The 55,166-nt window shown below is 66.7% G+C and carries 47 protein-coding genes; 24 read left to right on the top strand and 23 right to left on the bottom strand.

Annotated elements, in window-relative coordinates; genetic code table 11:
* Positions 1-168: 168 nt before the first annotated feature.
* Positions 169-1,941, bottom strand: a complete 1,773-nt coding sequence (locus tag A9J21_RS00590) for a glycosyltransferase family 39 protein (RefSeq protein ID WP_066730870.1) — start codon at positions 1,939-1,941, stop codon at positions 169-171.
* Positions 1,942-2,159: 218 nt separating this feature from the next.
* On the opposite strand from A9J21_RS00590, the gene A9J21_RS00585 reads away from it, so the two are divergent.
* From A9J21_RS00585 to A9J21_RS00565, 5 genes are all read left to right on the top strand, one after another.
* Complete coding sequence (locus A9J21_RS00585; RefSeq protein WP_066730869.1) at positions 2,160-2,879, top strand: response regulator transcription factor; 720 nt, start codon at positions 2,160-2,162, stop codon at positions 2,877-2,879.
* Positions 2,876-4,261: an ATP-binding protein gene (locus A9J21_RS00580; protein ID WP_066730866.1), complete on the top strand. Its 1,386-nt coding sequence runs from the start codon at positions 2,876-2,878 to the stop codon at positions 4,259-4,261. Before A9J21_RS00585 ends, A9J21_RS00580 begins: the two co-directional genes overlap by 4 nt.
* A complete protein-coding gene (gene chrA / locus A9J21_RS00575) occupies positions 4,258-5,448 on the top strand; it encodes a chromate efflux transporter (RefSeq protein ID WP_066730863.1) in 1,191 nt (396 codons plus the stop codon). The genes A9J21_RS00580 and chrA overlap by 4 nt, the downstream gene beginning before the upstream one ends.
* A 28-nt stretch (positions 5,449-5,476) precedes the next feature.
* A complete protein-coding gene (locus A9J21_RS00570) occupies positions 5,477-5,956 on the top strand; it encodes a DUF2269 domain-containing protein (protein WP_066730861.1) in 480 nt (159 codons plus the stop codon).
* Positions 5,957-6,029: 73 nt separating this feature from the next.
* On the top strand, positions 6,030-7,106 hold the full coding sequence (locus tag A9J21_RS00565; protein WP_066730859.1) for a saccharopine dehydrogenase family protein: 1,077 nt from the start codon (positions 6,030-6,032) through the stop codon (positions 7,104-7,106).
* Positions 7,107-7,121: 15 nt separating this feature from the next.
* Here A9J21_RS00565 and A9J21_RS00560 read toward each other — a convergent pair whose 3' ends face one another.
* Positions 7,122-7,565: a VOC family protein gene (locus A9J21_RS00560; protein ID WP_231906767.1), complete on the bottom strand. Its 444-nt coding sequence runs from the start codon at positions 7,563-7,565 to the stop codon at positions 7,122-7,124.
* 77 nt (positions 7,566-7,642) lie between these two features.
* Here A9J21_RS00560 and A9J21_RS00555 point away from each other — a divergent pair, with 77 nt between their 5' ends.
* Together A9J21_RS00555 and A9J21_RS00550 are read left to right on the top strand one after the other, a co-directional pair.
* A complete protein-coding gene (locus A9J21_RS00555) occupies positions 7,643-8,236 on the top strand; it encodes a TetR/AcrR family transcriptional regulator (RefSeq protein ID WP_066730858.1) in 594 nt (197 codons plus the stop codon).
* Between the two features lie 2 nt (positions 8,237-8,238).
* A complete protein-coding gene (locus A9J21_RS00550; RefSeq protein WP_066730857.1) occupies positions 8,239-8,907 on the top strand; it encodes a DUF2459 domain-containing protein in 669 nt (222 codons plus the stop codon).
* Positions 8,908-9,192: 285 nt separating this feature from the next.
* Here A9J21_RS00550 and katG read toward each other — a convergent pair whose 3' ends face one another.
* The gene (gene katG / locus A9J21_RS00545; protein WP_231906766.1) at positions 9,193-11,346 is read right to left on the bottom strand and encodes a catalase/peroxidase HPI; all 2,154 of its coding nucleotides are present in this window, start codon (positions 11,344-11,346) and stop codon (positions 9,193-9,195) included.
* Between the two features lie 980 nt (positions 11,347-12,326).
* Here katG and A9J21_RS00540 point away from each other — a divergent pair.
* Positions 12,327-12,659: a hypothetical protein gene (locus A9J21_RS00540; protein ID WP_066730853.1), complete on the top strand. Its 333-nt coding sequence runs from the start codon at positions 12,327-12,329 to the stop codon at positions 12,657-12,659.
* Between the two features lie 183 nt (positions 12,660-12,842).
* Here A9J21_RS00540 and A9J21_RS00535 read toward each other — a convergent pair whose 3' ends face one another.
* Positions 12,843-13,922, bottom strand: a complete 1,080-nt coding sequence (locus A9J21_RS00535) for a porin (RefSeq protein ID WP_066730852.1) — start codon at positions 13,920-13,922, stop codon at positions 12,843-12,845.
* Between the two features lie 318 nt (positions 13,923-14,240).
* Between A9J21_RS00535 and A9J21_RS00530 the strand changes: the two genes are divergently transcribed.
* Positions 14,241-16,691, top strand: a complete 2,451-nt coding sequence (locus A9J21_RS00530) for a penicillin-binding protein 1A (RefSeq protein ID WP_066730851.1) — start codon at positions 14,241-14,243, stop codon at positions 16,689-16,691.
* 52 nt (positions 16,692-16,743) lie between these two features.
* Here A9J21_RS00530 and A9J21_RS00525 read toward each other — a convergent pair whose 3' ends face one another.
* The 3 genes from A9J21_RS00525 to A9J21_RS00515 all read right to left on the bottom strand — a co-directional run bounded on the left by A9J21_RS00525 (position 16,744) and on the right by A9J21_RS00515 (position 20,711).
* The gene (locus tag A9J21_RS00525) at positions 16,744-17,535 is read right to left on the bottom strand and encodes an EAL domain-containing protein (protein ID WP_066730845.1); all 792 of its coding nucleotides are present in this window, start codon (positions 17,533-17,535) and stop codon (positions 16,744-16,746) included.
* Between the two features lie 236 nt (positions 17,536-17,771).
* Positions 17,772-19,076, bottom strand: coding sequence for a DUF1501 domain-containing protein (locus tag A9J21_RS00520; protein ID WP_066730843.1), 1,305 nt, complete (start codon positions 19,074-19,076; stop codon positions 17,772-17,774).
* A gap of 36 nt (positions 19,077-19,112) precedes the next feature.
* Entirely contained in the window at positions 19,113-20,711 is a 1,599-nt protein-coding gene (locus A9J21_RS00515; RefSeq protein WP_066730841.1) for a DUF1800 domain-containing protein, read from the bottom strand.
* Positions 20,712-20,964: 253 nt separating this feature from the next.
* On the opposite strand from A9J21_RS00515, the gene A9J21_RS00510 reads away from it, so the two are divergent.
* The 11 genes from A9J21_RS00510 to A9J21_RS00460 all read left to right on the top strand — a co-directional run bounded on the left by A9J21_RS00510 (position 20,965) and on the right by A9J21_RS00460 (position 32,594).
* Positions 20,965-21,348, top strand: a complete 384-nt coding sequence (locus A9J21_RS00510; RefSeq protein WP_066730839.1) for a nuclear transport factor 2 family protein — start codon at positions 20,965-20,967, stop codon at positions 21,346-21,348.
* A 195-nt stretch (positions 21,349-21,543) separates the two neighbouring features.
* Positions 21,544-22,632, top strand: a complete 1,089-nt coding sequence (locus A9J21_RS00505; RefSeq protein ID WP_066730837.1) for a substrate-binding domain-containing protein — start codon at positions 21,544-21,546, stop codon at positions 22,630-22,632.
* Between the two features lie 63 nt (positions 22,633-22,695).
* Positions 22,696-23,730 carry an ABC transporter substrate-binding protein gene (locus A9J21_RS00500; protein ID WP_066730836.1) on the top strand — a complete coding sequence of 345 codons (1,035 nt, stop codon included), beginning with the start codon at positions 22,696-22,698 and terminating at the stop codon, positions 23,728-23,730.
* Positions 23,731-23,753: 23 nt separating this feature from the next.
* Positions 23,754-24,572, top strand: coding sequence for an iron ABC transporter permease (locus A9J21_RS00495; protein WP_066730835.1), 819 nt, complete (start codon positions 23,754-23,756; stop codon positions 24,570-24,572).
* 10 nt (positions 24,573-24,582) lie between these two features.
* Positions 24,583-25,488 (top strand): ABC transporter permease, encoded by a 906-nt coding sequence (locus A9J21_RS00490; RefSeq protein ID WP_066730833.1) that lies wholly within the window; start codon positions 24,583-24,585, stop codon positions 25,486-25,488.
* Complete coding sequence (locus A9J21_RS00485) at positions 25,481-26,539, top strand: ABC transporter ATP-binding protein (protein ID WP_066730831.1); 1,059 nt, start codon at positions 25,481-25,483, stop codon at positions 26,537-26,539. Before A9J21_RS00490 ends, A9J21_RS00485 begins: the two co-directional genes overlap by 8 nt.
* Positions 26,536-27,390 carry a phosphodiesterase gene (locus tag A9J21_RS00480; RefSeq protein ID WP_066730830.1) on the top strand — a complete coding sequence of 285 codons (855 nt, stop codon included), beginning with the start codon at positions 26,536-26,538 and terminating at the stop codon, positions 27,388-27,390. The genes A9J21_RS00485 and A9J21_RS00480 overlap by 4 nt, the downstream gene beginning before the upstream one ends.
* A 111-nt stretch (positions 27,391-27,501) precedes the next feature.
* Positions 27,502-28,197 (top strand): dipeptidase PepE, encoded by a 696-nt coding sequence (pepE, locus tag A9J21_RS00475; RefSeq protein ID WP_066730829.1) that lies wholly within the window; start codon positions 27,502-27,504, stop codon positions 28,195-28,197.
* Positions 28,198-28,466: 269 nt separating this feature from the next.
* Entirely contained in the window at positions 28,467-29,123 is a 657-nt protein-coding gene (locus A9J21_RS00470; RefSeq protein ID WP_066730826.1) for a response regulator transcription factor, read from the top strand.
* Between the two features lie 33 nt (positions 29,124-29,156).
* A complete protein-coding gene (locus A9J21_RS00465; protein WP_066730824.1) occupies positions 29,157-30,914 on the top strand; it encodes a hybrid sensor histidine kinase/response regulator in 1,758 nt (585 codons plus the stop codon).
* 228 nt (positions 30,915-31,142) lie between these two features.
* Entirely contained in the window at positions 31,143-32,594 is a 1,452-nt protein-coding gene (locus A9J21_RS00460; RefSeq protein ID WP_066730822.1) for an aldehyde dehydrogenase family protein, read from the top strand.
* 92 nt (positions 32,595-32,686) lie between these two features.
* Here A9J21_RS00460 and A9J21_RS31865 read toward each other — a convergent pair whose 3' ends face one another.
* Positions 32,687-32,854: a hypothetical protein gene (locus A9J21_RS31865; protein ID WP_175459902.1), complete on the bottom strand. Its 168-nt coding sequence runs from the start codon at positions 32,852-32,854 to the stop codon at positions 32,687-32,689.
* 352 nt (positions 32,855-33,206) lie between these two features.
* On the opposite strand from A9J21_RS31865, the gene A9J21_RS00455 reads away from it, so the two are divergent.
* Positions 33,207-33,689 carry a cupin domain-containing protein gene (locus A9J21_RS00455; protein ID WP_066730820.1) on the top strand — a complete coding sequence of 161 codons (483 nt, stop codon included), beginning with the start codon at positions 33,207-33,209 and terminating at the stop codon, positions 33,687-33,689.
* A gap of 63 nt (positions 33,690-33,752) precedes the next feature.
* Here A9J21_RS00455 and A9J21_RS00450 read toward each other — a convergent pair whose 3' ends face one another.
* The 13 genes from A9J21_RS00450 to A9J21_RS00390 all read right to left on the bottom strand — a co-directional run bounded on the left by A9J21_RS00450 (position 33,753) and on the right by A9J21_RS00390 (position 49,354).
* Positions 33,753-35,018, bottom strand: coding sequence for an MFS transporter (locus A9J21_RS00450; RefSeq protein ID WP_082926154.1), 1,266 nt, complete (start codon positions 35,016-35,018; stop codon positions 33,753-33,755).
* A gap of 143 nt (positions 35,019-35,161) precedes the next feature.
* A complete protein-coding gene (locus A9J21_RS00445) occupies positions 35,162-35,935 on the bottom strand; it encodes a hypothetical protein (RefSeq protein WP_066730818.1) in 774 nt (257 codons plus the stop codon).
* A gap of 80 nt (positions 35,936-36,015) precedes the next feature.
* Entirely contained in the window at positions 36,016-37,215 is a 1,200-nt protein-coding gene (locus A9J21_RS00440; protein WP_066730817.1) for an acyl-CoA dehydrogenase family protein, read from the bottom strand.
* Between the two features lie 19 nt (positions 37,216-37,234).
* Complete coding sequence (locus A9J21_RS00435; protein WP_066730815.1) at positions 37,235-38,350, bottom strand: NADH:flavin oxidoreductase/NADH oxidase; 1,116 nt, start codon at positions 38,348-38,350, stop codon at positions 37,235-37,237.
* Between the two features lie 131 nt (positions 38,351-38,481).
* Complete coding sequence (locus A9J21_RS00430; protein WP_066730874.1) at positions 38,482-39,996, bottom strand: DUF1254 domain-containing protein; 1,515 nt, start codon at positions 39,994-39,996, stop codon at positions 38,482-38,484.
* A gap of 113 nt (positions 39,997-40,109) precedes the next feature.
* Positions 40,110-40,748, bottom strand: coding sequence for a phosphatidylcholine/phosphatidylserine synthase (locus A9J21_RS00425; RefSeq protein WP_066730813.1), 639 nt, complete (start codon positions 40,746-40,748; stop codon positions 40,110-40,112).
* Between the two features lie 24 nt (positions 40,749-40,772).
* On the bottom strand, positions 40,773-41,063 hold the full coding sequence (locus tag A9J21_RS00420; protein ID WP_066730811.1) for an antibiotic biosynthesis monooxygenase: 291 nt from the start codon (positions 41,061-41,063) through the stop codon (positions 40,773-40,775).
* A gap of 117 nt (positions 41,064-41,180) precedes the next feature.
* A complete protein-coding gene (locus tag A9J21_RS00415; protein WP_066730873.1) occupies positions 41,181-41,642 on the bottom strand; it encodes a DUF2127 domain-containing protein in 462 nt (153 codons plus the stop codon).
* A 41-nt stretch (positions 41,643-41,683) separates the two neighbouring features.
* Positions 41,684-42,079, bottom strand: a complete 396-nt coding sequence (locus A9J21_RS00410; protein ID WP_066730809.1) for a hypothetical protein — start codon at positions 42,077-42,079, stop codon at positions 41,684-41,686.
* A gap of 138 nt (positions 42,080-42,217) precedes the next feature.
* Positions 42,218-43,702 carry an efflux transporter outer membrane subunit gene (locus tag A9J21_RS00405; protein WP_066730871.1) on the bottom strand — a complete coding sequence of 495 codons (1,485 nt, stop codon included), beginning with the start codon at positions 43,700-43,702 and terminating at the stop codon, positions 42,218-42,220.
* A gap of 11 nt (positions 43,703-43,713) precedes the next feature.
* Positions 43,714-46,905, bottom strand: a complete 3,192-nt coding sequence (locus tag A9J21_RS00400) for an efflux RND transporter permease subunit (RefSeq protein WP_066730807.1) — start codon at positions 46,903-46,905, stop codon at positions 43,714-43,716.
* 106 nt (positions 46,906-47,011) lie between these two features.
* A complete protein-coding gene (locus tag A9J21_RS00395) occupies positions 47,012-48,250 on the bottom strand; it encodes an efflux RND transporter periplasmic adaptor subunit (protein WP_066730805.1) in 1,239 nt (412 codons plus the stop codon).
* 228 nt (positions 48,251-48,478) lie between these two features.
* Complete coding sequence (locus A9J21_RS00390) at positions 48,479-49,354, bottom strand: alpha/beta hydrolase (RefSeq protein ID WP_066730803.1); 876 nt, start codon at positions 49,352-49,354, stop codon at positions 48,479-48,481.
* 368 nt (positions 49,355-49,722) lie between these two features.
* On the opposite strand from A9J21_RS00390, the gene A9J21_RS00385 reads away from it, so the two are divergent.
* Positions 49,723-50,649 (top strand): LysR family transcriptional regulator, encoded by a 927-nt coding sequence (locus A9J21_RS00385; RefSeq protein ID WP_066730801.1) that lies wholly within the window; start codon positions 49,723-49,725, stop codon positions 50,647-50,649.
* A 107-nt stretch (positions 50,650-50,756) separates the two neighbouring features.
* Here the strand turns inward: A9J21_RS00385 and A9J21_RS00380 are convergent, their stop codons facing one another.
* The gene (locus A9J21_RS00380; protein ID WP_066730800.1) at positions 50,757-52,034 is read right to left on the bottom strand and encodes a M20/M25/M40 family metallo-hydrolase; all 1,278 of its coding nucleotides are present in this window, start codon (positions 52,032-52,034) and stop codon (positions 50,757-50,759) included.
* A gap of 86 nt (positions 52,035-52,120) precedes the next feature.
* On the opposite strand from A9J21_RS00380, the gene A9J21_RS00375 reads away from it, so the two are divergent.
* Positions 52,121-53,212: a GlxA family transcriptional regulator gene (locus A9J21_RS00375; RefSeq protein WP_231906765.1), complete on the top strand. Its 1,092-nt coding sequence runs from the start codon at positions 52,121-52,123 to the stop codon at positions 53,210-53,212.
* Positions 53,213-53,232: 20 nt separating this feature from the next.
* Here A9J21_RS00375 and A9J21_RS00370 read toward each other — a convergent pair whose 3' ends face one another.
* Complete coding sequence (locus A9J21_RS00370) at positions 53,233-53,964, bottom strand: BON domain-containing protein (protein ID WP_066730795.1); 732 nt, start codon at positions 53,962-53,964, stop codon at positions 53,233-53,235.
* Positions 53,965-54,420: 456 nt separating this feature from the next.
* Between A9J21_RS00370 and A9J21_RS00365 the strand changes: the two genes are divergently transcribed.
* A complete protein-coding gene (locus tag A9J21_RS00365; RefSeq protein ID WP_066730793.1) occupies positions 54,421-55,086 on the top strand; it encodes an SOS response-associated peptidase in 666 nt (221 codons plus the stop codon).
* Positions 55,087-55,166: the final 80 nt, after the last annotated feature.

Below are 55,166 nucleotides of genomic sequence, written 5' to 3'. Positions count from 1 at the left end.
GCCGTAGACCTCCCACTGCGTGGTTTCCAGGATGCGGCGCGTCAGGTGGTGGCCGATGAAGCCGTTGACGCCAAGAATCAGGACTCGCTTCTGCTGCATGGATCGGGAATCTTTCAAAACGAAAAAGGGCCGCGCGTGTCGGCCAAAACGGGTAGTTCGGAGTTCGGTCTAGTGCGCCGGCGGCGGCATCGGGACCGGGACGTTTGTCACCACCACGCGGCGCCAGTCGCGCGCCACCACGTAGAGCGGAATGCTGGGCGACAGTTCCAGGTAGGTCTGGGGCGACATCACGGCCATCGCGCGCTCGCCCTGCTTCCAGACCTTTGCGAAGGCGGCCACGTCGGGCACCCAGCGCTGCGGTTCCATCGTGGTGCCAAACGTCAGTTCGTCAGCCGCGCCCACCATTGTCAACGGGTGGCCCAGGTAGAACGGCAGCGTGTGATCCAGCATGTTGACGCCGTAGAGCTTCATGCCCGGCGTCAGGCGCTGGTGGATCTGCGGCACCAGTTCGGCACCCGATGCAGGTCCGCCCACCGTCTCGTGGCCGAGCAGCGCCGCGGTGAAACCCATGTACATGCCCAGCGCGTAGACGGCCACGCTGGGCAGCACGCCACCCCGCCGCAGCAGCACGCGCGCCGCCATGATCGCCAGCAGCATGATCACGAAGGCAACGGCCACCCAGACGGCATAGGCGCGGTAGAAACTATTTGGCGTGTGGTTGGCGTTGAGCGTGGCGACGATCGGGCTTGCCAGCAATCCGCAGATGGCGACGATCGCCATGGCCCGCAGCTGGCGGCCCCATGCGCGGGCATCCATGCGATCCAGCGCCACGCCGGCCAGGATGCCCAGCGCCGGGAACACCGGCACGATATAGCCAGGCAGCTTGGAGCGCGACAGGCTGAAGAACACGAAGATGGCAATGGCCCAGATGCCCGCCATCAGCGCCGGGCGGAAACGCGGGCCGGCGGTGACGTCCTCGGCCGGGGCCGCGCTGCGCATGGCCTTCCACAGCCGGGGGAACAGCCCTGCCCAGGGCAGGAAACCGGCCAGCACCAGCGGCACGAAGTAGACGATCGGGCCGCCGCGCGAGTGCACGCCGGACGTATAGCGCTGCCAGTGCTCGTGGATAAAGAAGAAATTCAGGAATTCGGGATTGCGCTCGGACACCAGGTAGAACCAGGGCATGGCGATGACCAGCATGGTCACCGCACCGGCCGTCAGGTGCAGCCTGCGCCACAAACGCCAGTCTCGCGTGACCAGCGTATAGACCACCAGCACCAGCCCCGGCAGCGCGATGCCGACCAGGCCCTTGGTCAGGATTGCCACGCCCATGGCCGCCCAGCACGCCACCATCCAGCCCAGCCGGCTGGCCGGCGAGGCGCCCGGATGCTGGGCCACCAGCATGCAGGCCAGGATGCAGGCCATCACGCCGGCCAGCGTCATGTCGAGGGTATTGAAGTGCGCAGCCACGCTCCACATCGGCGCCGCCAGCAGCGCCAGACCGGCAAACGCGGCGGCGCGCGGGCCAAACCAGCGCCAGGTTGCCAGCATCGACATGCCGATGCCCAGCAGGCCGGCCATTGCCACGGTCAGGCGCGCCTGCCATTCGCCCACGCCAAACAGCGCATAGGTCACGGCGGTTGCCCACATGTGGAAGGGTGGCTTTTCGAAGTACTTGAGCGCGTTGTAGCGGATGGTGACCCAGTCGCCCGTAGCGAACATCTCGCGCGAGATTTCCGCGTAGCGCCCTTCGTCCGGGCCTACCAGGTGGCGCAGGCCAAGTGTGCCAAACCATACCAGCAGCGCCACTGCCACGAACAGCGCCGTCCAGCCGGCCACGGCGGACAGGCGCCCGGCACCCGCGCTGGCCGGCAATGAAACCGGTTCGACGCGGTCAGCCACATCGTGCGTGATGCGTTGCTTGCTAGATGGAGAGTGCATGTAGGGTCAGAAAGGCTTCGTGCAGGCTGCGTTTTTGCCCGATGTAGCGGGGACGCGCATTGATCTCGAAGAAGAGATCGCGAAGATTAGGGAATCTGCCTTAATTTCAGATTAAGCGTGCACCTGACCCGTCCCGATGCTACGCTTTGACCGCTTGAAGTGCGTCATGCGCCCCGTTTCAATCGATACCTACAAACAGCCGTTTCAAGCAGTTGCTCATGAGAATACTGATCGTTGAAGACGACCCCATGCTGGGCGACGGCATGCAGCGTGGCCTGAAGCTGATGGGCCACGCGGTGGACTGGTTCCGAACCGGGGCCGACGCCGACCGCGCCATTGCCGCCATGCACTACGACGCCGTGCTGCTGGACCTGGGCCTGCCCGACCAGGACGGCGTGACGCTGCTTTCGCGCTGGCGCAACCAGGGCCGCCAGACGCCCGTGGTGGTGCTGACCGCCCGCGACGCCGTGCAAAGCCGCATCAGCGGCCTGGACGCCGGCGCCGACGACTACCTGATCAAACCCGTCGATCTCGACGAACTGGCCGCCCGCCTGCGCGCGGTCACGCGCCGCTCGGCCGGCATGCCCGAGCCGGTCTGGCGCCATGGCCCGCTTGAATACCACCCGGCCGCCCGGCTGGCGGTCTGGCAGGGCAAGTCGGTGGACCTGACCAGCCGCGAGTCGATGCTGCTGGAACTGCTGCTGGCCCACCCCAACCGCGTGCTCACGCGCGAATTCCTGCGCGACAAGCTCTACGAGTGGGAAAAAGGTTCCGAGAGCAACACGCTCGAAGTCCATATCCACCACCTGCGGCGCAAGATCCATCCCGGCATCGTGCGCACGCTGCGCGGCGCGGGCTACACGCTCGGCACGCTCGACGCACTGGAAACGCCCACGACCGAAAGCGGCAACGTGGGCAGCAACGAGGACGATGCATGACCCTGCAGCGGCGGCTGATACTGGTCGTGCTGGCGTCGGTGGCCTTTGCCTGGGTGCTCACCAGCTTCATGATCTTCCTGAACGCGCGCATGGAGATCAACGAGTTCTATGACACCGCCATGGTGCGCATGGCGCAGCAGATGCAGGCGGTGCTGCCGCTGATCGGCACGGGCGCGGTGCCGCCGCAGCCCCAGCCGGACGGCATGGCACCCGGCGATACCGACCTGGGCGACCTGGGCGCCGCCGGGCTTGGCGACATGGCGATTGCCACCTGGCGCGGCACCGGCCAGCCGTTCCATATCGATCCCGACGGCGACCGCCTGCCGCGGCTGCCCGGCGTGCGCGGTTTTACCGACCGGCAGATAGACGGCGTGCCGTGGCGGCTCTACTACCTGGATGAACCGGTGGCCGGGTGGCGCGTCTGCGTGGGCCAGATCATGGCCGAACGCGAGGAACTCGTCTGGTCGTACCTGCAGGCGCAGGTGCTGCCGTGGGTGGTGGGCCTGCCGCTGCTGACCACGCTGCTGGTGTGGGGTATCCGCCGGATGCTGCATCCGATGCTGGCGCTCTCGCACACCATCGCCACGCGCGCCCCGGGCGACCCCACGCCGATTTCGCTGGATGACGCGCCGCCCGAACTGGCTCCGCTGGTGCACGCGATGAACCGGCTGCTGGACCGCGTATCGGCCCTGCTGGAACACGAACGCCGGCTGACCGCCGATGCGGCGCACGAGATGCGCACGCCCCTGGCCGCCCTGAAGGCGCAGTGGGATGTGGCCCGGCGTTCGCCAGACCCTGCCGAGCGCGCCCAGGCGGCCATCAACGTGGAAGCCGGCATCGACCGCCTGAGCCACCTGGTGTCGCAGTTGCTGACCATGAGCCGGCTCGAGGACGTGAATGGACCGCCCTCGCGCAGTGCCGTGAACTGGCGCGACGTGTCGCAGCATGTGCTGTCCGACTGCCTGATGCTGTCCGAACGCCGGCATGTCGACATGGAGATCATCTGGCCGCAGGCGGATGCAAAGCCCATCGACGTATGCGGCGATCCCACGCTGCTTGGCACCATGCTGCGCAACCTGATGGACAACGCGTTGCGCTACAGCCCGGCGGGGTCCACGGTCACGCTGGCCTTCGAGCCCGACCGCATCGTGGTGGCCGACCGCGGGCCGGGTGTGCAGCCCGACCAGCTGGCGCGGCTGGGCAGCCGCTTCTTCCGGGGCGGCTCGCAGCATGAGCAGGGCACGGGGCTCGGCATCTCCATCGCGCGGCGCATTGCCGAACTGCATGGGCTGTCGATCGACCTTGCCAACCGGCCCGTGCCGGAAGGCACCGGGCTGGTGGCAACCATCCGCGTCAACAACACCGAGGTGCGTCAGGCATGAGCGCAGCGTGGGAAGTATTTGTGGTGTTCCTGCGCCTGGGCCTGACGTCGTTTGGCGGCCCGGTGGCGCACCTTGGGTATTTTCGCGAGGCGTTCGTGGCGCAGCGCCGCTGGCTTAGCGAACAGGCCTATGCCGATATCGTCGCGCTTTGCCAGTTCCTGCCCGGCCCGGCCAGCAGCCAGGTGGGCATGGTCGTGGGCCTGTCGCGCGCCGGATACCTGGGCGCGCTGGCCGCGTGGATCGGCTTCACGCTGCCTTCGGCCGTGGCACTGATCCTGTTTGCGCTGGGCCTGTCGCACTACGGCAACCTGATGCCGGCCGGCGCGCTGCATGGCCTCAAGGTGGCGGCGGTGGCCGTGGTGGCGCAGGCGGTCTGGGGCATGGCCCGATCGCTCTGCCCCGACGCGCCGCGCATCACGCTGATGGCGCTGGCCGCCGTGGCGGTCAGCCTGGTGCCGTCGCCGGCTTGCCAGCTGGGCGTGATGGTGGTGGCCGGCCTGATCGGCGCGCGCCGGTTCCGCAGCAATGCCGCCGTGCCCCACGAACCGCTGGCGGTGCCGGTGGGCCATGGCGTGGCGCTGATGTGCCTGGCGGCCTTCGCGATGCTGCTGGTGGGATTGCCGTTTGCCGCGCGCGCGTCGGGCGACCACGCGGTGGCCCTGTTCAGCGCCTTCTACCGGGCCGGCGCGCTGGTGTTCGGCGGCGGCCATGTCGTGCTGCCGCTGCTGCAGGCGGCCGTGGTGCCGCCGGGCTGGATCGACAACGATACGTTCCTGGCCGGCTACGGCGCCGCCCAGGCCGTGCCGGGCCCGCTGTTCACGTTCGCCGCATTCCTGGGCGCCGCCGGAACGCTGGCGCCCAATGGCTGGGCCGGCGGCGCGCTCTGCGTGATAGCCATCTTCACGCCATCGTTCCTGCTGGTCTTCGGCGCACTGCCCTTCTGGGAGCGATTGCGCCGCCATGGCGCCACGCGCGCGGCGCTGGCGGGGATCAACGCGGCCGTGGTGGGGCTGCTGCTGGCGGCCCTATACCATCCGGTCTGGACCAGCGCCGTGCTGGCCCCGGCGGACTTCGCGCTGGCCCTGCTGGCGCTGGTTGCCCTGGCCGTCTGGCGCGCACCGCCATGGGCCGTGGTGCTGGCATGCGCGCTGGCCGGATGGGGCCTGCAGGCTGCGGGCATCGCATAACACCGCCATCGATGACCAGAACGACAACGTGAATCTCTACCTGACACTGAAGACCGTCCACATCCTGTCGTCGGTGGTGCTGGTAGGCACGGGATTCGGCACCGCGTTCTATTTCTTCTTTGCCAACCGCACGCGCTCGGTGCCGGTGATCGCCGCTGTATCGCGACTGGTGGTACGTGCCGACTGGTGGTTCACCACGCCGGCCGTGATCGTGCAGCCGCTGACGGGCTTCTGGCTTGCGCACCTGGCCGGCTGGCCATGGCATACCCCGTGGATTCTCGCGGCTATCGTGCTCTACGTGCTGGCCGGCATCTGCTGGCTGCCGGTTGTCTGGCTGCAGGTGCGGCTGGCACGCATGGCCGCCGTGGCGAGCCAGGCCGGCACGCCGCTGCCCGCCGGATACTGGCGCGACGCACGACGCTGGGAGACCCTGGGCTACCCCGCCTTCGCGGCCATGGTCGCGGTCTATTTCCTGATGGTGTTCAAGCCCGCGCTGGTGCCGGGCTGAGGGCCACCACGAGTGCGGCGACGCCGGGGCGACGGCAGCAACAACAACCACAATAACCACAACAAGGCACGACATGCGGGTCATCGTACTGGGCGGGATGGGCAACTTTGGCGCGCGCATCTGCCGCGCACTGGCGGAAGTAGCGGGAATCGAATGCATCGCCGCGAGCCGCAGCGCCAGGCCCGGGCCGCACACGGCGGCCATCGACATGAATGCCGGCGACTTTGCGCCGCAACTTGCAGCCTTGCGGCCCGACCTGGTGATCCATTGTGCCGGGCCGTTCCAGGGCCAGGACTACCGCGTGGCCGAAGCCGCCTGCGCGGCGGGTGCGCACTATATCGACCTGTCCGATGGACGCGACTTCGTGGCCGGCTTTGCCGGCGCGCTCGATGCCCGGGCGCGTGCCGCCGGCGTGTGTGCCGTCAGCGGGGCCAGCAGCGTGCCGGGGCTGTCGTCGGCCGTGGTGGACCGGCTGGCGCAGGACTTTGCCAGCATCGACGACATCCAGATTTCAATCGCCCCGGGCCAGCAGGCACCGCGCGGCGCGGCCACGCTGCAGGCGGTGTTCGGCTATGCGGGTGCGCCTGTACCCCGGTTGCGCGACGGAAGCTGGCAATTGGCACATGGCTGGCAGAACATCCGCGCGCAGCATTTCGACGGGCTGGGCACGCGCTGGTCGGCCACTTGCGATGTGCCGGACCTGGCGCTGTTCCCGCTGCGCTATGCCGGCGTGCAAACAGTTGAATTTCGCGCGGCGCTGGAACTCAGGAGCCAGCACGCGGTGCTGTGGGCGGCCGCCACGCTACGCCGGCTGGGGCTGCCGCTGCCGCTGGCACGTCATGCCGGCTGGCTCAACCGGGTGTCCAGCCGCTTGCTGGACCGTTTCGGCAGTCCGCACGGCGGCATGCTGGTGCGTGTGAGCGGCACCCGTGCAGACGGCCAGCCCGGTATCTCGACCTGGTCGCTGACCGCGCCCGACGGCAACGGCCCGGAAATCCCCTGCATGGCAACGCTGCTACTGGCCGGCCAGCTGGCGGACGGCACGCTGCTGGCGCGTGGCGCCATGCCTTGCATGGGCTTGCTGACACTGGATGCCTTCACGCCCCACTTCGACCAATGGGGCATGCGCACGCGCATCGACACGGCCTGACCGGCTCGCCGTGGCTCAGCCCGGTAGCGCGCCGGCGTCGTACTGGGCGGCAAACTCGGCTGATGGCGCAATCGGCGTGATGATGTCGAGCATGACGCCGTTCGGATCGGCAGTGATGAAATGGCGCTGCCCGAACGCCTCGTCGCGCAACGGCAGCAGAATCGGCAAGCCAGCGCGCTGTATCCGCGCGTGCACGGCATCCACATCCTCCACTTCGAAATTGAGCAGCAGCCCGGCCGCCGTCTTGCCGCGCCCCGCCTCGGGGATGGTGTCATGGCTGGCATCGAGGATAGCCAGGTTGACGCTGGCGTCGGTGTGCGACTGCAGATGGACATACCAGTCGGCCGTGAACAGCGGACGAAATCCGAAGTGCGTGGCGTAGAACGACGCAGTGCCGGGCACATCGCTGGTCATGATGACCGGGTAAAAGCTGGTTGTTTTCACTGTTGCGGGTTCCATGGCTGGCTCCTGGGCTGGCGTTGACGTAACATACAGCGTGTATCTTTTCTGGATTTTATAACATACAGGCTGTATGTATGGAAGATAAAAAAACACGCTCGAACCAGGAGCGGACGGCCGCCACACGCGGCGCGCTGCTGGCTGCGGCCCGCGACCTGCTGATCCGCAAGGGCTATGCGGCGACGTCGACACCCGAAATCGTGGCGGCCGCCGGCATCACGCGCGGTGCGCTCTACCACCACTTTGCCGACAAGCAGGACCTGTTCCGCGCCATCCTGGAAGACGAGGCGTGCGCCGTGGCCGCCGATATCGAGAGCGCCGCACCGGTTGACCTGCCGGCGCGCGAGGCGCTGCTGGCGGGCAGCCTGGCTTATCTGAAGGCGATGACCGCCCCGGGGCGCACGCAACTGCTGCTGATCGACGGCCCCGCCGTGCTCGGCAGCGCCGCCATGTTCGCGCTGGACGCCCGCCACGCCGGCCGCACGCTGCGCGAAGGGCTGCGGGCCGCCGTGGGCCATGGCCTGCCGGAAGACACCCCGGTCGACGCGCTGGCTGCGCTGCTATCCGCCGCATTCGACCGCGCGGCGCTGGAAATCGAGGCCGGCGGCGATCCGGGCCAGTTCCAGGCGGCGATGGCGAGACTGATCGAGCGCACGGTGGCGGCCGCCTGACCATGCCCCGGCGCCTGCGCATCGCCCTGACCTGCGCGGCCACGATGTTGGCCGTGTCCGGCTGCGCAATGGTGCCAGCGGCCGTGGCAGCGCCGGCGGCCACCACCATCTCGGTGGTCGAACGCGACTGGCACACCGATGTCTGCCTGCGCACCGTCGACGCCGACGCTCAACTGCTGCGGCTGGCGCGCGGCTATGACGGCTCCACCTTTCTCTGCTTCGGCTTCGGCGACCGTCACTACCTGATCAGCCGCGAGCGCGGTCCGGTGACGCTGCTGTCGGCCCTGCTACCGGGCGATGGCGCGATCCTGCTGACCATCCTGCGCGATACGCCGGCCGCCGCATTCGGCGCGGGCAATGTGGTGGATCTGGAAGTGGACGCAGCCGGCATCGAACGCCTGCGCGCCTTCCTGAACCGGACGGTCCAGGAAAATGAAGCGGGCGAGCCGCTGGGACTGGGCAACGGCCCTTACCCCGGCGGACTCTATTTCGGCGCCACGGCACGCTACAACGGCTTCTACACCTGCAATACGTGGACCACCGACGCGCTGCGCGAGGCGGGCATCCCCATGCACGGCCCGGTGCTGTTCGCCGAGGGCGTCATGCGGCAGGTGCGGGAGCTGGCGGCCGCTCGGCAAGCCGCGCCGGCGGCGGACAGCCCGGCGCCCTAGCAGGGTCCGGGGTTGCACACCGTGGTCGCGCTACCGGCGGGCGTGACCACGGTGGACGATTGCGGTGGATTGGGATCGCTGCTGCTGATCGATACGCAGCCGGCAAGGCCAACCGGCAGCAGCAGGAGAACGGCAATTCGGGCAATTCGGGCGACTCGGCGCAGTGGCATGGCTGGCTCCCCCGCGTGCGGGAAGGCACGCGACAGAGCCAGTATAGGTATCCACGTTCAGATTGCGACACCTGCGACACGTCATTCGTGCCGGTCGCGCCCTTCGCACCGACGATCAGTGCCGATCGAAGCGGTCCAGGTTCATGACCTTGACCCATGCCCTGGCGAAGTCCTCGGCGAACTTCTGCTTGCTGTCGTCAGAGCCATAGACCTCTGCGACGGCGCGCAGCTCGGCGTTGGAACCAAACACCAGGTCGACCGGAGTCGCCTGCCACCTGACCTTGCCGGTGGCACGATCGCGCCCCTCATACATGCCCGCATCCGTGGCCGACTTCGACCATTTGGTCGACATATCCAGCAGATTGACGAAGAAGTCGTTGCTCAGGGTGCCGGGCCGATCCGTGAACACGCCATGGCGGGTGCCGCCGGCATTGGCGTCCAGCGCCCGCATGCCACCGAGCAGAACCGTCATCTCGGGCACCCTCAGGTTCAGGTAGCTCGCGCGTTCCACCAGCATTTCCGCTGGCGAGCGGGGACTCTGCTTGCCGTAGTAGTTACGGAAACCATCGGCCACCGGCTCCAGCACCGCGAAGGACTGGACACTCGTCTGTTCCGCCGACGCATCCATGCGGCCCGGCGTGAACGGCACGTCCACCTTGTGGCCGCCATTGCGGGCCGCCTCTTCCACGGCCGCCGTCCCGCCCAGCACGATCATGTCGGCCAGCGAAATCTTCTTGCCGCTGGCCTGCTGTGCCTGATTGAAATCCTTCTGGACGGCCTCCAGGCGGGTCAGCACCCTGGCAAGCTCGGCCGGGTCGTTCACGCCCCAATCCTTCTGCGGCGCCAGGCGAATGCGCGCGCCGTTCGCGCCACCACGCATGTCCGTCACCCGGAAGGTTGCCGCCGATGCCCAGGCCGTCCGGACCAGTTCCGGGATGGTCAGATCGGACGCCAGGATCGTGGTCTTGAGCTGCGCAATGTCGTTGTCGTCCACCAGGGGGTGATCGACCCTGGGGATCGGGTCCTGCCAGATCAGATCCTCCTTGGGCACTTCGGCCCCGAGGTAGCGGGACTTGGGCCCGAGGTCGCGATGCATGAGCTTGAACCATGCCCTGGCGAACGCGTCTTCGAATTCCTTCGGATTCTCAAGGAACCGCTTCGAGATCTTTTGATACGCCGGATCCATTTTCAGCGCGATGTCCGTGGTGAACATCATCAGCTTGTGCCGCTTCCGGGGATCGTGCGCATCCGGCACAAAATTGACGCTCGCGTTGTTCCTGGGCACCCACTGGATTGCACCGCCGGGGCCCCGGCTCGTTTCCCAGTCGAAGCTGTAGAGCCACGTCAGGAATTCATGGGTCCAGCGGGTCGGGTTGGTCGACCATGCACCTTCCAGGCCGCTGCTGACGGTATCGACGCCCACGCCCGTGCCGCATTTGCCGGTCCAGCCCAGACCCTGCTCTTCCACGCCTGCGGCGGCGGGCTCCTTCCCCACGCACGACGCCGGCTTGTGCGCGCCGTGCGCCTTGCCAAACGTGTGTCCACCGGCGATCAGCGCAACGGTATCCACATCGTCCATGCTCATGCGACCGAAGGTCTCGCGAATCTCCTTGGCCGAGGCCAGGGGATCGGGCTTGCCGCCCGGACCCTCGGGGTTCACGTAGATCAGCCCCATCTCCGTTGCCGCAAGCGGCTTTCGCAGCACTCCCTTGGCATCGGTGCGCTGGTGGGCGAGCATTTTCTTTTCCGGGCCCCAGTTCACCATCTCGGCTTCCCAGTCGTCCAAGCGACCGCCAGCGTAGCCAAAGGTCTTGAAGCCCATCTCTTCCAGGGCCACGTTACCGGCCAGGACCATCAGGTCACCCCAGGAAATCTTCTGCCCGTATTTCTGCTTGACCGGCCACAGCAGCCGCCGCGCCTTGTCCAGGCCGACGTTGTCCGGCCAGCTGTTGAGCGGCTCGAAACGCTGCTGGGCGCCGGAAGCGCCACCCCGGCCATCGAAAACGCGATAGACGCCCGCGCCATGCCAGGCCATCCGGATAAAGAACGGGCCGTAGCTGCCAAAATCTGCCGGCCACCACGGCTGGGAAGTCTTCATGACCACGGCGATATCGCGCTTGACCGCCGCCAGATCGAGGGTCTTGAACGCCTCCGCGTAATTGAAGGCCTTGCCCATCGGATCGGATTCCGCCGAATTGAATCGCAGCGGCTGCAGGTCCAGCTGTTCCGGCCACCAGAAGCTGTTCGGCGTCACGTCTGTTTTCGCCATCAGCGGAGCGGTATATAGCGCGGCAGACACAGCAACGGTTAGCACCGAAATTTTTAAGGTTTTTCCGATGTTCATGGAATATTAACTCCTTGTAGTTGGTTGCAAAAGCCGCTGCCGTGATGCAAATGAATTGGAATGCAAAATGGGGACATCCATCGACCATGGTATGGATTTGAGCAATCCGCATACGGGATTCCCATACAGCCGCCAGTGCGGCTATTTGCATCCGGGCAAAGAGATCGGCTTCTTCTCGCGGACTTCCTGTTCCAATCCCGAGACCGTTCCCTGAGTTTGGAACGAGAGAACTGCCGGGGTCGAAAGGAAGCGCTTTGCACTCTACGTGGACATGGCCGTCGCGAAAATTCAATTGTTTCGATTGGCTTGATTAGCCAACTCAATTGGAATCTGTCGCCGGTATCCGGTTTTACTGGCACCGCCCCCGATTAGTGGCGAAAATACTGGCGTTCCGAGTAAATTGGCGCGCGCGAAAAAAGGAAAATGGCCTTCTGTTTCGGGATGACGCAGTCAGTTATTCACAAAAAAGATCATCGCGAAATTGACGCTAATCAATTCAATGCCGATACGGGATAACCGAGGAATAGCGGTGGACTGGTTGGCGGATCTGCCGAAGAGAATGGAGACCCGTGGGGCCGCCCAGAAAGAAATTGAGCCGTCTTGAAGACGGCTCGGATCCCCGCGTACTTGTTGCAACGCAACTGTTCCATAACCGGCGCCTCTGCGGGCGGCCATGAAAGCCTGCCGGAACAAGTTGGCTGCCGGCCCGCGGTGACCCCTCCGGTCACATATGCATTCCCAACGTGTTCAGCCGGGCCAGCGAGATGACATTCTGGCGATGAAATATTTCGGAAATAAGAAGCTGGAGAGCCGCCAGAAGCACAATTGCAGGAATCTCCAGACAAGCGCAACTTCCGGCGCAGTGGCCGATCAGTAGAATGAACCGACCTTACCGGGGAGCCGACATGAAACGTGATCCAGGCGTGGCAACAGAGACCACGGCAGAGGGCCTTGCAGCCCTGATCTACCACATTGCCCATGGCGCCAGCCAAGGCCAGCTCGACCCCGAATTCGTGCGCAAGCTATGCAAGCGCGTGGACAAGGAAATCGAGGCCATGGAGGACACCGACAAACTCACGGCGCCCGATCGTGACCGGCTGCATCATGCGGTACAGACCCTGCGTGCCACGGCCGATGCCGAGGAAGGCGCATTGCTGACCCGGGCGCTGGAGCGCCTGCGTTCGGTCGATGCCGAAGCCAGCAAGGCGAGCCGCCCCGCGGACAGCGCGGCGGCCTGAGGACGGCGCAAGGCGGGCGCAACGGTGCGCAAGACGCGCCCGCATTCGCAATACCGCTGGCATCCCGCCGACACATACCCACGCAGAATGCAGAACGCCCCTCCTCCCGCCAAGCCGGGTGAGGGGCGTTTGTTATCCGGCAGGGCGGGGGGAAAGGCCCCGTCTGCCGGTTGTCTCCCTGCCTTAGAAGCGGTGACGGATACCGACCACGGCGCCGGTCTGATTGGCACCCGGGGTCACCGGAGCCGAGCTGCTCATCGACAGAGCCGACGAGTCCTTGTTCTTCGTGTAGGCCACGTTCAGGTACACGTCGGTACGCTTCGAGAACGAGTAGTCGGCCGACAGCACGAACATCCACGGATCATTGCCGCTGTTATGCGCGTCCTGGTAGTAGGCAGCGCCCGTCAGCGACAGGGCCGGCGTCATGCGATACAGACCACCCAGCCAGTACACGTTGTTGCGCGACGAGGCAGCCGTTGCGCTCGACGTGCCGTCATCACGCATCCAGCGGTAGCCGGCGAACACCTTGGCAACGCCCAGGTCATACGAACCGCCAACGGCCCAGCGCTTGACGGCGCGGTCGTCGGTGGCAACGGTGTTGCCCTGGTACTGGTCGTAGGCGGTGCCCACCGAGAACGCGCCTGCCGTGTAGGCCAGGCCGGCGCCGAAGTTGCGGCCAACCTTGTAGTTGCCCGGCACTTCCGTGCTGCCCGACACGGTCGAATCGCGACCCGTGCTGTAGAAGGCGGTACCGGTCAGGCCACCGAACTTGCCCGTGTACTTGATGGCGTTGTCGGCGCGGCCGTTGAAGGCCGAGTCAACCGAATTCAGCGAGTACTTCGGGCCAACGCCCATCGGGTCGTAGGCGCCGAACAGGTCGTACAGCGAGTTCTGTTGACGACCCAGCGTCACGGCGCCGAAGTTGCCTTGCAGGCCAACGAAGGCCTGGCGGCCGAACAGGCGGCTGCCCTGACCCGACGTGCCGGTGTCGATGTCAAAGCCCGATTCCAGGGTGAAGATGGCCTTCAGGCCGCCACCGAGGTCTTCGGCGCCACGCAGGCCCCAGCGCGAACCGGACATGTTGCCCGAGCTCACCATTGCCTTGCTGCCCGTGGCTGCCGGCGCCGTGCCCGAGTGATTGGCGAATTCGATGCCGGCGTCGACGATGCCGTACAGCGTCACGGAGGTGTTGGACTGTGCCGATGCAACGCCGGAAATAGCGCAGGTACCCGCTGCCGCCAGAGCAAATAGTGCTTTCTTCACTGTGAGTTTCTCGTATTTGTTAAGACATTGAGATGCTTCCCCGTCACAATTCCAGAACGGGGCTACGAGATCGCACTGCCGCTTTCCGAAACGATGACCTGTGGGGGCAGGCGAATTGTTTCAGCTGAATATGAAATCCATGTGTCTGTTGCATCTCAGCAACGGATTGACACCCCCTACTTCAGGGGGAGTTTTGGCGGATGGCAGCGAAGAATGCGGGTTTTCCCCACCCGCCTTTTGGTAGGATGCACACTTTTCCGTGAAAGGCATTTGACAGGTCCGTGACGGTGCGCACCGGCCCTGCCTCGCCTTGCGTCAATGCGCCTGGATTCCTACAAGACCTATATCGCCCCACGGCTTGCCCAGTTCAGGCAGCACCTGCGCCGGCCCACCCGCCGCACGGTACTGCTGGCCCTGGCCGCCGCCCCGGCGCTGTTCCTGCTGTACCTGCTGCTGCTGATCCCGTTTACGCCCGGCATCAGCGACATCCGCAAGGCCAAGTCCGAGCAGCCGGCCCAGGTGCTGTCGGCCGATGGCAAGGAACTGGCCGTCTACCGCTGGGCCAACCGCGACTGGGTCAAGCTGGCCGATATCTCGCCCAATGTCGTCAATGCGCTGATCGCCACCGAGGATCACCGCTTCTACCAGCACTTCGGGCTGGACTGGCGCCGGACCGCATCGGCGGCGCTGCACACGTTCTCGGGCAACCGCCAGGGCGGATCGACCATCACCCAGCAGCTGGCGCGCAACCGCTATCCCGACGAGATCGGCCGGGCCCCGACACTGACGCGCAAGCTCAAGGAAGCCGTCACCGCGCTGAAGATCGAGGCGCTCTATTCCAAGGACGAGATCCTCGAGACGTACCTGAATACGGTGCCGTTCCTGTACAACGCGTTCGGCATCGAGATGGCCGCCCGCACGTACTTCGACAAGTCCGCCCGCCAGCTTGACGTGCTGGAAGCCGCCACGCTGATCGGCATGCTCAAGGGCAACAGCTACTACAACCCGGTGCTGAACCCGCAGCGCGCGCTGGAGCGCCGCAATATCGTGCTGGCGCAGATGGTCAAGTACGGCAAGCTCGACGCTGCCCGCTACCAGACGCTGTCCAGGCGTCCGCTGCGCATCGATTTCGAGCGCCAGATCGAGGAACCGGGCCCGGCTGCCCACTTCGCGCAGCAACTGCGCAAGTGGCTGATCTCGTGGGCCGACAGCAACGACTACAACCTGTACACCGACGGCCTGGTCATTCATACGACCATTGACGCGCGCCTGCAGGCCATGGCCAACCAGGCGCTGGCGCGCCAGGGCAACCAGCTGCAGTCGATTGCCAATGCTGCGTGGGCACCCCGCGCCGGCTGGGCCGAAAGCCGCGGCCTGGTGCAGCAGTTCGTGCGCGAAACGCCCGAGTACCGCGCCGCCGTGGCGGGCGGCCAGACCGATGCCGATGCGCTGAACCACCTGATGCGCGATAACGCGTTCATGCTGAACCTGCGCCAGAGCAAGACCCGCGTGCAGGCCGGCTTCATGGCGCTGGACCCGGCCACCGGCGAGATCCGTGCCTGGGTGGGCAGCCGCGATTTCACCGTGGACGCCTTCGACCACGTGGCCCAGGCGCGCCGCCAGCCCGGCTCCACGTTCAAGCCCTTTGTCTACGGCGCCGCGTTCGCGCGCGGGCAGAGCCCCGACGAAACGTTTATCGACCAGCCCGTGGAGATCAAGCTGGCGGGGGGCGAAATCTGGCGCCCGACCGACGAATCGGCGGCCACCGGACGCGCGATGAGCCTGCGCGACGGCCTGGTCTACTCGAAGAACACCATCACGGCGCAACTGGTGCAGAACCTGGGCGCAGACCGCGTGGCTCGGCTGGCCCGTGCCATGGGCGTGCGCGACAGCAAACTGGAGGAAGTGCCATCTCTGGCGCTGGGCACGAGCCCGGTCACGCTCAAGGAAATGGTCAGCGCGTATGGGACGATCGCCAATGGCGGCCAGTACATCGCGCCATCGATGATCACGCGCATCACGGATCGCGATGGCAAGGAACTGGCCCGCTTCCGCCCCGCATCGCCGGAACGCGCGCTGTCTGCCACCGCCAACGATACGCTGCTGGACGTGATGCGCGACGTGGTCGATCGCGGCACCGGCACGGCCATCCGCTCGCGCTACGGCATTCGCGCCGACGTGGCCGGCAAGACCGGCACGACCCAGGACAACGCCGACGGCTGGTTCATCCTGATGCATCCGCAACTGGTCGCCGGTGCGTGGGTGGGATTCAACGACAGCCGCGTGACCCTGCGCAGCGACTACTGGGGCCAGGGTGCGCACAGCGCGCTGCCCATGGTGGGCGATTTCTTCCAGCACGCGCTGCGCGCCCGCATCGTCGATCCGCGCGCGCGGTTCGCCGAAGTCGACGAGAAGACCTGGTATTCGGGGCTGACCGAAACGGTGCGCGGCTGGTACCAGAAGCTGTTTGCGTCGAACAAGAAGGATGACAACGCGCCGCTGCCGCGCCCGGCACCGCGCCGGCCGGCCCTGCCGGCCACCGACGCCGACGCCATGCCGCCCGCTTCGGCGCCGGCAACCACTGCAGCGGCGGATAACGGCATGGCGCTTGATCCCGGTGAAGTGGTGGAGGCCTCGCCGACAGGCGGACCCGGAGGGCCGGGCGGCCATGAACTGGAAGCATCGAGCGAGCCATCGGCCCCGCCCGTGACGCCATTCCCGGCGCCCTCCTCGACACCCGCAGCCGCGTCGGCACCCGCGCCGCTCTGAGCCGCGTCCCCTGCCGCATGCGGGCAAGGCGCAAGCATCCACCCGACCTGGTTTACTTCGCGAGCCTGAGCCGGCCGCGATGCAGCACCCGCAGCGATGCATCGGACAGCGACAGCGGCGGTTCCGGCGACGGGCGGGCCAGCAGGTAGCCCTGCGCCAGGTCGATACCCAGGTCACGGCACACCAGCAAATCCTCTTCGCGCTCGATTCCCTCGGCAATCAGCCGCGTGCCGGCCGTGCGGGCCAGCTTGCATAGCGCCTGCAGCGCCTCGCGCTGGAACGGCGACGACGCCACGCCGTCGATGATGACGCGCGCAATCTTCACATAATCGGGCTGCAGGGCAATCCACTGCCCCAGGCTGGCGTGGCCCGTGCCATAGTCGTCCAGCGCGAATTGCGCCCCACGGCTGCGGATCGAGAACACCGCCTTGGCAAGCGTTTCAAGCGGCCCCAGCGGCGCCTGTTCGGTCAACTCCAGCACGATGCGGTCAGACTGCAGCCCCTGCGCCTGCAGGAACGTGCGTACGTCGTCGCGGGTGTCCTCGATATCGCGGATCGAATCGGCGCTGTAGTTCAGGAACAGCTTGCCGGGCAGGTCGAACTCCATGAACGCGCGGATCGAGATACGCGCGGCCAGCCGTTCCAGTTCCACGTGCTTGCCTACGCGCGCCGCTTCGGCAAACAGCGCGACAGGGCTCTCCAGCGGCGTTCCCATCGGGCCGCGGATCAGTGCCTCGTATCCAAACACATCGCCCGTGACGAGCGAGCCGATCGGCTGGAAAACCGGCCGCAGCAGTTGTTGTTCGAGGCAATCGGCAATGGATGGCGTCAGGGGTCGCGACAAGGCTTGCACTCAAACTGGCTAGGAATCGTTCTTGTACGAATCATGCAGTGGGCAGATGCCACTCCCACTGCTGGACTATCGGCAAGACCCAGCCCGACTTGAGACATCGCGCCTACTGCTTTGGGAGGGTAAGTGCATCTCCCGCCCTTTCCTGAATGCCCCCCGAAAGCTCCGAAATACTCCTGAAATACCCCTGAAATACCCCTGAAAGCCGCGCCATCAGCCCTGAACGCGGCCTAGACCAGCCCGATATCGCGCGGCCGGGTGCCCGGAAAGACTTGCGCCAGGCGGCGGTCGTCCAGCCCGTAGAGCCTGCGGAACAGCCCGCCCAGCACCGTCCGGTAGTCGTTGAGCACCGGGTAGTCGCGGTTCTGGTTCAGGCTTGACTGGGTAACGCCGACCTGCTCGCCCACGATGCGCCCGCCCCGCACGTTGCCGCCCGCCACCCAGTAAACCGTGCCGTGGCCGTGATCGGTGCCGCGCGTGCCGTTCTCGCGAAAGGTGCGCCCGAACTCGGAGATCGCCACCACGGTGGTATTGCGCCACGCCGGCCCCATTTCCTCGGAAAACCCGGCAATGCCGCGCCCCAGGTTGTCCAGCAGGTTAGCCAGCTGGCCCTGTGCGCCGCCCTGGTTGACGTGCGTGTCCCAGCCGCCCACGTCGATAAAGCCGAGGTTGAATTTCTCGCGCATCAGCCCGGCCATGCGGCGGGCCTCCTGTTCGAATCCGCGCGCCGTCAGCGCCCGCCGGTTGGCCGCCTGCATCTCCTGCATGCGGCCGGACATGGTTTCGCCCGCCGCGCCGTCGCTGGCCGCGCGCATAACCGCCTCGTGCTTGCGCATGGCCTCGGCCTGCTCGGCCACGGTCTGTCGCAGGTCGAAACCTTCGGCGATCAGTGACTCGAAGCGCGTGCCCTTGTACATCTGCGCCAGCGTTTGTGTCTGGTGCGCATCGAACGGTGCGCGGCCGGTGCCCTTGAGCGAGACGTTCGGCACGTTTGCCGTACCGGACAACACCATCGGCAGGCCATCGGTGAACGCCACCGGTGCCGCCTGCCCGCCCATGGCCTGCGTCAGGCGGTTCAGGAAGCCGCTGCCTTTGGGTGTGCCTTCGCCATGGCCGTCGCCGGCCAGGCCCGCCTCGATACCATCCTGGGTTTCAAAGTGACTGCGCGACATGTCGCTGGTGCCCGCGAACGGCACGAACGCAAGCTGCTGGCGCTGCCACATCGGCAACATCGTCGCGCCCAGCGCCGGATGCAGCGCCCAGGCATCGGCGCCCAGCGCCAGCGCGGCAGCTGGGTCGGGCGTGGCGCCCTGCGCCACCGGCCGCCGGATGGCGATATTGGGCCGCGACGCGTAGTAGAAATCGCTCCCTGCCGGCACCAGCACATTGGCCGCGTCATAGCCGCCGCGCAGGAATACCAGCAGAAAGCGCGCATCGGCCTGGGCCGGTAACGCAAACACGCGCGATGACACGGCCGGCAGCGTCAGCGCAAGGCCCGCGCCGCCCATCGTCCTGAGCCAGTGGCGTCGATTCATGATTGCCCCTCTCGTTGGATTGCCATCGCGGTTGTCCTATCGCTGCATCCATTCCGGCGAACTGAGCAGCACGGCATTCCATTCCTGCTGCGAACCCGCCTGGCCCAGCGCCTGGCGCGTGGCCGTGCCCAGCGTGCCCTCGATGGTGTCGTAGAACATGCGGTTGTTCGGCATCGGGAAGCCGCGCTGCGCGGCGGGCTGCCCGCTCTCGTCCGAGAACAGCCCGGCCGGCCCGCTGCCGATGGTGCGCGCGATCTCGAAGCGCCTGACCAGCTGGCCCGAGCTGGCCCATGCGCTTTCGGTCAGCGGATAGCCGTCCGGCGCCACGTGGCCGTAGAGCGGCTCGCCAAGCTGGTTCAGCCAGTTGATCATCGGACGCAGGTTCGACACCGGCCGGCCGTCGTAGGCCAGCCGCATCGACGACACCACGAAGACCATCGGGTCCTTGAACTTGCGCGCGCCCTCGGCGGCCGACTGGTCGAACCAGTGCGACAGGAACATGGTGCGCAGCACCGCGCCGATATCGCCGTCGGTACGCGTAAACGTCGCGGCCATCTGCGCCACGAGTGGCGGCGGCGGATTGTCCGACACAAAGTAGGTAGCCAGCTTCGCCGACACAAAGCGCGCCGTAGCCGGCTCGCGCGCCAGGATCGACACGGCCTGTTCCACCTCGGCAAACCCGCGCGGATCGATGGCATGGCCCAGCAGCGTCTTGGCGCCGAAGTCGTGGCGGTTCGGATTGAACTCGAACAGGCCGTCGCTGCGGTACAGCGCCGCGCGCTCGGCAGACAGCCGCGGGGGCTCGCCGCGCGCGTTGATGCCAAGCCCGGTCAGCACGCGCGCCAGCTCCTGCACGTCCTGCTGGGTATAGCGGGATCCGCTCGGGCCGCCCGACACGCCCAGCGTATGCAGCTCCATCAGCTCGCGCGCGTAGTTCTCGTTGATGCGATTGGCCGCGCTCTGTGCGTTGTCCAGGTATTCGAGCATGGCCGGCGACGTGACCGTAGCCATCAGCAGGTCGCGGAACTTGCCCAGCGCATGCGGCCGGATTGCGCGCGCCTCGAAATCGGCCAGCGCGTAGCGGACCTGTCCCTTGCCCGAGTAGACGTTGAAATGGTTCAGCCAGAACCAGGTCATCTGCTCGCGCAGCTGCGCGGGCGAATAAAGCGCACGCAACAGGTGGCGGCGGCCGGTATCGATCACAAGATCGCGCCCCTGGCGGTTCAGCGCTGCGCGGGCCTGCTGCTTTTCGGCCTCGTCGGTCAGCGCCTGGATGCGCTGGCGCTCGGCGCGCAGAGCCTGGGTCCGCTGCAGCGCATCGCCCTGGCTGACCGGCAAGGCGGCAATGGCCTGGGCCAGCGGCGGCGGATCCGCCAGCGGCATCCTGATCTGTTCGTCGAGATAGCGCTGCCGTCCGATGGCCTGCAGCCGTTGCACGCTGGCCTGGTCGGCGCCAAAGCTGACGGTGTTGAGCCAGCGCAGGTCGGCGGGCGACAGCCTGCCATGCGGCACCGCATCATTCGGCGCTGTCGACGCACAGGCAGCCAGCGCCGCCGACATTGCCAGCGCTGCCAGCCATGCCAGCAAACCCGGCACCCGCCGATGCCGCAACCTGCCGAACTGTCGGTCTTCCATAGGCCCCTGCCCCCTTTGTCGTGCGCCGGGCGTCTTGCGTGCACATCGCGTGACGGAATGCCGGTTTGACGTCTGGCGCGCCGCTTGGTTGACCGCCCCACCCCCGGAGACTGTTACCAAAACTTTCCCGCCGGGCCGCACGAACATCCGCTAATCTATTTTGCATACAATTTACGGATACAATGAACGACGCAACCAGCCCGGGCGAACCGCCCCGGGCCAGGCTCAACCAGAATCATCACGGAGGACAGACATGACCGCACACGCCGCCACCTCGCAGCACATTCCCGCACTGGCACCGCTCGAGCAGTATCTGGAAGCCCATCGCACGGGCAAGGCCGAGTACATCTTCCAGGCGTTCCACGCCGATGCCCGCATCATTTCGTTCCGCGACGGCGCCCTGCATTCGCTGACGGTGGACGAATTCTCGAAGCGCTTCCAGGGCCAGCCGCAGCCCGACGAGGCCCAGCGCCGTCGCCATATCGCCAGCTTCGACGTGGTGGGCAACGCCGCCACGGCCAAGATCGTGCTGGACTACCCCGAGGTGACGTTCACCGACTATATGAACCTGCTGCAGATCGACGGCGTGTGGAAGATCGCCAACAAGACGTTCAGCGCGGCTCCCAAGACGAAGTAAGCACCCCGCCAGGATCGGCACCGCCCTGTCATCGTCCCGTCACAGAGCCCCGTGACAATGCGCGACGATGACAGGCGCGGGAGCCTGCGTAGGCGGTTTTGCCGCAGCGCAGCGCAAATATTCCTTGACGCCTGATTTTTCGGCACTTCAATGAAAACGTTTTCATCCTGAAGTGCGCCATCAGATGAGGAATGCATGCCCACATCCCGCCGCGCCGCCCTGCCGCCCCGCCTGGCTTCTGCCGAACCTGGCCAGGGCGTGACGCTGGCCGATGTCGCGCTGGCCGCCAAGGTGTCGCTGGCCACCGCATCGCGCGTCTTCAGCCATCCGCAACTGGTGCGCGAGGCCACCGCCCAGCGCGTGCACGAGGCCGCGCGGCGGCTGTCGTTCCGCCCCAACCTGCTGGGCGCCAAGCTGCGCGCGCAGCGCACGCGCATCGTTGGCGTCATGCTGCCGACGCTGGACAACGCGGTGTTCGCCGAGTGCTGGCGCGGAATTGAAGAATCGGCCATGGCAGCAGGCTACTCCCTGATGCTGGTCACCAGCAACTACGATCCGGCCCGCGAAAGGGAGCGCATCGAATACCTGTTGCGCCACCGCGTCGACGGCATGGTGCTGACCGTGGCCGATGCCGGCGACAGCACCGTGCTGGACCAGCTCGACCAGGAATCGGTGCCTTATGTGCTGGCCTACAACCAGGTGTCGCGCGAGATTGCCGAGCGCGGCCGGCACTCGGTCTCGGTGGACAACCAGACCAGCGCCTGCCAGGGCGTCAACGCGCTGATCGCGGCCGGCCACCGGCGCATCGCCGTGATTTCGGGCGCCTTTACCGCGTCAGACCGTGCCCGGCAACGCTTTGCCGGCTATGCCGATGCCATGCGCGCCCATGGCCTGCCGATACGCGATCCGGTCAACCTGCCGTCCCACACGGCCAGCAACGCGCCCCAGATCCGGGCACTGATGGCCCAGGCCGACGCCCCCACCGCGTTCTTCTGCACCAACGACCTGCTCGCCATCGGCGTGATTTCCGATCTCAAGCGCCTGGGCCTGCGCGTGCCGCGCGATGTGTCGGTGCTGGGTTACGACGGTATCGCGCTGGGTGCGCTGGTGGAACCGCCGCTTGCCACCGTGATCCAGCCCAACGCCAATATCGGCACGCAGGCCATCACCCAGTTGCTGCACCGGCTGGATGTTGGCTCGGCCGGTGCCGACGGCCACGCCACGCTGTTGCCGCACGCACTACGTATCGAGGGCACCGTCAGCGCGCCCGCAGTTCCTGCCTGATCCGACCGACCACCGACTGACCGACTGACCGACTGACCGACTGACCTAACCAGGGAGCCTTACATGTCGACGCAATCCTTCTGGCGCCGTCCGCTGCGCTGGCTGGCCACCGCCGCCGCTGTCGCCACCACCTTCGCCGCCTTCAGCCAGGGCGCCGCCGCACAGACCGCCATCTGCTACAACTGCCCGCCCGAATGGGCCGACTGGGCCGCGCAGATCCGCGCGATCAAGGAAAAGACCGGCGTCACCGTGCCGTTCGACAACAAGAACTCGGGCCAGTCGCTGGCGCAACTGGTGGCCGAAAAGGCCGCGCCGGTGGCCGACGTGACCTACCTGGGTGTGACCTTCGGCATCCAGGCCAAGGCCGATGGCGTGACGCAGCCGTACAAGCCGGCCCACTGGAACGATATCCCCGACGGCCTGAAGGACCCGCAGGGCAACTGGTTTGCCATCCACTCGGGCACGCTGGGCTTCATGGTCAACGTCGACGCGCTGCGCGGCAAGCCCGTGCCGCAGTCATGGGCCGATCTGCTCAAGCCCGAATACAAGGGCCTGGTGGGCTATCTCGACCCGGCCAGCGCCTTTGTCGGCTATGTGGGCGCCGTGGCCGTGAACCAGGCCATGGGCGGTTCGCTGGACAACTTCGGGCCGGCCTTCAAGTACTTCCGCGACCTGCAGAAGAACCAGCCCATCGTGCCGAAGCAGACCGCCTATGCGCGCGTGCTGTCCGGCGAGATCCCCATCCTGCTGGACTATGACTTCAACGCCTACCGGGCCAAGTACAAGGACCGCGCCAACGTGGCCTTCGTGATCCCGAAGGAAGGCACGCTGGTGGTGCCGTACGTGATGAGCCTGGTGAACAACGCGCCGCACGCTGCCGATGGCCGCAAGGTGCTGGACTTCGTGCTGTCCGACCAGGGCCAGGCGCTGTGGGCCAACGCCTACCTGCGTCCGGTGCGCAACGTGCCGATGCCGGCCGAAGTGCAGTCGCGCTTCCTGCCCGCCGCCGACTACGCGCGCGCCAAGCCGGTGGACTTCGGCAAGATGGCCCAGTCGCAGAAGGCGTTCAGCGACCAGTACCTGAAGGAAGTGCGCTAGGCCCCCGGCCCGCGCCCCGCACCATGACCCAGCGATCCCCCGCCCTGTTCCTGTTCGCGCTGCCCGCGCTGCTCGTGTTCCTGGCGTTCTTCTGCCTGCCGATGGCCCGGCTGATCGAAGTCAGCCTGACCGGCAGGGACGGCGCGGGGGTCTACTGGACCGTGCTCACCAGTGCCCGCTACCTGCACAGCCTGATGGTGACCGTGGTGCTGTCGGCACTGGTCACGCTGGCGACGCTGGTGATCGCAGGCATCGCCGGCACCTTCCTGCAACGCCACCCGGTGCCCGGCAAGCCGGTGCTGGTGGCGATGCTGACCTTTCCGCTGGCGTTTCCCGGCGTGGTGATCGGCTTCATGGTCATCATGCTCGGCGGCCGCAATGGCCTGCTGGCAAGCATTGGCGACCTGCTGGCCGGCGAGCGCTGGACCTTTGCCTACGGGCTGGCCGGGCTGTTCGTCGGCTATCTGTATTTCTCGATTCCGCGCGTGATCCTGACCGTGATGGCCGCCGTGGAAAAGCTCGACCCCACTCTGGAGGAAGCCGCGCGCTCGCTCGGGGCCAGCCCCTGGCGTGTGGTGCGCGACGTGATGCTGCCCGCGCTGATGCCGGCCATGCTGTCCAGCGGCGCGATCTGCTTTGCCACCAGCATGGGTGCGTTCGGCACGGCCTTTACGCTTGCCACGCAGCTCGACGTGCTGCCGCTGACGATCTACAACGAGTTCACCAACTACGCCAACTTCGGCATGGCCGCCGCGCTGTCGATCCTGCTTGGCGTGGTGACCTGGGCCCTGCTGGCGCTGGCGCGCTGGTATTCCGGCGATACGGTCGCCGCCACTGCCTGAGGACCGCCGCATGCGCACCGCCCAACCCCGCCGCGCCGGCTACTGGCTGCAACTGACGCTGACCCTGCTGGTCTGCGCCTTCATGACCGTGCCCGTGGTGCTGTCCGTGCTGGCCGGCCTGACCAACAACATCTTCGTCGGCCTGTCGAGCGGGCTGACCACGCGCTGGCTGGAAGAAGTCTGGTCGCTCTACCGCAACACCATCTTCCTGTCGCTGGGCATCGCGCTGGCCTGCGTGGCCTGCACGCTGGTGATTGGCGTGCCCGCCGCCTACTACATGGCGCTGCGGCGCAACCGCGTGACGCGGCTGATCGAGGAACTGCTGATGCTGCCCGTGGCGCTGCCCGGGCTGGCCACGGCGCTGGGCCTGATCCTGCTCTACGGCAGCTGGCAGGGCCTGCGTACGAGCTGGGTGTTCATCCTGATCGGCCATGTGGTGTTCACGCTGCCGTTCATGGTGCGGGCGGTGCTGGCGATCCTGTCGGCCATCGACATCCGCACGCTCGAAGACGCCGCCGCGAGCCTGGGCGCCACCCGCCTGCAACGCTTTTTCACGGTGGTGCTGCCAAACTGCCGCCAGGGCATCCTGGCCGGCGCGCTGATGGTGGTGACGCTGTCGGTGGGCGAATTCAACCTGACCTGGATGCTGCACACGCCCACCACGCAGACGCTGCCCGTGGGCCTGGCCGACAGCTACGCGTCGATGCGGCTCGAAATCGGCTCTGCCTACACCATCGTGTTCTTCGTCATGATCATTCCGTTGCTGGTGTTCATGCAGGCGGTCAGCGCATTGGGGGCGCGCACGCGCCGCCACGCGCCGGTTGCCGAACCCGCCCCGGACGCACCTGCGGCCCTGTCCCAGACCGTCCCCGCCGTCCCCAACGCCTCCACCGTTCCAGGAAGCCGCCATGCATGAACCCACCCCCATCCGCCTGCGCCAGTGCGCCAAGACATTCGCGGACGGCACGCTGGCGCTGCAGCCGCTGGACCTGGATATCGGCGCCGGCGAGACCGTGGTGCTGCTGGGGCCGTCGGGCTGCGGCAAGACCACCACGCTGCGCATCATCGCCGGGCTGGAGCAGCCCGATGCCGGTGGCGAGGTCTGGTTTGGCGACGCACGCGTGACCGACCAGCCCATCGAGCAGCGCGGCGTGGGCATGGTGTTCCAGAACTACGCGCTGTTTCCAAACATGAGCGTGGCCGGGAACATCGCCTATGGCCTGCGCGTGCGCCGCGTGGACAGCGCCGCACGCAAGCGCCGTGTGGACGAGATGCTGGCGATGATGCATCTGGAGCCGTTTGCCGACCGCCGCATCGACCAGCTGTCGGGCGGCCAGCGCCAGCGTGTGGCGCTGGCACGCGCCATTGCCGTGCAGCCGCGCGTGCTGCTGCTGGACGAGCCGCTGACCGCGCTCGACGCCAAGCTGCGCGACGCGCTGCGCGCCGACATCAACCAGCTGCTGCGCAGCCTGCATATCACCGCCGTGTACGTCACGCATGACCAGGCCGAGGCCATGGCGCTGGGCGACCGCATCATCGTGATGGACAAGGGCCGCATCGCCCAGGCCGGCACGCCGCAGGACATCTACCGCGCGCCGGCCAACGCGTTCGTGGCCGACTTCATCGGCACCATGAACCATTTGCCGGGCACGGCCGAAGCAGGCCGCTGGCGCGTGCCGGGCGGCACGGTGCCGATGGGGCCGCCCGACGATGCGCCAATCACATCCACCGCCCGCCTGATGTTCCGGCCCGAGGACGTGGCGCTGGTGCATGCCGGCGACGCCCATGTGGAAGGCACGGTCGTCACCGCGCTGTTCCTGGGCAACCACACGCGCCTGCTGGTCGATGTGGGCGCCACCGCGCCGCTGATCGTCGATACCGCGCGGCGCGACGCATGGGCCGCCGGCACCCGCGTAGGCCTGCGCATCGATACCCAACACCTGATCACGCTTTGCCAGGCAGCATGACCCACGCAAACCCCATGCCCTACCTGGTGGCGCAACTGACCGATCTGCATATCAAGGCCGGCGGCAAGCTGTCGTACCGCATGGTGGACACGGCCGGTGCGCTGCATACGGCCATCGACACGCTGCTGGCCGCCCCGCAACTGCCCGATATCGTCGTGGTCACCGGCGATCTGGTCGACTTCGGCCACGCCCACGAGTACCGCTTCCTGCGCGATATCCTGCAGCGCCTGCCGATGCCGGTAAAGCTGCTGCCCGGCAATCACGACCACCGCACATCGCTGCGCAGCGTGTTTCACGATCACGACTACCTGTTCGCCAACGGCGACGGCGAGGCGCCGATGCACTACGCCGTCGATGCCGGCCCGCTGCGGCTGGTGGGGTTCGATTGCACCGTGCCCGGCAAGCCCGGCGGCCGCGCCGATGCCGATGGGCTGGCCTGGCTCGATGCGGCGCTGTCCGCCGCGCCGCAGCAGCCCACGCTGGTCATGCTGCACCACCCACCGTTCCATACCGGCATCGGCCACATGGACGTGCAGGGGCTGGAAAACGCGGCCAGCCTGGAAGCGGTGATCGCCCGGCATCCGCAGGTGGAACGCGTGATCTGCGGCCATCTGCACCGGCAGATCACGCGCCGCTTTGGCGGCACCATCGCCATGACCGCGCCGGGCCCCGCGCACCAGGTGGCGCTGGACCTGGACCCGCAGGCGCCATCGTGCTTCCGCATGGAGCCGCCGGGCTACCTGCTGCACTGGTGGCACCCGCAACACGGGCTGGTCACGCACCTGGCGGCCATCGGCGACCACGGGGCGCGGCATCCGTTCTTCGACGCGGACGGCAGGCTGATCGACTGACGGCACCGGCACACGCGCCGTGCCCGTGCCGATGCCATTGGCGTACCATTGTCGGCTTCTCTCGATTTACGGACCAACGTTCCGCCAGGCGGAACTATGCGACACCCCGACATGGATCTGCTCCTGCTCAGCAACTCGACCTCGGACGAGGGTTACCTCGTTCATGCTGCCCAAGCCATCGCCGAACTGGCCGATGGCCGTACCGACGCCCTGTTCGTGCCTTACGCGGGCGTGACGCGCGACTGGGACAGCTACGCCGCCCAGGTGCGCGAGGCCTTCGCACAGAACGGCATCTCGGTGCAGTCGCTGCACGAGCAGGCCGATACGCTGGCTGCGGTCAACGCCGCCACGCTGATCGTGGTGGGCGGCGGCAATACGTTCCGCCTGCTGCAGGTGCTGCGCCACCAAGGCCTGCTGGCGCCGATGGCCGCCCGCGTGCGCAGCGGCGCCGCGCGCTATATCGGCTGGAGCGCCGGGTCCAACCTGGCCACGCCGACCATCCGCACGACCAACGACATGCCGGTGGTGGACCCGGGCGGCTTCGACGCACTGAACCTGGTGCCCTTCCAGATCAACCCGCACTACTACAACCTGGAAATCGAAGGTTTCCGTGGCGAGACGCGCGACCAGCGGCTGGCCGAATTCACGACGCTGTCGCCGGATACCCCGGTGCTCGGCCTGCCCGAGGGCGACTGGCTGCGCGTGTCGGGCGAACAATGCGTGCTGAACGGCCCCCACGCCGCCCGCTGGTTCCTTGATGCGACAACCTGGGACGTGACCGCCGGGCCGCTGTCGATTCCGGTCTGACCGGCCCGGCATCCGGACAAAAAAATACCCGCAGCCGGGAGGAGCGGGTATGAGAAGTGGTATGGACAAGTCGCGGAATTCGTCCACGGGAAAATGCTGGCATCGCACCACTGCGCTGCCAATAATCTTTCCGGACTAGAGGCCGTTATCCATCACATGGGCTGGCGCCGCCGCAACCCGGCACGCCCCCAATGCTGGCGATGGACAACCTGCGTCGAATCCAGTCCAATCGATCCCAATGTCGCTCCCTGCACTTTGTGCGTGTTCCCATGTCGCGTGCCCGACTCCTGCTGATCGATGACCACACCCTGTTCCGCACCGGGCTGAAGCTGCTGCTGGCAGACAGCCCCAGCGTGGCGTCGATCATCGAGGCGGGATCGGTCATGGAGGCCGTGCAGGCCCACGCCAGCCAGCCTGTGGACATCCTGCTGCTGGACATCCAGATGCCGGGCCTGAACGGCATCGAAGGCATCAAGGTCCTGCGCCGGCACTTTGCCGCCGCGCGTATCGTGATTGTCTCGGGCACATCGCATATCGACGCCATTCCCGCCGATTCCCGGCGCGAAATTGCCGGGTTCCTGCCGAAGTCGGCCGATGCGGTCGATATCGAGCGCGCCATCGCCAGCTGCCTGTCGGGCGGCACGCATTTCCCGGCGGACGGCAACGGGTACGGCCCCGGCGCGCACGGCAGCGCCCCGGGCGTTGCCCCGGCCTACGAGCCCAGCCAGCTCACGCCGCGCCAGCTGGAGGTGCTGACGCAACTGAGCCTGGGGCGTTCGAACAAGGTCATCGCCTACCACCTGGGGCTGTCCGAAAACACCGTGCGCGTGCACGTGGCGGCCATCCTCGACCATCTGGGCGTGGTCAGCCGCGTGGAAGCCATCCTCGAAGCGCAGCGCCGCGGGCTGGTGCAGACGCATCGCTGAGCGCCTCTCCACCCAACCCGCCGCCGCGCGACCATGGCGTTGCCCTTCCTTCCGCACTACGACGAGCCGCGCCTGCTGTCCGCGCAGATGGAGCTGATCGACCAGAGCTTCGGCATGGCCATGCTGGGCTGCGCGCTGGCCGCCATCATCCTGGGCACGGGCCTGTCGCTGACCGAGGGCCATCCCGGCGCGCTGCCGTGGGCGGCGGCCATGGCGGTGCTCTGTGCCATGGCCCACTTTGGCCGGCTGGCCGTGCCCGACCGGCTGACCGAAGCCCGCTCGGGCCTGTACGCGCGGGGCATGACCGCCATGCTGGTCCTGATCGGCTGCCTGTGGGGGCTGGCCGGCTGGCTCTATCTCGATATCCGCTCACCGGCCGTGGTGATCTGCGTGCTGTCACTGATTGCCGGCATGAGCGCGGCGGCGCTGGCCGTGTTCTCGGCCTGCCTGCCCGTGGCGGTGGGCTTCTTCATCCCGGCCATCGTGCCGGTCTGGGCGGTCTTTATCGTCACGCACGATATCGCCTACCTGCCGATGTTCCTGGGCACCCCGCTCTACCTGTTCGTACTGATCGTGTTCGCGCGCAACTATTCGCGCATGGCGCGGCATTCGCTGACGCTGCGTTTCGAGAACGTGGAACTGATCTCCCAGCTGCGCGACCAGACCGCACGGGCCGGCCACGCCCAGCGCGAGGCCGAGGAAGCCAACCGGGCCAAGTCGGTGTTCCTGGCATCGGCCAGCCACGACCTGCGCCAGCCGCTGCATGCGCTGGGGCTGTTCCTGGTATCGCTGGGCCGCACGCCGCTGGACGCACGGCAGCGCCAGTTGCTGGACCATATCGAGGCTTCGTCGGGCGCGGCGCGCGAAATGCTGAACACGCTGCTCGATTTCTCCAAGCTCGACGCCGGCGTGGTCACGTCGCGGCCGCGTCCCTTCCGGCTGCAGCCGCTGCTGCACAAGCTCGAAAACGAGTTTGCCCCGCAGGCCAATGCGCGCGGGCTGGTCTACCGCACGCGCGACACCACGGCCACGGCCTTTGGCGACCCCACGCTGGCCGAACTTATCCTGCGCAACCTGATCGCCAACGCCATCCGCTACACGCGTAGTGGCGGCGTGCTGGTGGCCTGCCGCAAGCGCCGCTTCCATGTGTCGGTGGAAGTCTGGGATACCGGCATCGGCATCCCGGTGACCCAGCACCGGGCGATCTTTCGCGAGTTCCATCAACTGGGCAACCCGGAACGCGACCAGCGCAAGGGGCTGGGCCTGGGGCTCGCCATCGTGGACGGCCTGGCGCGAACGATGCAGACGTCGGTGACGCTGGCGTCGGTGCCAAACCGGGGTTCGGTGTTCCGCCTGCGCCTGCCGCTGGCATGGACGGCGCCCGAGGAATCGGTGCTGCCTGGCGCCGCCGCGCGCCTGGATGGGCTGCGCGTGCTGGTGATCGACGACGACCCCGCCATCCGCGAGGCCATGTCCGGCCTGCTGACGGTCTGGAACTGCCCGAACCAGACCGCCGAAACCGAGGAAGAGGCGCTGGCGCTGCTTTCCGGCTTTACGCCGGACCTGGTGCTGGCCGACTACCGCCTGCGCGGCCACCGCACCGGGCTGGAGGCGATTGCCGCCATCCGCGAACGCACCGGCCGCACCCTGCCGGCCATCGTCATTACCGGCGATACCGCCGCCGACCGCCTGCGCAATGTCCACGCCGGGGGTACCGCACTGCTGCACAAGCCCGTGGTGCCTGGCGAGCTTCATGCCGCCATCGGCGCCCTGCTACGCGAGGCGGGCTGAGCGCCTGTCCCTGACGCGCCTGCTACGCGTCCATCCGGGTGGCCTGCCTGAATGGAAAGCGGTCACACGATAAGCAAAGCCCTCATTCATGCATTAATCGTATGAATGAATCATTCCTATTAATTGGACTTAGGTCTGAGGCCCGCCCACACTCCAAAAAAAGCGGGCCTGATTCTCCGGCCGCTGCGCACGTCATTCCAGCACCATGAACCAAGCGAGGAGCCTTCCATGACCGCATTGCGTTCCGATCTGCCCAAGCACGACCTGCTGATCGACGGCAAGCGCCTGCCGCCTGGCACCGGCGAATACTCCACCGATATCAATCCCGCCACCGAAGCGCCCATTGCGCTGGTGGCACAAGGCAGCGCCGCCGACGTGGATAGCGCGGTCAAGGCCGCACGCACGGCGCTGAAGGGCTGGGCCGGCATGCGCGCGGCGGATCGGGCACGCATCCTGTACCGGTTTGCCGATCTGCTCGAAGCCCACGCCGAAGAACTGGTGACGCTGGAAAGCCAGGACGCCGGCAAGCCGCTGGCCTCTGTGCGGCGCCAGGACATGCCGGCCGTGATCGACACCGTGCGCTACTACGCGGGCTGGTGCGACAAGATCCACGGCAGCGTGATCCCGGCCCGTCCGGACGCGCTGACCTATACGGTGCGCGAGCCCGTGGGCGTGGTGGCAGCCATCGTGCCGTGGAATTTCCCGCTGATGATCGGCATGTGGAAGATCGCCCCGGCCCTGGCCTGCGGCTGCACGCTGATCGTGAAGCCCGCCGAGATCACCCCGCTGACCGCGCTGCGCGTGGCCGAACTGGCGCTCGAAGCCGGTGTGCCGCCGGGCGTGTTCAACGTGGTGACTGGCAAGGGCAGCGTGGTGGGCAACGCCATGGTGGCGCACCCGGGCATCGACAAGGTGACCTTTACCGGATCGCCCGGCGTGGGGCGCGGCATCATGCAGGGCGCGGCGGCCAACTTCAAGCGCGTGACGCTGGAACTGGGGGGCAAGTCAGCCAACGTGATCTTTGCCGATGCCAACCTGGACGCCGCCACGCGCGCGGCAGCCTCGGGCATCTTCTTCAATGCCGGCCAGGTGTGCTCGGCCGGCTCGCGCATCCTGGCGCAGCGGCAGGTGTATGACGAGGTGGTGGAACGGCTGTCCGCGCGCGCCAAAGCCATCCGCGTGGGCGACCCGGCCGCGCCCGACACCACCATGGGCCCCGTGGTCTCCGCCGCACAGATGAAGACCGTGCTGGACTATGTCGACATCGGCAGACAGGAAGGCGCCAGCGCCGTCACGGGCGGCGTGCGCGTGGGCGAGCGCGGCTTCTTCGTCGAGCCCACCGTGTTTGCCAACGTGGCGCACGAGATGCGGATCTCGCAGGAGGAGATCTTCGGCCCGGTAGCCAGCGTGATCCCGTTCGACGACGAGGAAGATGCGGTGCGCATTGCCAATGGCACGGCGTTCAGCCTGGCCGCCGGCGTGTGGAGCGCGGACATCCAGCGCGTGCACAAGGTGGCCGGCGAACTGCGCGCCGGCACGGTCTGGATCAACACCTATGGCTATACCGACGTGCGCCTGCCGTGGGGCGGCGCGGGCGACTCCGGCCTGGGCCGCGAGCATGGCGACGCCGCCATCGAGAACTTCACGGAGCCGAAGGCGATCTGGCTGTCGCTGCGCTAGGCGTCAGCGGCCAACAGGCTGGCCGCTGCGGCGGCTGGCGCAGGTCTGCACACCCCGCCATGGCCTGGCGGGGTTTTTGTCTGCGTCGCGCGTCAGCCAATCATGCGCATCGGCAGCAGCGCATAGACAAGCGTCAGGACGCCCACAATGGCCGGCGATACGTATTTCAGCGCGAGGCTCTGCGACTGCACGCCCAGATAGGCGTACATGCAGACAAGGATCATGGCGCAGGCAAAGACGAGCCCGTCATAGACTTGCATGGTTGGTGTCTCCCAGAGTGCGTTCTTCGACTACTTCTGTGACGACGGGCGTGCTTTCGGGGCGCCCGGGGTACTGCCCACTGCAATCTATTTGCGCCGATGGTCGCGCCATCAATGGGGCACGGCAATCATGGTAATCCCTTCGTTATTGGCGTTTGAATGATGCTGCAGCGCGGGATTCCGGGCGATACCGGTACCGCCTTGCGCGGCTGAGGAAGTCAAGGAGGAAAGTCCCGATGCCCGCATGCTGGCGCCAGATGCCGATGCCGATGAGACAATGCAGCGCGGCATGGCTGGCATGGTGTGTTGCCGCAGTGCCATGACCGCCAGTACAACAAAAAGGGAGATAACAATGCATCGACTTGCCGTTCGTGCCGCCGTCCCGGCCGCTTTCATCGCCACGTTCGCTGCCGGCTTCCTGGCGGCCCATGTGGACCTGCCGCTGGCCCATGCGCAGACCCCGCCGGCCGCGCTGGCGCCGCTGATCATCAAGAACCTGGCCGCGATGAGCAACGACGATATCGGCCCGCAGGTGCCCAACATGGGCACGCTGCGCACCAGGGGGCTGGTGAACACACCGAGCGGCACGATTGCCGTGCAGTCGGGCAATGTGCCCAAGCACTATCACACCAGCGCCGACGAGATCCAGTATGTGATTGCAGGCACCGGGACGTTCTGGCTGGGCAACGAACAGCACCAGGTGGGGCCCGGCGACCTGATCATCATCCCGAAGGGCGCCGCGCACGCGGGCTCGGTCGCCTCGACCGGCGAGTTCAGGTCGCTGGCCATCAAGCTGCCGCCGCAGGCACCGAACGATACGCACCTGCTGCCTTGAAGGCGGATCGGCGAGGCGGATCGGTGTCACCGGCCGGCGTGCCGGCGCAGCGCGAGGCCCGGGTCAGTTGCGGGCCTCTGCCTGCCCCGCCGCGGCGGCATCGGACGGCAGCAGCAGCACCACCAGCGCGGTACACGCGGCAATGCAGGACATCGCCAGGAACAGCGAGGCGAAGCTCGACGCCTTGACCACCGGCCCCAGCAGCCAGACCGCCAGCGAGCTGATGCCGAAGGAAACGGCCAGCCGCATGCCGGCGACGCGCGATCTTACGCTGTCGTCGACGTATCGCACGATCATCGCGTCGGTGAACGGGATGCTGCCGAAGATGCACACCATGGCGCCCAGCAGCGCCACGAACAGCCACCATCCCTGCGCATGCGCGGCAAGCACCAGCCAGGGGATCTGCGCCAGCACCAGGCACAGGTACAGGCGCTTGAGCGGCACCGTGTCGATCAGCTTTCCGACAATCACCTGCGTGAACGACGCCAGCGTATAGATCACGGCCAGCAGCAGGCCGATCATGACCGGGTCGTCGACCAGCCCATTGAACCGCTCGGTCAGGAACTGGGTGTTGCCATTGGTGGTGAAGTTGAACAGCAGGCTCCCGGTGACAGCGGCCGCCGTCATCACGACCAGCGCCCGGGCCAGCAGCCGGGGCGGCAAGACCACCTGCGGCGGCTTGCGGCTGCGCCCCGGCGCCGGGCCCTGGGGCGCGCAGAGCAACGCAAAGGCAATGCCGCAGACGATGGAGATGACGCCGGGCACGGCGAATGCCGCGCGCCAGCCCCATGCCTGGACAAGGAATCCCGTCAGCAGCGCGGCACCGGCCACGCCAAGATTGCCCGCCAGGCCATTGAGCCCGATGGCCGAACCCGGCCGGCTCGCGCGCTGGACCAGCATCGGAATCCCCACCGGGTGATAGATCGATGCAAACAGGCCGATCAGGGCCAGCCCGCCCGCCAGTTGCCAGGGGCCATGCGACAGCGCCGTCAGCAGTGCCGCGACACCAAGCCCGAAGAAGAACACCAGCATCATCTGGCGGCGGCCCCACATGTCGCCCAGGCGGCCCGAAGGCACCGAGCCAAGCCCGAACAGGAAAAATGCGCCCACGCCATAGGGCATCAGGTCTTCCCAGCGGGCGAACCCGAACTCCGATGCGATGGTGCCCACCGCCGTGGCGAAGATCAGCAGAAACAGGTGGTCCAGCGCGTGGCCGACATTGAGCAGCAAGACCACCCGCAGCGGGTGGTTGTCCGTGGCAGGCCGTGCGGCCTGCGGAGCCTCGGCGGCTTTTTCAACCGGCGGCGTTGGCGAAAGCTCGGTGTTCATTGGGCGTCTCCCCCAGGTTCTTTATTGGTCTTCTGGACAGGGTAGTCTGCCCGATGCCGAACCCGTTGGCTGTCGCGATTCCTGCTCCGACACTCGCAAAAGGGACACGCTGCCCCAGCCGCCAGCCGCCAGCCGCCGTCCGGTCAGGCGAGCGAGAACGCCACGGCGGCATTGCCCACGCGGGCCACGAAATCGCCTCCCGCCGGCACATCCACGGGCACAGATAGCGTGCCGGTGGTAACCACCGCGCCTGCGGGAATCGTCGCCCCCTCTGCAGCGAGCCTGTCCCACAGATGGCCCAGCGACAGGAACGGCTTGGTCCGGTCGTCACCACCCAGCGAACCGGCGATACGCTCGCCATCGCGCCAGATGCCCGCATCGGCTTCGAACAGCGGATCGGCTGCGTGGTCGATCCGGTCGCCACGAATCAGCGCATGAAAGCCCACGTTGTCGGCGATAAAGCTCGGCTGGCCCACCGCCTTGCGATCCACGAACCGGCTGCACACGACCTCCACGGCCACGGCCGCGCCCGCGATCATCGTTGCCGCGTCGAACGTCTCGTTGGCCGGGGACGCCGCGCGCGCAAACGTGAACGACGCTTCCACCTCGAGCGTTGCCTGCCGGCCCGGCGGCAGCGTCACCACGGCGTTCGATTGAAATACGCGGGCCGGCGTCAGCGTGCCGATCGCAGGCGGATTGGGCAGTTCGCCGCGCAGCCCTCGCGGCGAGGCCCCGGCAAGCTTCCAGCCCACTGCGCTTTCGCCAAGTGTCGCGACAAAAGCCGCCTGGACGGCGTAACCCTGCGCCAGCGTGGCGGGGCGCTCGGCCTCCGCCAGCTCGATCAACGCCTCGCCGGCGCGGGATGCGGCGGTCAGCCGGCGTGCGGGAACATGGGGGTCGAAACTTGCTTCGCTCATCGTGATTCAGGCCTGCGTGATTGTGAAATGACGGCACACTATGCCACACGGCCGGGCGCGGCCGTGCCGCACGTCATCCCTCAGCCATGGCTGCCCGGCGTTGCCAGCATGTCGCGCTTGATCTTCTTTGCCAGCGACCACTTGTGCACTTCGGTCGGGCCGTCGTAGATGCGGAAGGCCCGCAATTCGCGGAACGCCTGCTCCACGATGGTATCGCGCGATACGCCGTTGCCGCCCAGTATCTGCACGCATCGGTCCGCCACGCGAAACAGCGCCTCGGACACGGCCACCTTTGCCATCGAGCTTTCGGTGGTCGCCAGCGACCCGGCATCCAGCACGCCCGCGCACCAGTCGATCATCAGCGCTGCCTGTTGCAGGTCGATCAGGTTTTCGGCCAGCATGAACCCGACGCCCTCATGGTCGATCAGCAGCTTGCCAAACGCCTTGCGCGTCGTGGCATAGCCGCGCGCAATCTCGTCGGCGCGCGCCACCGTCCCGAACCAGCGCATGCAATGCGAAAGCCGTGCCGGCGACAGCCGTACCTGCGCGTAGCGAAAGCCGTCGTTGACTTCGCCAAGCACCTGGTCCGCCGGCACCCGCAGATTGTCGATCAGCACCTGGGCGTGGCCGCCCGGCATCGAGCTGTCGATGGTATCCAGCACGCGCTCCGTACGGATTGCCGGGTGCGGCAGATCGACCAGGAACATGGTGGCCTGCGCGCGTTCGCCACCATCGTCGCTACGCGCCATCACGATGCCCACGCGGGCGCCCTCCGCGCCCGTGATGAACTTCTTGCGCCCGTTGATGACCCATGCGTCGCCGTCAAGCACGGCCCGGGTCTGCAGCATCGACGGGTCGGAGCCCGCACCGCCCTCCTCGGCCGGCTCCGTCATGAAAAATGCCGAACGGGCCTCGCCACGCACCAGGGGGTCCAGAAACCGTGCCTTCTGCGCGGGCGTGGCCACCTTGCCGAGCAGGAACATGTTGCCCTCGTCGGGCGCCATGGTGTTGACGGCAACCGGGCCGAGCGGCGACAACCCGGATCGCTTCAGCACCGCAGCCGTTTCCAGCTGACTCAGATGCGAGCCATCCGCCAGAATATGTGGCGTCATCACACCTGCGCTTCGTGCCCTGGCACGTAGTTCTTCCACCAGTTCGGCGGTCGGGCCGTGGGCTTCGCAGCGCGGGTCCTGCTCGTACGGCACCACCACGTCGCGCACGAAGCGTTCGACGCGATCCGCGATATCGCGGCTTCTCTCGGAGGGACAGGGAGTGAACATGTTCGTCTCCGCGCAGCGTCTAGCGCTGACCGAAATGCACGTTGCGGAACAGCTGCTCCAGCCCGCGCGGCTGCGAGCGCCAGTACTGCCTGGGCGCGTCGACCTGCGCCCCAAGCTTGGCGGCCGCATGCCACGGCCAGCGCGGGTCATACAGCATGGCGCGCGCGATCGAGATCATGTCGGCTTCGTTATTGGCGATGATCGCCTCGGCCTGCTCCGGCTCGGTAATCAGGCCCACTGCCAGCGTCGGCAGGCCCACTTCGGCCTTCACGCGCTGGGCATACGGCACCTGGTAGCCCGGGCCCAGCTTGATGGCCTGCTGCGGAGACACACCGCCGGTGCTCACGTGCACGGCCGCGCAGCCGCGCGCCTTCAGCGCCTGCGACAACGCAATCGTGCCCTCGATATCCCAGCCGTTCGGCACCCAGTCGGTGGCCGATACACGCATCCAGACCGGACGCTCGGCCGGAAAGGCCTCGCGCACGGCATCGAACACCTCCAGCGGAAACCGCATGCGGTTCTCGAGGCTGCCGCCGTACTCGTCGGTGCGATGGTTGGCAATGGGCGACAGGAACTGGTGCAGCAGGTAGCCGTGCGCGCCGTGCACCTCGATGCCGTCGACGCCGATGCGCGCCGCACGCCGGGCCGCTGCCACGAAATCATCGCGGATCTTCTGCATGCCGGCACGATCGAGCGCCGTGGGCGCCACCTCGTCGGCCGCATGCGGTACGGCCGATGGCGCCACGGTCTGCCAGCCGGACGGCGCATCCGGACGGATCTGCGCGCCACCTTCCCACGGGGCCTGGCTCGACGCCTTGCGGCCCGCATGGCCCAGTTGCACCGCCACGGCAATCGGCGAATACCGGCGCACCGCATCGAGCACGCGGCCCAGTGCGGCTTCGTTGGCATCGCTGTAGAGGCCAAGGTCGGCCGGCGAGATGCGGCCTTCCGGCGACACCGCCGTGGCCTCGACAATCATCAGGCCCGCGCCGGACAGCGCCAGGCCGCCCAGGTGGATCATGTGCCAGTCAGTGGCCGAGCCCTCTTCGGCCGAGTACTGGCACATGGGCGCAATGGCGATGCGATTGGAGAGTGCGAGATTGCCGATCTGGTACGGATCGAAGAGATGAGACATGGGGAGATTCCTTGGAGTCCTGGGGCTCCCAGGGCGGGAGCGGGCAACGTCCCGGGCGATTGTAGTCGCCGCCCGCAAACCTTGCTGACCCTGCCCCCGTCATGGAATATCCCCTCAGGTCCGCCCCGGGCTCACGATGCCTCGACGATGTCTTCAAGCTTCCACTGCTTGTCGAACCAAGCCTGCAGCGGGCCGTAGAGCCGGAAGATCGTGAACCAGCTCTTGCCCGGAATCGTCTGGATCCAGTTGGCCTGCCTGCCGGCCGGCGGTTGCGGGCCGAAGTAGAGGTCGGCCGAGCCATCGGCATTCTTCACCAGCGATTTCTCGCTCGACAGGCTCGGGAACTGCTGGTCAGTCTGCAGCATCGAGCGCGTCTGGGTGTCATACACCACCACCGACCAGAAATCCTTGACTGGCACGTTGGGCGGCACATGCAGCCGGTAGGCCTTGCCGCCATCCAGCGGGTTGCCGGCGGCGTCGAGGTTCGCCGCCGCGTACTGCGAGCCGATGCCCGGCATTGCCACGGCCATGGCCGGGGTGTCGATCGTGGCGGCGTAGAAGAACAGCGTGCGTGCATCGAAATTACGCGCGCCGTTGTCAAGCCATTCGTAGCTGCCGCCGATGAACGGCGTGGTCCAGCGCCGGTCCGGGAAGATCAGCGTACGCGGGTCGCGATTGCGGAAGTCGATGGCGCGGGCCGTTGCGTTGCCCACCGCCACGCTTTCGGTCAGGATCTGCTTCATCCGTGCATCGGGCGCGAACGGCTTGCCCTTCTGCATGCCGATGGCCGCGAAGATGCCGGTCATATCGGGCCCGTACGCGCCGGCCGGCTCCTCCTGGATGATCTGGTTGACCTCTTCGTAGAATTTGAAGTTGTTGGCATGGACGGTATTCATGACCTTGCCGGACAGGTTAAGGAACTTCGTCTCCGGCGGCCGCGCCGCGTCCGCCAGCCGGTAGACCCTGAGCCCGGCCTTCAGGCTTGCCACGCCGGGACGCGGATCGCCATGCTGCATGAATGCGCGGCCGAACAGCAGGTTGCCGTAGGTGGGACTCTTGACGATGAAGTAGCCGCTGGACGGCAGCTGGCCCGTGTAGCCAGGTGGCACGAACAGGTATTTGCCGCCCTTGCCCTTGTCCGGCCCGGCGTTGCCCATGTCCGTGACGTAGCGGAACCAGAAATCGTCGACCACGCCAAGGATGTTGGGCGGCGTCTCCACCACCACCGGGCCATCCTTGAGGTCCATCCAGTTCCAGAAGTAGATGGTCTCGCTGTTTGGCGTCAGGTAGATCGACTTCGAGTCCATCAGCTGCTCGTACACGCCCACGGTGCTGTCAACCGCGCCCGCACTGCGCAAGCCCGTGCGGATCGCCACCATCGAGGCGCCGGGCACGCCGTTCAGGAACGCCTCCACGCCGCGTGCGAAATCGATATTGTCAAAGACCTTCTGGGCCGTCGCCGCCGTGGGCACCCCATCGAAGAACGCTAGCCTGCCAATGCGGGTATCGACCGATGCCGGCGTGGTGATCTCCGGCGGGATCGGCGTGGTCATCTTGTAGGAAGACGGTACCTGGGACGCACAGCCGGCAAGCCCGGCGGCAAGCAGCGTCAGGCCAGCCAGCCTGGCGGCAACGGAATTCGACATGGCAACGGCTCCTCGCGGGTTCGGGTACGCGCCGAACATAGCGCAGCCGCCTCATGGCGTCGATTCAAAGTCTTTGCAGCCGATCTAAAAGATTTCGACGCGGAAAGACGCGTTCAGAACTTCGGAATCCGCAGCGTCTTGCTGATCATCAGCGAGCCGCTCAGCACGAACAGCAGCGACATCGGGTGGAACGTGCCGGGGCCAAGCTCAAGCGCGCCGGCCGGCAGGGCATCGCCGATCAGGCCGTGCGAGGCGCACCAGGCCAGGATGCCGGTGAGCACCACGCTGGTGGGAATGGGCGTGCCCTCGAAGTACTTCACCTTGCCCTGGGCCGATCCCTCGGCCAGGGTTTCGGCCGTGACATTGAAGCGTGCCAGGCGGCTGACGCCGCAGCAGACAAAGTAGATCAGTGCGGCCAGGTCCCAGCCGCCGCGCATGCCGGCCGCAAAGGCCAACGTGGCGGGGCCGACGCCGAACGAGATGATGTCCGACAGCGAATCGAGTTCTCGGCCCAGCGCCGAATGGGCGTGGCGCCAGCGGGCGATGCGTCCATCCAGCACATCGAAGATGAACGCGGCCGGCGCCAGCGCCGCCGCGATATAGAAATGCCTGAGCGACGGGTCGGCAACGAAATACATCGCGTAGAACACCGAGCCCATGCCGCACGCCGCGTTCGCCAGCGTGAAGAAATCCGCCAGCTGCAGGTCGCGCAGCATCGAGAAATGCCGGGGGCGCTGCTGAGGGGAGGACATGCGGCAGGCTCCTTCAGTGACGGGTCAAAGCACGGTGTTGACGTGATGCACGGCCGGCGGCGCGGCAAAGCAGTCGCTCACCAGCTTGCGCCATTCCTGGAATTCGTCCGATTCACGGAAGTAGACCATATGGTCTTCCACGGTCTCCCAGGCCACCACCAGGGCGTACTGCGACGGCTGTTCGATCGAGCGCTGCAGGTTCAGGCCGTGGCAGCCCTTCGACCGCAGGAACAGCGGCTTGGCCTTGGCCACGTTGGCTTCGAACTGGGCTTCCATGCCGGGCTTGATCGTGATCCGTGCAATTTCGTGAATCATGATGGGTCTCTAGGGCGGTTGATATCGGTGGCTGTCTGACAGCCACGCGTGGCAGGGGCGGCCGCACGGCAGGCGCGCGGCATCGCGTTCTACCTTAGCAGATTTGCGCCGCCCGGCTTACTTGACCGTGTGGCGCGCCAGGCTTTGCACCAGATAGACCACCACCAGCGCGTTGGCCGCCGCCAGCCCGACATGGATCCAGGTCGGATGCCGCACAGCCTCGTACAGTTCCACCGGAATGTAGATCCCGCCCGACCAGACGCCAAGCCAGTTGCCCCAGGCACGCCCGTGCCACAGGCCATAGGCCTCCGCAAAGCGCATCAGCGCGTACACGGCGGCCGACCCGCCGATGGCCCACAGGCGGCCGTCGCTGGGGTTGGACAGCAGGGCCAGGAACACCTTCGGATAGTGGCTGGCCGGATTCAGGTGGAAGCGGCCGACAATGGCTTCGGCCAGGGCCTGGGCGTCGGCGTGCAGCAACGCCACCAGGCCCAGCCCGGCCAGGATCACCAGCGCGCCCTTGGCAGCTTCGAACAGGGCAATGCTCTTGAGACCCACTGCTTGGCTGACATGCGCCATGGCGAAATCGTTGAAGTCGGCGAAGTCGCCATTGTGCAACATCAGCGTGCGTGGCGCTCCACCATCGGCCCGTTGGCATCGATGCCGCCGCCCGCCTCAAGCGGCCCGTTGACCGTGAGCGGACCATCGACGTAGAGATCGCCGTGCACGACCATCGATCCCTGCACGGTCAGCGGTCCATGGAAGACCTTGAGCAGGCCTCGTTCCGGCGGGGGCGGATAGCCGCCGCCCGGTGACGCGAACCATGCCGCGGTCAGCGGCCCGTTGGCGTAGACATGGCCGTCCACGCTCAGGGTGCCGTTCACCGTGGCCGGCCCTTTCACCCGGGCGGAGCCGCCCACGGCGATGGAACCGGTCACGGACTGCGCGGCGCAGGCCAGAGGCAGCAACGTGCCGAGCATGATGGCCGCCCCGACCATCCGGCTAAGGATGCGCATATCGGCCCTCCCCAAAACAAAACTGGCGCGATCTATCCAGTGTAGTGACCTGGATACATCGCGCCAGCCATGTTTGTGACCGATTGTGTTTACTCCCGCTCCCATTTCATGGGAGCGGGGTGCCCATATCGACGGCGATCAGTTCTGCGCCACCGCTTCCGGCAACGGACCCCAGCCGCCGCCCAGGCTGCGCACCAGCGACACCGTCGCCGCCGCGCGCAGGCCGGCCACTGCGTTGGCATCGCGCTGCGACTGCAGCACGGTGCGGTCCGCGTCGATCACGGTCAGGTAGTCCACCGCGCCGGCGTCGTAGCGGCTACGCGAGATGCGCTGGGCCCGCCTGGCGCCAGCCAGCGCGCCATCGAGTGCCGTGGCCTGCTGGCTGAGCCAGCGCACATCGGCCAGGCTGTCCTCCACCTCGCGGAAGGCCACCAGCACGGTCTGCTGGTAACGCGCCACGCTTTCCTCGTGGGCGGCGCGGGCGCCGGCCAGGTTCGAGCTGTTGCGGCCGCCATCGAAAATGGTCTGCGCCACCGTGGTACCGACAAGCGGCCCGAGCATCCACGTGCGCGACGACCACTTGAACAGGTTCGACAGGTCCGACGATTCGAAGCCAAACAGCGCCGTCAGCGAGATGCGCGGGAAAAACGCTGCGCGGGCGATACCGATCCGCGAGTTGGCGGCCGCCATCTGGCGTTCCGCCGCCGCGATATCGGGCCGGCGCTCCAGCAGTTCCGACGGCAGCCCCGCCGGCACCGCCACCGGCGCCGTATCGAACGGCCGCGCGGCCAGCCCGAACTGCGACGGCGCCACGCCAGTCAGCACCGCCAGCGCGTGCTCCTGGTTTGCGCGGCGGCGTTCGATGCCCGCCAGGTCGGCGCGCGCCGTGCCCAGTTCCGATTCGGCACGGGCCGGGTCCAGATCGGTGGTCTCGCCCGCTTCGTAGCGCTTGCGCAACAGCGACAGCGAATCCTCGCGCAACTTGATCGTCGCGTTCAGCAGCTCGCGGTCGCTGTCCAGCGTACGCAGTGCAAAGTAGGCCTGTGCCGTATCGGCCTGCAGCGCAAGCTGCACCGAGCGGTACAGGTCCTCGGCGCCCTTCTCTTCGGCACGGGCCGCATTCACGCTGCTCGCCACGCGGCCGAACAGGTCCAGCTCGTAGTTCGCAAACAGGCGTGCCTTGTACACGGTCTGCGGCGCCACGCGCGTGCCGTCGGGCAGGCCCTGCGATGCGGCCGACGACTGCGTGCGCGTGGGATCGAAGCCCGCGCTCAGCTGCGGATACATGTCCGCCTCGGTGGCGCCAGTGAATGCCCGCGCCTGCTTCAGGCGGGCCGCCGCTGCGGCCAGGTCCTGGTTGTGCGCGTTGGCGGCGTCGATCAGGCGGTCAAGCTCGGCATCGCCGAACACCTTCCACCAGTCGCCGCGCTGCTGGCCTTCGGCCGGCGCTGCGGTCTTCCATTGCGCGCCCTCCGTGGCCGCGGCATCGGCTTCCTTGAACGTGGCGGCGGTGGGCGTCTCGGGCACCTTGTGGGTCGGTGCCAGCGAGCAGCCCGCCAGCACCAGCGCGGCAGCCAGGGCGCCAAGTCGGGGCAGGTACTGCTTCATCACGATGTTGTTCATGTCTTTCACCATCACTCTGCGGACGGCACGGCGTGCGAAGCCGACACATCCGTCGCAACCGCTTCACGACGCTGCTTGCGCGTCGCCAGCAGACGCAGTGCCACGTAGAACACCGGCGTCAGGAACAGGCCGAAGAACGTCACGCCCAGCATCCCCGCGAACACGGCCACGCCCATGGCATGGCGCATTTCCGCGCCGGCGCCGGTCGAGATCACCAGCGGGACCACACCCATGATGAACGCGAACGACGTCATCAGGATCGGGCGCAGACGCAGGCGGCTGGCCTCGATCGCGGCCTGCACCACGGTACGGCCCTGGTGCTCCAGTTCGCGGGCGAACTCCACGATCAGGATCGCGTTCTTCGCGGACAGCCCCACCAGCACGATGAAACCGATCTGCGTGAAGATGTTGTTGTCGCCACGCGTCAGCCAGACACCGGTCATGGCGGCCAGCAGGCTCATCGGCACGATCAGGATCACCGCCAGCGGCAGCGTCAGGCTTTCGTACTGGGCAGCCAGCACCAGGAACACCAGCAGCACGCACAGCGGGAAAATCCACACACCCGCGTTGCCAGCCAGGATGTCCTGGTAGGTCAGCTCGGTCCATTCGAAGCCGATGCCCTTGGGCAGCGTTTCGGCAGCAATGCGCTCGGCAGCAGCCTGGGCCTGGCCCGACGAGAAGCCCGGGGCCGGACCACCGTTCATGTCGGCGGCGGTGAAGCCGTTGTAGCGCGTCACGCTATCCGGGCCGAAGCTCTGCTTGACCCTCACCAGCGACGACAGCGGCACCATTTCGCCAGAGCTGCTGCGCGCCTTCAGCTGCAGGATGTCCTCGGCATGCTGGCGGAACTGCGCATCGGCCTGCACCTTGACCTGGTACGTACGACCGAACTTGTTGAAGTCGTTCACGTACGACGAGCCAAGATAGGTCTGCAGCGTCTCGAACACGTCGGTCACGGGCACGCCCAGCTGCTTGGCCTTGGTGCGGTCAAGCTGCACGTCCAGCTGCGGCACGTTCACCTGGTAGTTGCTGAAGATGCCAGCCAGCTCGGGCGTGGCGCGGGCCTTGGTCATGAACGCATTGGTGGCGCTGAACAGTTCGTCGTAACCCAGCGCGGCACGGTCCTCGATCATCATCTTGAACCCGCCGATCGTCCCCAGGCCCTGTACCGGCGGCGGCGGGAACACGGCGATGAACGCGTCCTGGATCGACCCGTACTGCTTGTTCAGGTCGGCGGCAATCGCATTGCCCGACAGCTCCTTGCTCTTGCGCTTGTCGAACGGATCCAGCGTGACGAACACGATGCCGGCGCTCGGGCTGTTGGTGAAGCCATTGATCGACAGGCCCGGGAAGGCCACGGCCGATTCCACGCCCGGATGCTTGAGCGCGATATCGGACATGCGGCGGATCACGTCCTCGGTACGGTCCAGCGTGGCGCCATCAGGCAGCTTGGCAAAGCTCACCAGGTACTGCTTGTCCTGCGCCGGCACAAAGCCCTTCGGCACCATCTGGAACACGCCCCACGTCGCCACCAGCATCACGGCGTAGACGCCGAACACCGAGCCCTTGCGGCGGATCACACCCTTCACGCCACGGCCATAGCTGTCCGAGCTGCGGCCGAAGAAGCGGTTGAAGCGGGCGAAGAAGCCGCCGAAGACACGGTCCATTCCGCGCGTCAGCCAGTCCTTGGGCGCGTCGTGGCCCTTGAGCAGCAGCGCGGACAGGGCCGGCGACAGCGTCAGCGAGTTGAACGCCGAGATGATCGTCGAGATCGAGATCGTCAGTGCGAACTGCTTGTAGAACTGACCGGTCAGGCCCGTCATGAACGCCAGCGGCACGAACACGGCGATCAGCGTCAGCGCGATGGCGATGATCGGGCCGGACACTTCGCGCATGGCCTTGTACGTGGCTTCCTTCGGGGACAACCCTTCCTCGATGTTCCGCTCGACGTTTTCCACGACCACGATCGCATCGTCCACCACGATACCGATCGCCAGCACCAGGCCGAACAGGCTCAGCGCGTTGATCGAGAAGCCGAACGCATGCATCAGGCCGAACGTACCGACGATCGACACCGGCACCGCCAGCAGCGGGATGATCGAAGCGCGCCACGTCTGCAGGAACAGGATCACCACCAGCACCACCAGCGCGATGGCCTCGAACAGCGTGTGGACCACGGCCTCGATCGAATGGCGCACGAACTGCGTCGGGTCATAGACGATGCTGTAGTCCACGCCTTCCGGCATGTTGGCCTTCAGCTCGGCCATGGTCTTGCGCACATCGTTCGAGATCTGGATCGCATTGGAGCCCGGCGACTGGAAGATCGGCAGCGCCACGGCGGACTTGTTGTCCAGCAGCGAGCGCAGCGCGTATTCCGAGGCACCGAGTTCGATGCGCGCGATGTCCTTCAGGTACGTCACCACGCCATCAGGCGAAGTCTTGACGATGATGTCGCCAAACTCCTCCACGGTCTGCAGACGGCCCTGTGCGTTCACCGACAGTTGCAGGTCGGTGCCCGGCAGCGAGGGCGACTGGCCGATCACGCCGGCCGCCACCTGCACGTTCTGCTCGCGGATGGCCCGTACCACGTCGGACGCGGCCAGGCCGCGCTCGGCGATCTTCTCCGGGTTCACCCAGACACGCATCGAGTAGTCGCCCGAGCCGAACATCTGCACCTGGCCCACGCCCTGGATCCGCGCCAGGCGGTCCTTCACGTTGATCAGCGCGTAATTGCGCAGGTACGTCATGTCGTAACGGTTGTTCGGCGACACCAGGTGGACCACCATGGTCAGGTCAGGCGAACTCTTGACCGTGGTGATGCCCAGCCGGCGCACGTCCTCCGGCAGCCGCGGCTCGGCCTGCGAGACACGGTTCTGCACCAGCTGCTGGGCCTTGTCCGGGTCGGTGCCGAGCTTGAAGGTCACCGTCAGCGTCAGGTTGCCGTCGCTGTTGGCCTGCGAGTTCATGTAGAGCATGTCCTCGACGCCGTTGATCTGTTCTTCCAGCGGCGTGGCCACGGTCTCGGCAATCACCTTCGGGTTGGCGCCCGGGAACTGCGCGCGCACCACCACCGACGGCGGTACCACTTCCGGGTACTCCGAGATCGGTAACTTGAACATCGAGATGGCGCCGATCAGGAAGATCAGCACCGACAGCACGCCCGCGAAAATCGGGCGATCGATAAAGAATTTCGAGAGATTCATCTTGGTCTCGGCGAAAACAGTTCCCCCTGGCCGTCCGCTCGTGGAGCGGACGCCATCTACAACGCCAGGGGGAAATTTCAGTTCGGTGTGCTTGGGGCGGGGGCGCTCAGCTCACCTTGGCCTTGTCGGCCTTGCCCTCTTCCGCGGCCTGCTTGCGGTCGGGGGTGTTGCCGCGCGGCTCAAGCTCGCTGCGATAGGCCATGGCTACGGGCTTCGGTGCCACGGTGTCGCCGGGGCGCACCCGCATCAGGCCATTCACGACGATGCTCTCGCCCGGTTGCAGCCCCTTGCGGATCACGCGCAGCCCTTCGTACGTCGGTCCAAGCTCGACTTCGCGATACACGAGCTTGTTGGCCTTGTCGACCACCAGCACGAACTTCTTGCCCTGGTCGGTACCGATGGCGCGGTCGTTGACCAGCACGGCGGGGTGCGGCGAACCGCCACCAAGCTTGACCTTGGCGTAAAGGCCCGGCAGCAGGCGGCCATCCTCGTTATCGAACACGGCACGCACGCGGATGGTGCCGCTGCGCGTATCCAGCCGGTTGTCGATCGAGTGGATCTTGCCCTTGTGCGGGTTGCCGTCCTCGTTGGCCAGGCCCAGGAACACCGGCAGGTCGTTCTTGCCGCCGCTGGCACCCGGCGCCGTGTAGCGCAGGTAGCTCTGCTCGTCGACATCGAAGCTGGCGTACACCGGCGAGACCGACACCACCGAAGTCAGCGGTGGCGAAGCGGCGCCCGCGGCCACCAGGTTCCCCACGGTGATTTCCGCACGCGACACCTTGCCCGAGACCGGTGCAACGATACGCGTGTAGCTCAGGTTCAGCTTTGCCACTTCCAACGCCGCCTGCGCGCCGCGCACGTCCGCCGACATCTCGCTGGCGGCGTTGATGCGCTCATCGAACTCACGCCGCGAGATGGCGTTGTCGTCCAGCAGGCGCTGCGCACGGGCCTTTTCGGTCTGTGCGTGCGAGGCTCGTACCTGCGCCGCGGCCAGCGCCGCTTCGGCGCGTGCCACTTCGGCGGCGTACGGGCGCGGATCGATCGTGAACAGCGGATCGCCCTTCTTCACGATCGAGCCCTCGCGGAAATGCACCGTTTCGATGGTGCCGGAAACGCGCGGACGGATTTCCACGCGGTCCACGGCCTCGATACGGCCCGAAAATTCATCCCATTCGGTGATGGTCTGGCCCACCGCCGCAGAGACTTCCACTGCCGGCGCCGGGGGCGGCGTATTGGCCTGCGCTTCCCCGCCGTGCCAGGGTCGCAGTACCGAGGTTGCCACGCCCGCCCCAAGGATTGCCACGATGGCAAAGGCGATCAGCGTGCGTCGAGACTTGTGATTCATCTTTCTTCACTCCGTGTTTTCGTCGGGTTTCTTCAACTGGAAAAGCAAAAATTCAGGCCGAACGCTGCCCGCCAGCCCAGGGGGCCGGAAAAACGGGAACAACAAGGGGTCCTCCGTCCCGGATCGGACAGAAGCAAGCCACTACAGGGGTGCCAGCCTCAAAGGGCGCTGGCGGGAGAATCCGGCACCGTTACAGCATTCGCGGTGCCGGCCGGCGTTCGGACCGGATTACGAGGCGTCGTCGGCCTTGGCGAAACTTTCGCGCAGGAACCGCGCACCTTCTTTGACCCATGCCTGACACATCTCATGGGACTGTTCCACCCCGTCGCCACAGGCGCCGGGCATGATCAGGGCCCTGGCCGGAATGCCGGCCTTGGACAATTTCGCGGCGAAGGCCTCGCCTTCCGCGCGCAGGGCGTCTTTTTCCGCCACCTGCACCAGCGTCGGCGGCAGTCCTGCCAGCCGCGATGCCAGCGCCGGCGCCGCATACGGGTGCACGCTGGCGGCCGGGGTCGGCAGGTAATCGCGATAGTTGCACGCGAGCTTGCGCAGCATTTCCATCGGCACCTGCCCGGCGGACGACGCGTGCTGCAGGCACGGATCGGTCACGGGCCGGATCAGCCACTGCCCAGCCGGCTGCGGCAGGCCGCGGTCACGCAGCATCTGCGCCGTGGCAATCGCCAGGTTGCCACCGGCTTCCTCGCCCACCAGCGCAAAGCGCAGCTTGTCGACCTTGAGCTTGCGGGCCTGCTTGAGCACCCACGACACCGTGTTGACGGCATCCTCGGGCGCTGCCGGGAAGGGATTCTGGGGCGCCAGCGAATAATCGGGCGTCACCACCACGGCCGGGACCGACTCCGCCAGGTCCCGCACCAGTTCCTTCGCGGCTTCCACCCCGCCGTCGACAAAACCACCGGCATGCAGGTAGAGCATCCATGGCAACAATGGCGCACCGGCGCTCACGGGCCAATAACCTGCGGGGTAACACACGCAGACCTTCATTTCGCGCTCGCCGCTGGCCACCACGTGCTGGATCACAATGGCCTCGCCCTGTTCTGCGGCCGGTTGCTCGGCGGAACTACGGGGAGTCGTGGTCTTGGTCATGGTTGGCACGGCTGGCAAAGGCCGTCGATACTGTATTGCGATGCAGCGAATTATGGTGATTGACAACGATGGGATAAAGCGAGCTATTGCCAATGCACTGTTTCTGCGTTGGAATAATCATCAATGTGAACCCACACGGCTTGAAATGGATACCTGAAATGTGATTCACTCCGGTCCTTCGGCATCTGCGCACTTGGGGAAACAGCGCAAACGCCGGCGCCCCAACCCTCCACCCGTCCCCGCTCCGGCCGCCACTGGCGGACCGCCGGCAGCAAATCCAGGCCGCGCACTTGACATGCAGCGGACCCGATCCCGCCAGACATCCTTCGGAACGTAGCCCAGGTCTTACTCCTTTCGAAAGCAACATCATGGATCGTCTTGTCTCAATGCAGGCCTTCACTCGGGTGGTGGATGTCGGCAGCTTTGCGCGCGCGGCGGAGTCGCTGGACCTGCCCAAGGCCACACTCACCCGCCTGATACAAAATCTGGAAACCCACCTCGGCGTCAAGCTGCTGCACCGGACCACGCGTCGTATCAGCGTGACCACCGATGGCGCCGCCTACTACGAACGCTGCGTACGCATCCTGGCGGATGTGGAGGAAGCGGAACAGTCGCTGACGCGCCACAACAACTCGCCGCGCGGCACACTGGCCGTGGATACCACCAGCGGGCTGGCGCAGCTTGTATTGATGCCTCAACTGCACGACTTCTTCAATGCCTACCCCGAACTGAAGCTGGAACTGACCATCAACGGCAAGCCCATCGACCTGCTCAAGGAAGGCGTGGATGTGGTGCTGCGCGTGGGTGCGCTCGACGAGGCCATGGTCGCGCGGCGCATCGGCCAGGTGAAGCTGGCGTTCTATGCGTCGCCGATCTACCTCCGGCGTTTTGGCACACCGCACGACCTGACCGAGCTGGCGCAGCACAAGGCCATCAACTTCCTGTCGAACCGCACCGGGCGCGAAACGCCGTGGACGCTGAACCGTGGCGGCGAGAGCACCGAAGTACTGGTGCCATCGGTCATCTCGACCAACGATGCCGACGTGTACCTGGGTTGCGCGGTCGAAGGCCATGGCATTGCACGCATCTCGCGTGCCATGGCCGAGCCGTATATCCACAGCGGCCGGCTCGTGGAGGTCATGACCGACTGGAAGACCGACGAACTGCCGATTTCCGCGATGTATCCGCAGAACCGGCATCTGTCGGCCAAGGTGCGCGTGTTCGTGAACTGGGCCGCCGAGATCTTCTCGCGGCATCCGCACTTCGGCGCGGCGCCGCAGCAGCTGGCGGCCTGACGGGCTGCTGGGCTGCTGAAGGCCTGCTGAAGGCCTGATCGCCTGCCGATGTCCTGCCCCTCTCCCGTTCGCGGGAGAGGGTCCTTCCTGCAATACCCCTGCCTGCCTCAGTTCTTCCCGATCTCCTGCAGCATCCGCGTCATCAGGTACAGGCGCGGCACGATCGAATCCAGCTCCACATACTCGTCGCGCGCGTGGTAGCCGAAGCCCGACAGGCCGAAGCTCTCCAGCACCACCGCCTTGCCCGAACGCCCGGCAAAACCCGCGTCGGTGCCGCCGCCCGTGCCCGGGATCAGGATCAGCGACCGGCCGTCCATCTCCGCGTAGATCTGCTGGGCCCGCGCCGCCAGTTCCTTCGAGCGCGTGTCGGCCACATAGGCCGGGCGGCCTTCTTCCATCGCGATGGTGGTCCTGGTATCGGGGATCAGATGGCCCGCGTCGACCTTGTGCTGCAGGGCCGTCTGCAGCTTCTGCGCGGCGCCGCTGGCGGTCACGCGCACGTCGCCCACGGCGCTGGCCGACTCGGGGATCTGGTTCAGCGGGCCGGTGGTCTTCGCCTGCGTCCAGTTCATCTGCGCGCCCGGCACGGTCTTGGCAAGGTCACGTGTCTCCTGCATCTGGTAGGCCAGTTCCAGCAGTGCGTTGCGGCCCAGTTCGGGCGCCGCGCCGGCGTGGGACGACCGGCCCGTGACCTGCATCGTCGCGGTGGCGGTACCGGCGGCGGCCAGCAGCAGCGATTCGGACTTCGCCACGGCCTTGGCCACGTTGGGTTCGCACGACAGCACCACGTCATGCTGGGCGGCCAGCGTGGCAATGGTCTCGCCCGAGCCCAGCGAGCCGATTTCCTCGTCCGGATTGAGCAGCACCGTGATCTGCGCGTAGTCCTTCCAGCCCTGCGCCTTGAGGATTTCCAGCGAATGCAGGATCACCGCCAGCCCGCCCTTGTCGTCGGCAATGCCGGGCCCATAGAGCCGGTTGCCATCCTCGCGGATCGGCTGCGAGGCCAGGATGCCGGCCGGATACACGGTGTCCATATGGCCGATCAGCATGATCCGGCGCTTGCCCGTGCCGGTCAGCGTGGCCTTGACCATCGGCGCGGCGCTGGTGGTCATCGACAGCCGCTCCACCTTGGCACCCATGGCCTGCAGCCTCTGCGACGTGTAGTCGGCCATGCGCGACAGCCCCTGCATATTGGCGCTGCCGGATTCGATCGTCACCATGTCCTTGAGCGACTGCACCACGGCGGGTTGCGCGGCGCGCGCTGCGCCGAGCAGCGCCTGGTCGGGGCCGGCGGCCTGCGCGGCGCCACAGGCCATTGCGGCGGCCAAGGCAATCGCGGTGGCGCCGGCCGTGGCACGGGCAAGGCGGCGAAGGGAAAGCGGCATGCGTGTCTCCTGTTCTCTGTTCTCGTTGGGAGCTCCAATGTAGCGCTTGCGCTATCTGGACGGGAGGATCAATATCGCCATTCCCGATGCCAATCCCGCCACGCCGCCCCATGCCGCCGCCTGCCGCACCCCTTCACGTCAAGCTGCTCTGGTTGCCCGACGCCATGCCCGGCACGCTGTTCGGCGCGCTCGACGTACTGCGCACGGCGGCCGGCGTGGCGCAATTGCAGCAGCCGGGCGCGCCGGCTGGCCTGACATGGGAGATCATCGGCGCCAACGGACGCGCCCTGCCCAACCCGCTGCCAGGCCTTTCCACATCGCGCCGGGGCGCGCCGCGCCAGGCGCGGACCCTGATCGTGGTGCCGGGACTGATGGCTGCCAGCGCGCCCCACCTGGGCGAACTGGCAGCCGCCGATACCGCCACGCAACGCCTGCTGGCGCGCCATGCGGATGCCGGCGGCTGGGTGGCGTCGATCTACACCGGCATGGCGTTCCCGCTGATGCTGGGGCTGCTTGATGGCGCGCGTTGCGGCGCGCCGTGGATGTTCCAGAGCTGGTTCGCGCAACGCTTTCCGGCGTGCGACCTGTCATCGGACGAACCCATGGGGCTGCACGGGCGCGTGTTCCATTGCGTGGCACCTGCCCTGCAGACCGAATTCATGTTGCGAGTACTGGGCCACCTGCATGACCCCGACCTGGCCCAAGCGGTGGCCCGCCTGCTGCTCTACCAGCCAGAACGGCAGCTGTGGGTGCCGGAGCTTGTGTCGCAGCGCTGGCTCGGCAAGACCGCCGACAGCCCGGTGTATCGCGCCATCGGCTGGTTGCAGGCCCATGTGGGAGAGCCATACCGGCTGGCCGCCGTGGCGCGGGCCGCCGCGGTCAGCGAACGGACACTGCTGCGCCATTTCCGCCAGGTGACGGGGCGCACGCCATTGGATTACCTGCACCGGTTGCGCGTGGAGCGCGCCCGCATGCTGCTGGAAGTGACGCTGCACGGCACGCAGGCGATTGCCGAGGCCTGCGGCTACAGCGATGCCGCCGCGTTCCGGCGCCTGTTCCAGCGCACCATGCAGATGTCGATGTCGGAATACCGCTCGCGCTTTGCATTGCGCACGCGGCGCCGCTACTGGCGTGTGGAAGACCAGGCGGCGCGCGTCGACACCGGCACCATCGACTAGGTGTCAGCGGTTCAGGGCGGTCAACTGCTCAGGGCGATATGGTTGATGACATCCTCCACACCTTGCACGTACCAGGCATCGCGCTCCACCTGCTTGCGCGCGCCATCGCTGGACGCGTAGCCGTCCAGCGTCACCACCCGGCCTTCGGTTCGCACGCGGATGCGCGCGGCATCCACGAAGGGGTCGGCTTCCAGCACGAGCTGCAGCGCTTCGCTCAGTTCCTCGTCGCTGTCGGCCTCGGCCGGCGCCACCACGATATCGTTGATCACGTTGCGACAGCCGCGCGACCACCACGCCAGCACGCCAGCCAGCCGCATGTGCGACAGGCTGATCACCTGGCCGCTCAGCATCACCGCGCCGTCGTGGACGGCCACCTCGATCCAGCCGCTGCGCTCGCCCACGGCTTCGCGCACGGGCTCCAGCTGTCCTTTCACCTTCGCGCAGATCTTGCAGTTACGGAAGTCGATCGCATTGAGCAGCCGATCGCAGACGGCGGCGCGCACATCGCCATCGCCCACCATCGGGCCGGCATGGGCGATGCGAAGATGATCGATCACTGTGGAAACGCCATCCAGACGGCGCAACCGGGCCGTGGCGCGCGTCTTGTCCATGACGTCGGCCACTTCGCCCTCCAGGATCAGGGCCCCGTCGGAAAGTCGCAGGTGAATGGTGGGATGGATCTGGTGGCCCTGATATGGCACATGCGCCAACGCGGCTCGCGCCTGCGTCAGCACCGCTTCGCTACTCAGCATGATGTGTGTCTCCCCATTTGACGTGGAGATGGGTGGGAAGCGCGCCCCTGCCTGCAAGCACGCGTGGCGCGGTGCGGTCGTTTTGCCCACGTGGTGCCGCGCCACACAGGCATTATAGGAAGCGCCCCCGCCAAAGTCGCCGTGCTTCGGGCCATGGCCCGCAATGCCGTTTCAAACGTCTGTTGCCCGCCCGGCGGTGCGCGCCGGCAGGTGCGCGCAAGGCCCTGCCAATCGGCTGCAGAGTCAGAAACGGCGCGGGTTGCGGCGGGCCGGATCGCATGCAGCGGCATTGAAGTCACTCGCCGTTCGCGTCAAGTGCTGCTGAACATCGCAAAAGCGGATGCCAGGTGATGCATCCATCGCTGCCATCAAGGCGTCGGCTGCCACGGAGATGCATTGACGGCCGGTGCCCGCGCGCAGACCATAGGCGGCAAAACCACGCCCCGGGAGGCGCCCATGTGCGTCAACTACGCCCCAGTCCAGAAACGCATCCTGCGCGAGATCTTCGGTGTCGAGCCTCCGCCGGGCCTGTATCCCGAAGAGACCTGGCCCGACTATGCCGCGCCCATCGTGCGGCAAAAGACCGGTGAAGAGGCGTGGGAAAGCGTGCTGGCGTCGTTCAGCATGGTGCCAAAGGCAACCATCCCGCCCGGCACGCGCTACTACCCCACGGCCAATGCGCGCGTGGAGACCATCGGCAAGCTGTCGTCGTTTGCACGCTTCTGGAAATCCTGCCAGCTGGCGCTGATACCGGCGACGGCGTTCTACGAGCCGAACTATGAAAGCGGCAAGGCGGTACGGTGGAAGATCGGGCTGCCGGGTGGCGAGCCGTTTGCCATCGCGGGGCTGTGGCGGGCGTGGCCCGGCGGGAATGTGTCGTTCACGATGCCGACGGTCAATGCCGACCATCATCCGCTGATGCAGCGGTTTCACAAGCCCGGGGACGAGAAGCGCGGCGTGGTGATCCTGCCGCGTGAAGACTGGGACGAATGGCTGAAATGCCGCGATCCCGAGGTAGCCAGGACGCTGCTGCGCCTGCTGCCTGCCGAAAAACTGGTGGCGGAGCCCGCCCCCTTGCCGCCGCGCGGGACGACAAAGGGGCCTCCGCCACCGTCCGACTAGCTGTGAAGCGTCAAGACGTTATTTCCTGACGCTGGAAGTCGGGACATGGGCGCAAGGCCGCCAATACCGCTATGTGGTCG

Origin of the sequence: Cupriavidus sp. D384, assembly GCF_001652915.1 — a bacterium.
In the GTDB taxonomy this organism is placed as follows: domain Bacteria; phylum Pseudomonadota; class Gammaproteobacteria; order Burkholderiales; family Burkholderiaceae; genus Cupriavidus.
The sequence above is the reverse complement of the archived record's forward strand: the minus strand, read 5'-3'. Positions and strand labels throughout refer to the sequence as shown.

What these genes read in the sequence shown, in the direction of transcription:
- A9J21_RS00590 (WP_066730870.1), bottom strand. Translation starts at nt 1,941, where the DNA reads ATGCACTCTCCATCTAGCAAGCAACGCATCACGCACGATGTGGCTGAC.
- A9J21_RS00585 (WP_066730869.1), top strand. Translation starts at nt 2,160, where the DNA reads ATGAGAATACTGATCGTTGAAGACGACCCCATGCTGGGCGACGGCATG.
- A9J21_RS00580 (WP_066730866.1), top strand. Translation starts at nt 2,876, where the DNA reads ATGACCCTGCAGCGGCGGCTGATACTGGTCGTGCTGGCGTCGGTGGCC.
- chrA (WP_066730863.1), top strand. Translation starts at nt 4,258, where the DNA reads ATGAGCGCAGCGTGGGAAGTATTTGTGGTGTTCCTGCGCCTGGGCCTG.
- A9J21_RS00565 (WP_066730859.1), top strand. Translation starts at nt 6,030, where the DNA reads ATGCGGGTCATCGTACTGGGCGGGATGGGCAACTTTGGCGCGCGCATC.
- A9J21_RS00560 (WP_231906767.1), bottom strand. Translation starts at nt 7,565, where the DNA reads ATGGAACCCGCAACAGTGAAAACAACCAGCTTTTACCCGGTCATCATG.
- A9J21_RS00555 (WP_066730858.1), top strand. Translation starts at nt 7,643, where the DNA reads ATGGAAGATAAAAAAACACGCTCGAACCAGGAGCGGACGGCCGCCACA.
- A9J21_RS00550 (WP_066730857.1), top strand. Translation starts at nt 8,239, where the DNA reads ATGCCCCGGCGCCTGCGCATCGCCCTGACCTGCGCGGCCACGATGTTG.
- katG (WP_231906766.1), bottom strand. Translation starts at nt 11,346, where the DNA reads ATGGCGAAAACAGACGTGACGCCGAACAGCTTCTGGTGGCCGGAACAG.
- A9J21_RS00540 (WP_066730853.1), top strand. Translation starts at nt 12,327, where the DNA reads ATGAAACGTGATCCAGGCGTGGCAACAGAGACCACGGCAGAGGGCCTT.
- A9J21_RS00530 (WP_066730851.1), top strand. Translation starts at nt 14,241, where the DNA reads ATGCGCCTGGATTCCTACAAGACCTATATCGCCCCACGGCTTGCCCAG.
- A9J21_RS00520 (WP_066730843.1), bottom strand. Translation starts at nt 19,076, where the DNA reads ATGAATCGACGCCACTGGCTCAGGACGATGGGCGGCGCGGGCCTTGCG.
- A9J21_RS00515 (WP_066730841.1), bottom strand. Translation starts at nt 20,711, where the DNA reads ATGGAAGACCGACAGTTCGGCAGGTTGCGGCATCGGCGGGTGCCGGGT.
- A9J21_RS00510 (WP_066730839.1), top strand. Translation starts at nt 20,965, where the DNA reads ATGACCGCACACGCCGCCACCTCGCAGCACATTCCCGCACTGGCACCG.
- A9J21_RS00505 (WP_066730837.1), top strand. Translation starts at nt 21,544, where the DNA reads ATGCCCACATCCCGCCGCGCCGCCCTGCCGCCCCGCCTGGCTTCTGCC.
- A9J21_RS00500 (WP_066730836.1), top strand. Translation starts at nt 22,696, where the DNA reads ATGTCGACGCAATCCTTCTGGCGCCGTCCGCTGCGCTGGCTGGCCACC.
- A9J21_RS00495 (WP_066730835.1), top strand. Translation starts at nt 23,754, where the DNA reads ATGACCCAGCGATCCCCCGCCCTGTTCCTGTTCGCGCTGCCCGCGCTG.
- A9J21_RS00490 (WP_066730833.1), top strand. Translation starts at nt 24,583, where the DNA reads ATGCGCACCGCCCAACCCCGCCGCGCCGGCTACTGGCTGCAACTGACG.
- A9J21_RS00485 (WP_066730831.1), top strand. Translation starts at nt 25,481, where the DNA reads ATGCATGAACCCACCCCCATCCGCCTGCGCCAGTGCGCCAAGACATTC.
- A9J21_RS00480 (WP_066730830.1), top strand. Translation starts at nt 26,536, where the DNA reads ATGACCCACGCAAACCCCATGCCCTACCTGGTGGCGCAACTGACCGAT.
- pepE (WP_066730829.1), top strand. Translation starts at nt 27,502, where the DNA reads ATGGATCTGCTCCTGCTCAGCAACTCGACCTCGGACGAGGGTTACCTC.
- A9J21_RS00470 (WP_066730826.1), top strand. Translation starts at nt 28,467, where the DNA reads ATGTCGCGTGCCCGACTCCTGCTGATCGATGACCACACCCTGTTCCGC.
- A9J21_RS00465 (WP_066730824.1), top strand. Translation starts at nt 29,157, where the DNA reads ATGGCGTTGCCCTTCCTTCCGCACTACGACGAGCCGCGCCTGCTGTCC.
- A9J21_RS00460 (WP_066730822.1), top strand. Translation starts at nt 31,143, where the DNA reads ATGACCGCATTGCGTTCCGATCTGCCCAAGCACGACCTGCTGATCGAC.
- A9J21_RS31865 (WP_175459902.1), bottom strand. Translation starts at nt 32,854, where the DNA reads ATGCAAGTCTATGACGGGCTCGTCTTTGCCTGCGCCATGATCCTTGTC.
- A9J21_RS00455 (WP_066730820.1), top strand. Translation starts at nt 33,207, where the DNA reads ATGCATCGACTTGCCGTTCGTGCCGCCGTCCCGGCCGCTTTCATCGCC.
- A9J21_RS00450 (WP_082926154.1), bottom strand. Translation starts at nt 35,018, where the DNA reads ATGAACACCGAGCTTTCGCCAACGCCGCCGGTTGAAAAAGCCGCCGAG.
- A9J21_RS00445 (WP_066730818.1), bottom strand. Translation starts at nt 35,935, where the DNA reads ATGAGCGAAGCAAGTTTCGACCCCCATGTTCCCGCACGCCGGCTGACC.
- A9J21_RS00440 (WP_066730817.1), bottom strand. Translation starts at nt 37,215, where the DNA reads ATGTTCACTCCCTGTCCCTCCGAGAGAAGCCGCGATATCGCGGATCGC.
- A9J21_RS00435 (WP_066730815.1), bottom strand. Translation starts at nt 38,350, where the DNA reads ATGTCTCATCTCTTCGATCCGTACCAGATCGGCAATCTCGCACTCTCC.
- A9J21_RS00430 (WP_066730874.1), bottom strand. Translation starts at nt 39,996, where the DNA reads ATGTCGAATTCCGTTGCCGCCAGGCTGGCTGGCCTGACGCTGCTTGCC.
- A9J21_RS00425 (WP_066730813.1), bottom strand. Translation starts at nt 40,748, where the DNA reads ATGTCCTCCCCTCAGCAGCGCCCCCGGCATTTCTCGATGCTGCGCGAC.
- A9J21_RS00420 (WP_066730811.1), bottom strand. Translation starts at nt 41,063, where the DNA reads ATGATTCACGAAATTGCACGGATCACGATCAAGCCCGGCATGGAAGCC.
- A9J21_RS00415 (WP_066730873.1), bottom strand. Translation starts at nt 41,642, where the DNA reads ATGGCGCATGTCAGCCAAGCAGTGGGTCTCAAGAGCATTGCCCTGTTC.
- A9J21_RS00410 (WP_066730809.1), bottom strand. Translation starts at nt 42,079, where the DNA reads ATGCGCATCCTTAGCCGGATGGTCGGGGCGGCCATCATGCTCGGCACG.
- A9J21_RS00405 (WP_066730871.1), bottom strand. Translation starts at nt 43,702, where the DNA reads ATGAACAACATCGTGATGAAGCAGTACCTGCCCCGACTTGGCGCCCTG.
- A9J21_RS00400 (WP_066730807.1), bottom strand. Translation starts at nt 46,905, where the DNA reads ATGAATCTCTCGAAATTCTTTATCGATCGCCCGATTTTCGCGGGCGTG.
- A9J21_RS00395 (WP_066730805.1), bottom strand. Translation starts at nt 48,250, where the DNA reads ATGAATCACAAGTCTCGACGCACGCTGATCGCCTTTGCCATCGTGGCA.
- A9J21_RS00390 (WP_066730803.1), bottom strand. Translation starts at nt 49,354, where the DNA reads ATGACCAAGACCACGACTCCCCGTAGTTCCGCCGAGCAACCGGCCGCA.
- A9J21_RS00385 (WP_066730801.1), top strand. Translation starts at nt 49,723, where the DNA reads ATGGATCGTCTTGTCTCAATGCAGGCCTTCACTCGGGTGGTGGATGTC.
- A9J21_RS00380 (WP_066730800.1), bottom strand. Translation starts at nt 52,034, where the DNA reads ATGCCGCTTTCCCTTCGCCGCCTTGCCCGTGCCACGGCCGGCGCCACC.
- A9J21_RS00375 (WP_231906765.1), top strand. Translation starts at nt 52,121, where the DNA reads ATGCCAATCCCGCCACGCCGCCCCATGCCGCCGCCTGCCGCACCCCTT.
- A9J21_RS00370 (WP_066730795.1), bottom strand. Translation starts at nt 53,964, where the DNA reads ATGCTGAGTAGCGAAGCGGTGCTGACGCAGGCGCGAGCCGCGTTGGCG.
- A9J21_RS00365 (WP_066730793.1), top strand. Translation starts at nt 54,421, where the DNA reads ATGTGCGTCAACTACGCCCCAGTCCAGAAACGCATCCTGCGCGAGATC.